The following is a 57050-nucleotide window of genomic DNA, read 5'->3' as shown; positions in this document are numbered from 1 at the left end:
GGCGACAAGCCAATGGGTACGATGTGGAAGGCAAACTGCGAAGTGCAAGCCGAGAACATCGCCCCGGAATATTTCCAGTATGACTGCGACACGTTCCCGGGATCGAGCGGCAGCTCAGTTTATGCCTATGACAACAATTCCAAGCAGCGCATCATCACCGGCGTCAATGTGGCGGAAAGCCCCGACGCGAACACAGCCGTTCGCTTGAACGCTGCCAACATCCAGTGGATCAACAGCCTGTACAAATAATCGCTGCGCATTCGCAGTGGAAAGGCGGCGGAGCAATCCCGCCGCCTTTTGCTTGGCGGCACTTCCGCTGCGGTTCTCTTGCACGAGGCTGGTTCGCCGACTACGCTTGAACGGCCAAGAGGTAGGCATCCAAAGGGGTTTTGGGATGGCGCGGGTGAAGGTAGTGTTGGCGATCGCGGCCGCGTCGATGCTGGTCGCATTGATGCTTTCGCCAGCCTTCGCCGATCCGGCCGCCGCACCAGCCGCTGGCGTCTGGGCGGAACGGGTGCAGATCCTCTACCAGGCAGACACGCGCTCCGTGCTGCGCAGGACGGTCCGGGTGTGGGATTTCCATCCGGAAAAGGGACTCGACTTCGTCTGGGAGCCGGCGGCGGGCCAGTCGCCTGACCGGACGATTGCCGAAGACGGCACCATCAACGGCAGGGGTAGGCTGGTGTGGCGGGTGCGTGGCTCGGCCAGCTATGATCCCAAAACCATCTATTCCAGCTATTTCGGTGACATCAGGCAAGGCCGCTTCGACGGGCAGGGCCGGCTCGAGCTGCGTTCGGGCGAGGTTTTCGATGGACATTGGCTCGCCGGAGAACTCAACGGCAATGGCGTCCATCTCGATGTGGAGGGCAACCGCTACGAAGGTCAGTTCGTTGCCGGCGTGCCGAATGGCGAGGGGCGGCTCCTGTCAAAGACGGGGGAGATTTTTGCCGGCTCATTTGTCGACGGGTTGAAGGATGGCAAGGGCCGCACCCGGCTGGCCGGAGGCACCGCCTACGATTCGCAATGGGCAAGGGGCAAGGAGGTCGGCGGCTCGCGCCCCGACGTGCTGGCCGACGCCAAGGTGGGCGGACTCCTCAAGGCGCAGACCGGCGGCGGCGATGCCGGCAAGGTCGAGATCGGCGTGGCCGTCGACCAGCGCATGACCCAGCAATCCGACATGCAATACCAGCATCTGGTGCGCGACGAGGACATCGCGATCTATCCGCAATCCGATCAGTACAATGACAGCTGGAGCGGCACCGGCCAGGTCGCCACCGGCAATGTCTATCAAGGCATGGATTGGGAGGACTCGCCGGCCTTTGCCGAAGTTGATCTCAAGACGTCCGATCAGTCCAAGGTCAAGCTCGACAGCCTGGAGATGAGGGTTGCCGCCAGCGATGCCTATCGCAAGCCGATGCTGTCGATATCGGAGCATTTCGGCTGCGTCGGCTTCAGGCCGGATTTCTCGATCGTCAACAATGGCTGGGGCGACGCTAAGGACATGAAGATGTCGATCCAGTTCACCGCGGTCGATGACGAGGGCAATCCGACCGGTGATCCCAGCCGCATGTTTACAAAGGACGTCGGCAGTTTCGGCGACGGGGTCGACGTGTCGGTAAAGAGCGTGCTCACGGAGGCCGGCGTCGATACGGCCAGCCTGGAGACAGGGCGTTTTCCCTGTCCTTCGGTAGACAGTCTCAATGTCTGCCGCAGCCAGCTGACCAACAAGATCAAATTCGGCGAGGTCGCTGACTATCTCGACAATGTCGAACAGGCGATGACGCTGAATGCGATCGGCAAGTTCGACTATTCCTGGGCGGACGACAAAGGTCATGTCTACCAGCAGAGCGAGCCGTTCCGCACCTCCATCACCATGGCGGTCTTTGAGACACCGGAATCAATGGCCGAATGCGGTGATGGCGGTGGCGGTACGCCGGAAGCCATGCGCTACCAGAACATCGAGTTTCCGATCGGCAAGTATGACTACACAATCGCCATGCCGGTGCGCGGCAACAAGAAGATCAGCGCCTATACGGCGCGGCTGAAGATGTGGTCGTCAATGTCGTCGATCCACAGGTTCAGCATCGCCGCGCATTTCGCCGACGGCAGCGTGCGCGAGAGCAAGCCCGTAACCTTCTTCTATTTCCGCCCGAAGCAGTCGCTGTTCGAGACCAAGACCGAGCCGGCGGCCTGCTACTTGCCGCGCGATATGGTCGGCTGCGGCTAGGGTGCCTTGATATTCAGATGATGCCGGCCTGCAAACGGCAGCTTCCTGTGCTTCCGGTGCTCGCGTACAAAAAGTACGCTCCGCTCCGGTTCTCGGAACCTACCGTTTTCGACTCGGCCTGACCTGAATCTCAACACACCCTGGAAGCGTTCATTTTCTGCCCATCTCGAAATAGTTGGGCAGCGGGATGAGCCGGGTGAAGATCGTGCCCTGGGCGAAGACGCGCAGCTCCAGCATCGATCCCGATGACCGTTCGGCGCGCTGGTCGAACAGGAAATTGCCGAGCGAATAGACCTCCGCCACATCGCCGCCGGCAAGCGGGACGATCGCGTCGCTCGACACATGCGGGTGGCCGCCGACGATGACTGAAGCGCCGCGCAGGCGCATCTGGTCGGCAAGTATATCTTCCCGCTTCGACGGTGCGGTCTTGTATTCGCGGCCCCAGTGGACGAAGGCGACCACTGGCCGCTCTGCATCCTCGTGCAGCAGCCGGTCGAGCAGGGCAGGGATGAGAAGGTCGGTGTTCTTCGAACCATTGGTGTCGATGTCGGTCAGGCCAACCAGATCGAGATCGGCAAGCGCCAGCATCTCGCCCTGCCCGAAATGCGGAATGCCGGCTTCATCCAGGGCGCGCAGCGTCTCGGCGTAGCCTGACGGGCCGAGATCGTAGGCGTGGTTGTTGGCGAGACCGACGCCGGCGACATGCAGCTTCTTCAGCATGTCCACAGCCAGGCCCTCCGGCATCGCCAGCGTCATGTCGTCGATCGCTTCCGGAACGTTTGGCAGGATGACACCTTCGAGATTGATGATCAAAGGCCGCGATCCGGTCAGCGCCAGAACGTTGCCGACGATGCGGTCGGCTACACCGTCACGAACCAGGATCTTCTTCATGGCGCGGCCGAAATTCACGTCGCCTGCGAGATAGTAGATCCTGTCCTTTGGCCGTGTCGGATTGTTGAAGCCCGGACCGAAGGCGCCGAACAGCGCAACGACATAGCTGGTGGTCCGCTCGACATAGTTCGAGGTGTGTTCCTGCGAATTCTCATTGGCGACGACCAGAGGTTGGGCGCCGAACAGCTCGCGCTGCAGCCTCGTCTGGATATAGAGCGCGCCGACGGAATCGGCATGATCGGGCTGGCGAAGTGCTGACAAGCCGTCGAGCGACCCGGCGGCCAGCAGGTTCAGCGACTGCTGGTCGAATCGTAGCGCGTCATGCTGCGGCAGATAGTGCGAGAAGTCGGTGGATTCGACGATGAGCGTGTCCTGGTCGACGATCGGCTTCAGCGCCTCGGCCAGTCTGTCCCAGTCGCCGCGCCGTGCCTTGACCGACATCGCCACGGGAACGATTTTCGCCTCCGGGAAATAGTGACGCAGGAACGGCAGCATGGCGCGTACGCCATGCTCCTTGTCGAACAGGCACGATTCCTTGACCATGTCGCCGTTCGTCTCAAGCCGACGCACGGCGTCGGTGTCGGCTGCGACCGGGCCAAGCACGGTGTCGAAGCCGCGCAGCGTGGTGGCGTAGAGCTTGTGCGTCTTGTGGAAGTGATCCGGCGACAGGATGATGATCCGTTTGTAGCGGAAACCAGACGCCGCCCGGAACCCCAGCGCCACCAGGTCGGCAGCCAGCAGATGGTGCGGCACCGTGATGCCGGTCAGCCGCTGGTTGGACGGCTCGACATCGGCAACGTTGGCGATGGCGTCCTTGAACAGCGAGGCGTCGTCGTAGAAGACCGGAAAGTTATCGGTACCCGGCGGGCAGACGACAGGTGCGGCGAAGCCGGGGAGGGGCAGGAGAGTGATGGCGAAGATCAGCAGGATGCTGGCCGGCGCGCAGGCACCCCCCTCTGTCCTGCCGGACATCTCCCCCGCAAGGGGGGAGATTGGCAGCTTCCGCCTCGCGAGTNGACGCGGCGCAGAGCGGCAAAACTGGTGCTCTATGGCGCCCCCCTCTGTCCTGCCGGACATCTCCCCCGCAAGGGGGGAGATTGGCAGCTTCCGCCTCGCGAGTTTTCTTGCAGCGCTGCAGATCAGCGTAAGCAGCCCTGACAGCCGATCTCCCCCCTTGCGGGGGAGATGTCCGGCAGGACAGAGGGGGGTGCGTGCGCGCAGACCTCGCCTCCTCATGGCTCGGCGAGCACAATGTTCTCCACGCCGCCGACGTAGTAGAACGGCTTCTGCTTCGAGGACGTCAGCCGCACCACCTCGCGAGAAATATAATCGGCAAGGCCGAACAGCGTGACGCCGCCGTCCGAAGTCCTGGCCTTTCCGCGCAAGCCTTCGAGAATCGAATAGGTGAAGACGCCGTGGCCGAGCTCGGGCAGTTCGGCGGCGGTGTTGTTGGCGGCGGTGGCCGAGAACACGACAATGCGCGCATCCTGCGCGTCCTTTTCCAGGCGCGGGTTGAAGGCGTTGGCGGCATGGCAGGTGTCGAGCAGCATGAAGCGCATGCCCTTGGCGCGCTCTACCGATTTCTGGATGTCCGACCAGTCGACAAGCGAGGAGCGTTTCCAGCGCTCGGCATCCTGTTTGCGGCCGTTAGTCGGGATGAAATAGTAATCCTCATCGATGTTGATGCCGTGGCCGGCGACGAAGATGATGGTGGTGTCGTGCTCGCGGGGCCTATCGAGGAAGTCGGCGAGCTGGTCGTCGATCGTGTCGGAGTCGGGCTCCATGATGCCGTCGGCACTGGCGACTGCATAAGTCTGTCTGGCCTTGTCGGAGTTCTCGTCGAGTGCGTCGCGGTTGACCAGAACCAGCGTTTCCATGGATGAAAACAGCGGCGCTGATTTCTGGGAGATCACCTTGAGAAACTCGGTGGCATCATCGACGGGGTAGCGCAGGTCGCAGGCATGGCCCGAACAGGCGTCGGTCAGGAACGGATATTTGTCGACCCCAATGACCGCTACATAGAGCTTGCCTTTGGCCTCGGTCTTCTCGGTCTTCCTCGCCAGTGCCGTCACGCTGCGTTCGGTCAGATAGCCATATTCGTTGGTGCCGGTGATGCGGATGGTGTTCTTGCCGTTCTCGACCGGTATCTCGACAGTGGTGCTGTTGCCGTCCACCGAGCGCGCGGTGACATCGCCGACATTGCGACTGTTCGACAGGATCGAGAAGCCGGCGACATCGGTTCCAGCTTCCTTGGCGCCTGATATCTCGACGGCGACGTAGCCGTCGCGGACCTTGCTCTGGTCTTCCGCCAGACGGATGCCGAACTCCGGCGGCTTGCGCTGCAAAAGCTTCTGCAACTCGTTGTCGACGCCGGGCCGCATCTCCTCGACCGCCTGTTTGGCGCTGCGCAGGATAATTGCCCGGCGCACCATCTCGGGGCTCCAAAGATATTTCTTCAACTGGCCGGCGCGGATGAAGCGGCCTTCATGATCGCGGCCCTGGTTGACCTGCCAGCCGATCAGCTTGTCGCCCTCGTCGGAGGAATAATAGTAGCCCTGCGGCATCCAGACGATCCATTGCGAACCGGCGAAGAACATCGAGACGATCAGTTCGTGCGTCTTCAGGTTCCAAAGCCTCAGCGTCTGGTCGGCGCTGCCGGTCACCAGCAGGCCGGCCTTCTCCGAGGCGACCATGGCGTTGATCTCGGCCGTATGGCCGGTGTACTCGCCCGACGCTTTCGCGGTCGCGGTTCTGTACTCGATCAGCGTGCCGTCATTGCCGCCGGTGATCAGGCCAAGACCTTTGCCGATCAGCGTGTAGGCGGAATGGACAAAGCCGTTGGTGGCGTCGTTTTCGATGCTGCGCACCAGCTTGCCGCCATTGGCAATCTCCAACACGGCGTTTTCCAGTGCGTCCTTGCCGCCCGTCGCGGCGCGCAGCGACCACTGGCCGTCGACAAGGGCGGCGCGGTCGAACGAGCTTGGCTCCGTCAGCGGCTGCGGATCCTCGAAGAAGCGTTCGGTGGTCGGCAGCACCAATTTGTTGTCCAGCGCGCCCTGCTGTTCGGGACAGGCCACGCGCTCGGGGCAAGGGTTGGCGTTGCCCCAGGCGACGACGTCGTTCGCCGCGTCGATGCCGACGGCGGTTACAGGTTCGCCCACTCCCTGCAGCAGTGCCTTGCGTTCGCCGTTCGCGGGATCCCAGACCTGGATGGCGTGGCGCGTGCCGCCGGCGGTTGCGACCAGCGAACCATCGGCGTTGGCGCCGCTGGCATAGACCGTGCCGTCATGGCCGGTATAGTCGAGCACCTTTTCGCCGGTGTCGGTGTTCCAGACGATGGAGCGGTGTGTGTCGGCGCAGCGGTAGCCGCAGGAGGCGATCAGCCGCGCATCCTTGGCGAAGGTCAGCGAACCGATGAAGAAATCCTGCGTCGGCATGGCGCGTGCCAGCGTGCCATCGGTCGCCCGCCAGAGCTGGACCTGCCCGTCCTTGCTGCCGGTGGCGAACAAGGCCCCGTCGGGCGAAACGGCCAGCGCCATCACGCTGATGTCCCGCAGCGGCTCGGCTACGTCGGGCAATGCGATCTCCTCGCCGTTCACGACGTCCCACAGCCGGATACCATTGTCGGTGGTCGTCGCGGCCAGTCGGGTTCCACCGGCGGCGAAGGCAAGCTTGTCGATGTGCCAGGAATCGGCGTCGAGCTTCTTGTCCAGTGACCAGCCGGTCACGGATTTGTCGTCAAAGCGCCAGAGATAGACGACGCCGTCGGCGCCACCGGCAGCCAGCGTCTTGCCATCGGGAGAGAAGGCGAGATCGTAGGTCGCGTAATCGGCGGCCTTGAGTACGGCCTTGATCTTGCCGGTGGCAAAGTCGAACAGCCTGATGTCGCCATAGGGCGGCTTGTCGCCAAGGCTGGCGCCAAAATAGCCGCCTGCGGCGATCGTCTTGCCGTCGGGCGAGACCGCGATCGCGAAGATCTTGCCGTCGCTGCCATTGCCGAGATAGCCGCGGATGGTGCGCAGCGTCACGCCACTCCGCCAGTCCCAGATGCGGATGGTTTTGTCATTGGATGCCGAGACGATGTCTTCGCCATCGGGTGTGAAGGTGAGATCGGTGACCTGCGCACTATGGCCGCCAGTGTCGAGGTCGAGGTGGAAATCCGGTGCGTCCTCGGCACGGGCAACCGAAGTCCCGATCAATGCTCCGCCCAGAGCCAGCCAGCGGCAGGCGCGCATCAGGCGGAGGTCAATTTTTCCCATCGCTATTTGACTTCGTCCGCAGGCGGCGCATTGCGCACATAGGTCTCGATTGCCGAGGCAAAAGCGGGTGAACCCGCCTTGCGCTGCTTGTCGACATAGCCGGCAAAATAGCTCCAGAACGAGACGGCATAGTCGCGGAAGTACGCATCGGTCACCTTGCGCGAACACAGGTCGCCGTCGACGCAGAAGGATAGGCGGTTGAGGAAATAGACGATGCGGTCGAAATTCTCGCTGAAATCGGCGAGCGGCATGTCGCCGCCGGCGGCGGTCATGGCTTCGATGCCGATCCGCTGCCGGAACACCTGCTCCTCGGTAGGCGAGGGGTTGGCGCTGAGCAAATTGTCATATTTGGCATTGAGAGCCGTTAGACGATCTTTCAGCGCGCGCTGCGCCTGCTGGTAGTCCTTGTTTTCCCAAAGTTCGACCAGCGACATGGTCTGCTCGACGCGCTTCTGCTCTTGGTTGGCCAGGAACTGATAGACCGAGAACATCAAGGTGAAGATGATGGCGATACGCACCGCCATGCCCGACCAGGCATAGGCCAGCATGCGCCAGTCGCGGTCGGTGAAGGGATTGCTCTCCTTCTTGATCTCATGGCTGCTCGGCCACGGGAAACCTTCCGTGGTTTCCGGCAGTGGCGATTTCGCGGCAAGCGCCTTTGCGGGCGCTGCTGTTTGCCTGGTGTTGCCCGCCGGTTTCTTCATCCGCAGCTGTCCAGTTCGATGGTGGCGGAGGGATCCAGCACGATGCCCGGCGCCTCCAGCTTCTTTTTCAGGCATTCCAGCTGCAGGCGCGAAATCATGAACTGCACGTCGGGCTCCATCGCTCCCCTGTTCGGTGACGGCAAGGCTTCGACGACGCCGCGCGAGGCACAGTTGCTGAGATCGACGACAATGGCACCGCTGGCACTTTTGGCGATCTGGTCATATTGATCGAGAAAACACGTCGCCAGCTCCGAATTGGTGACGATCTGCTTGACGCACAGGCCGCATGCCTCGTCCGCAGAGGCATTGGCGATCAGCAACAGGCCGCCGGCAAGGCCGGTCACTGTTCCACACCAGGAAAACATAGAATTCCTCACAATCGGTCCTGTCCGTTTCATCCGGCCGTCATGCACCAAGGCTGGGGGCGGGAATGTTCTCATATCGCGTCGATGGCGCAAGGGCTGGCCGTCGCCTCCGCCATCGGCTCAACCGCGCGGCACCGTCTCCATCGGGAAGATCATCACAGCGCCTTTCGGCCCGCCCTTGTCGGCAAGCCGCATCACCGAGCGAGTTGCAGGCGCCATGCCGAGATCGGTCAGCATGTCGGAGAAGCTGGCGGAGCCCATTCCGCGTGTCGCAGAGGCGACGCCGTCCTGTGCCAGGAAACTCAGGTCCTGCTCCTCGCTCTCCGGCGGTGCCTCGGTCAGAACCGCAATCATCCGTTCCATGCCGAAGCTGGTGTCGGTGAAGGCGAGCAGTCCCTCCTCTAGCGTGGCCTGAGGGGCGAGGCGCTCGGCAACGATGTGGGTGATCGAATAATCGCTGCCGACATAGAGCACGTTGATATCGACCAGAAGGTCCGAGCTGTTCTTGGCCAGCACATGCACTTCGTCGCCCGGCGAGACGCGCGGCACCACTGAAGCCTGGAGCGGTTCCAGACCATCCTTGTCACGGCGTTTGACCTGGAACTGGACGTCGACGTCCTCGGGCTTGTAATCGGAGGCCGCCGCCAGCCGTGAAAGCCCGGTGGCACGGAAGATGGTGCGCAGGTTCCTGGTCGTTGCATCGACCAGCTTCTGCCGGTCGTCCATGTGGATGATGATCAGCGGCGGCTTGCTGTCCTCCTTCAGAGTCACATCGCCCGACGCCGGCAGGAACCACAGCGCCGGCTTGTCAGTCGCATCCTTGTCGGCGCCGGTAAGAGCATTCTCGCGTAGCACCGCAAGGCGGAGCTCGGCGCCTTTGCCGGGCTCTACCACCTCGATGTTGAAACCCGTCTCCTTGGCTGTGGCCAGTTCGTCGAGAACCGAATTGACAAGCGCGGTCTCCGTCTCAAGTCCCTTGGCCACGGCAGGCCGCGCGACGACGAGCTTGTAGTCGACGGCGATCTCCGCCACCCGCGCATAGGCGTTGGCCGGAATGTCGGCGACCTTGAGCGCCGGCTTCTTGTCGAACTCGACCGGCTTGACGCGGCTTTCCAGGTTCTTTGCCGACCGAACTTCCAAAAATCCGATCGCGTCGGAAAGCGGGGACAGCGCCGAAGGCAGGATGGCGAGCTTGCTGCCGGGGGTGAGTCGGTGCAGCAGCCCGGCGCCGATCGTCGCCTCGCCATCCTTGATGACGACAGGCCACTGCATGACCGCGTCGGTCCTGTCGGTGCCGAACACACGGGCATCCAGTTCGCCTTCGAACAGCGGCGTTGGCCGGGTGCGGCTGTCGGCCGAATATTGCTGCAGCACGCCCTGGCCGAGTTGGCGGTAGGTGACGTTGGGATTCTCGGCCAGTTTCGACAGGATGGTGAAGGTGAACAGGCCAAAGCGCGGGGCGTCCGTTGCGCCTTTGGGCAGCGGCATTTCCGGGGTCGTCTCCACCGTCTGCGCGGCGTAGAAGGCGACCAGCTTGCCCTTGGCGATTGGTTCGCCGCCGGTTGGGGTCAGGTTGAAGGCAGGCCTGCGCGTGCCTTTGTCGTCGATGCCACGCGAGCCAGCGGCCGATGTCACCTCGTCGTAGGCCTTGATCGCAGCCGCCCGTTCAGCCTTATTGCCGCCGACCAGGTCGGCAAACTCGACCTTGCGTTCCAGCTCGTCGTCGACCTCGACGGCCCGTGTCGCGGTGCCGGAGTGGCAGCAGTCGAACACGACCCAGACGAAGGCGCCCTTGTTTCGAATGGCGTCGAGTGCCGCGCCGATCTCGTTGTCGACCAGCGCATTCGGCACGCCGGCATCGCGGTTGATCCATTTGTCGATGTCGACGGGCAGGAAGATCTCGTCGAGCCCGTCGGTCTCGTCGCCCTTGACCATCTGCGGCTGCTGGGCGCCGTGACCGGACAGGTGCAGATAGACGAAATCGTCGCGCTGAACCTTGGCGGCAAGGTCGGCCAGAGCGGCCTTGATCGCCGCATGGGTCGGCAGGCCACTGGCGCCGGGGACATCCTTGGCGAGCAGCGTGACATTCTCGGGCGCGAACCGCACTGGGTCGGGCACGTTCTTCAGAAGATATTCGCGGACGAGCCCGGCATCGTTCTTCGGACCGACCAGCCAGTTCCTCTGCGGCAGAGCAGGATATTCGGTGCAGGCGACCAGCAGCGCATGGTATGTGCGCGATGCGGCCATGGTCCGGAACGACACCATGCCGGCCATCGTCAGCGCGGACGTGCCGACCAGCAGCGTCCGCCGCGTCAATTTGATCATGATTGCTTCCCCAAGCCCGATCGAATTCCCAAGTGACGCTATCCTTGCCGAGGATTTTGTCAGTATTTTGAATGTTGCATCGGAGAGCAACCCGCCTGTTATCCTGCTCCGATCGACAAGGCGCGGTTCTCGGCAGCCTTCCGGCGCAGAGATGCTGGAAACAGTAGCAAAAATGCCTGTTCGTCGCTATCTGGGTGGGACAGGGGTCGTTTGCGCGCGGAAATGATGCGCGAGCGACGCAAGACGCGAGTTGGATCAAGGACCATGGCGGCAAGGGATGTGCTGACGAAGAACCAGCTGTGCGTGCTTGAGAAGCTTGAGGCTGCCAGTGGCCCGCTCAGTGCCTACACCTTGCTCGACCAGTTGCGCGAGCGCGGTTTCCGCGCGCCGCTGCAGGTCTATCGGGCCCTCGACACACTGGTGAAGTCCGGTTTTGTGCATCGGCTCGAAAGCATCAACTCCTTCGTCGCTTGCGTCGAGCCGCATGATCACAGCCACTCGATGACCGCCTTCGCAATCTGCGACACATGCGGGCAAGTGACCGAAATGTCCGACCACGATGTCGGTCACCAACTGGACGAATGGGTGCGCTCCACCGGCTTCGCCGCCAAGAAGGCGGTGATCGAATTCCGCGGGACGTGTGCCAAGTGCCTGGCCGAAGCTGCTTGAAGGCTGGTCAGCCGTGAAGCATTTCAAGAATCTAATGCGCCTCGTCCCAGTTGTTCGCCGCCCGCGCGTCGACATGCAGCGGCACCGACATCGACACCGCCGGCATCGCCGCATTCTCCATGACGTGACGGACAACCGGGATCGTTGCCTCGACTTCGGCTTCGACCGTCTCGAAGATCAGTTCGTCATGCACCTGCAACAGCATGCGAGCCGAAAGGCCTGCTTTTACCAGCGCCTCCTCCATGCGGATCATGGCACGGCGGATGATGTCGGCGGCGGTTCCTTGCAGGCGGGCGTTGATCGAGGCGCGCTCGTTGAAGGCGCGGAGGGAGGGATTGGACGATCTTATGTCCGGGTAATGGATGCGGCGCCCGAAGATCGTTTCGACAAAGCCGTGCTCGCGGGCATAGGCCTTGGTCTCTTCGATATAGTCGCGAATGCCCGGGAAGCGCTCAAAATATTTCTTGATGTAGTTGCCGGCTTCCTCGCGCGGGATCGACAGCTGGTTGGCGAGGCCGAAGGCCGAAATGCCGTAGATGATGCCGAAATTGATCGCCTTGGCGCGGCGGCGGACTTCCGAAGGCATGCCTTCGACCGGCACGTTGAACATTTCCGACGCGGTGATGGCGTGGATATCGGCGCCGTCGGCGAAGGCCTGCCGCAGTTGCGGTATTTCGGCGACATGGGCGAGGACCCGCAGCTCGATCTGGCTGTAGTCGGCCGAGACCAGCCGATGGCTCTTGTCGGTGATGAAGGCGGTCCTGATCTTTCGGCCTTCGGCTGTGCGCACCGGGATGTTCTGCAGGTTCGGATCGGAAGATGACAGGCGTCCCGTCGTCGTCGCGGCCAACGCGTAGGAGGTGTGGACGCGTTTGGTGTCGGGGTGGATGAAGCCTGGCAGCGCATCGGTATATGTCGATTTCAGCTTGGTCAGCTGGCGCCAGTCGACGATCTTGCGTGGCAGTTCATGGCCTTCGGCAGCGAGGTCTTCGAGAAGCTGCGCCGAGGTCGACCACTGGCCGGTCTTGGTCTTGGAGCCGCCGGGCAGGCCCATGCGGCCGAACAGGATGTCGCCGAGCTGTTTTGGCGAACCGATGTTGATGCGCTCGCCGATGAGCTGGTAGATTTCCTCTTCGAGGCGAGCGGCGCCCTGCGCCAGTTCGCCCGACAGTCGCGACAGGATCTGACGGTCGACCGAGATGCCGCGCTGCTCCATGCGTGCCAGCACCAGATCGGAAGAGCGTCGTGTAGGGNCAGGATCTGACGGTCGACCGAGATGCCGCGCTGCTCCATGCGTGCCAGCACCGGCACCAGCGGCCGTTCCAGCCGCTCGTAGACCGATACAAGCCCCTTGGCGGCAAGCCGCGGCTTCAGCACCAGCCAGAGCCGCAGTGTCACATCGGCGTCTTCTGCGGCGTGAGCGGTCGCCTTGCCGATGTCGACCTGATCGAAACCGACGGAGCCCTTGCCCGAACCGGTCACGTCCTTGAGCTGGAGCGGAGTGTGACCGAGCCATTTCTCGGCAAGCGAGTCCATGCCGTGACCATGCGGGGTGCCGGCGTCGAGCACGTAGGAGATCAGCATGGTGTCGTCGAAAGGCGCGACATCGATGCCATAACGGCTCATGACGACGAGGTCGTATTTCAGGTTCTGCGCGATCTTGAGAACCGACTTGTCCTCGAGCAGCGGTTTCAGCACGGCCAGTGCCTCGCGTACGGAGATCTGGTTTTCGATCATCCCGCCGCCGAGCAGGTCACCGTTGCCGCTCTTGTGGGCAAAGGGAATGTATGCTGCGCGGCCGGGCGCCGTGGCGATGGACATGCCGATCAACTCGGCCTGCATCGGATCGGCCGACGTCGCCCTGACGTCGAAAGCGACACGGCCGGTCTCCATTGCCTCCGCGATCCAGGCTTTCAGGGCCGGGACATCGCGGATGCAGTGATACGTTGACGTATCGATCTTGCGGGTGGCCGCGCTCTCCAGCCGCAATGCGGCGAGCAGAGAAGGGGTGTCGCCTTGCTTTGACGTTTCTGTCGTTGCCGCTCCACTGGCCTGGCCAGGCTCGGCGCCGGACTCGGCTCGGGCAACAGCTGGCACTCCGGCCCCGACATCCGGGCCATGGGCATGATCGGCGCGCTCAACTGTCACCGCGACGGCCTGGACATCACCTGCCTCGGTGCCGGTCGCTTCCGCCACGCGGCGGGTGAGCGAGGTGAATTCCATGGTCTTGAGGAAGCCGATCAGTTTTGGGCCGTCCGGCGGGTGCAGCACGAATTCGTCCAGCCCCGCGGCCACCGGCACGTCGTTCATCAACGTCACCAACTGACGCGAAACACGTGCCTTGTCGGCGTTGGCGATGATCGATTCGCGCCTCTTGTCCTGCTTGATCTCGCCCGCGCGGGCAAGCAGCGTGTCGAGGTCGCCGAACTGCTCCAGCAGCTGTGCTGCCGTCTTCGGCCCGATGCCGGGCACACCAGGTACATTGTCGACCGAATCGCCAGTCAGCGCCTGCAGGTCGACCATTTTCTCCGGCGGTACGCCCCATTTCTCGATGACCTCGGGAATGCCGATCTGCCGGTCCTTCATCGGGTCGTACATACCGACCGTGTCGCCGACCAGCTGCATCAGGTCTTTGTCGGAGGAGATGATGGTGGTGTCGCCGCCGGCCTCGCAGGCGAGCCTGGCATAGGTGGCGATCAGATCGTCGGCCTCATAGCCTTCGGTTTCTATGCAAGGCAGGTTGAACGCTCTGGTTGCCTGGCGGATCAGGCCGAATTGCGGGATCAGGTCTTCCGGTGGCGCCGAACGGTTGGCCTTATATTCGGGGTAGAGGTCATTGCGAAAGGTTTTCGACGAATAGTCAAAAATGACGGCGAAATGCGTCGGCACAATGCCTACATCGGTGTTACGGGCGTCGAGGACCAGCTTCCACAGCATGTTGCAGAAGCCGGAAACGGCGCCGACCGGCAGGCCGTCGGATTTGCGGGTCAGCGGCGGTAGCGCGTGATAGGCACGGAAGATGTAGCCGGAGCCGTCGACAAGGAAGAGATGATCGCCTTTTTTCATGTCGGCAGGGATAGCGCGGCGCGGCGGCTTGGTCCATGCCAAAGGCGGCTTCAGATACCGGTTCCGGCAACACCCTGACAGACCCGCTCCGGCCCAATCACGGCCATGTTACAAAACTGTAATCTTCGTGCCCTTGAATCGCCATGTTCAAAGACACAGATACAGAGCATCGGCAATTTTCGCCGAGTCCGGAGCAAGGCCCGTCCCCCGCCTATCCCGGACAACTGCGGCAGCCTATCCCCCCTCTCCGGGCTGCCGCAACGTTTCGAGTAGAAGGCCGCCGTGGCTCCCCCTCCACCACGGCGGTCTTTTTTTACCTCGGACAGACATTTGCAGCCCGTGGTCCAATGATCGCGGGCTTTTCGTTTTCCTGTCCTGCCTTTACGGTTCCGGTTCTGAATCGAAAGGCTTCACACATGTCCGCAGTTTCCCCCGTCCTCGACCGTCTCGACATGAATCTCGACCAGAGTCTCGAACGCCTGTTCGGCCTGCTCAGGATCAAGTCGATCTCCACCGATCCGGCCTATGCCGCCGACTGCCGCAAGGCGGCGGAATGGCTGGTGGCGGAGCTCAAGCTGATCGGCTTCGATGCCAGCGTGCGCGACACGCCCGGACACCCGATGGTGGTCGCCCATCACGATGGCCCGGCCGGTTCGCCGCATGTGCTGTTTTACGGCCATTATGACGTGCAGCCGGTCGATCCGATCGAATTGTGGGAAAGCGATCCGTTCGCCCCCGCGGTCAAGGAGGTCGGCCCGGATCACAAGGTGATCACCGGACGCGGCTCGGCCGACGACAAGGGCCAGCTGATGACCTTTGTCGAGGCCTGCCGCGCCTGGAAGCAAGTGCACGGCAATTTGCCTTGCCGCATCACCATCCTGTTCGAGGGCGAGGAGGAATCCGGCTCGCCGTCGCTGAAGCCGTTCCTCGAAGCCAATGCCGACGAGCTCAAGGCCGATTTCGCGCTGGTTTGCGATACCGGCATGTGGGACCGCGACACGCCGTCGATCTGCGTCGGATTGCGCGGGCTGGTCGGCGAGGAGATCACGGTGAAGGCCGCCGACCGCGACCTTCATTCCGGCCTCTATGGCGGCGCTGCCGCCAATCCTATCCGCATCCTGGCCAGGATACTGGCAGATATCCACGACAAGGACGGCCATATCACCATTCCCGGTTTCTATGACGGCGTCGAGGAAACGCCGTCGCAGATCCTGAAATCATGGGAGACGCTTGGCGAGACGGCCGAGACGTTCCTCGGGCCTGTCGGCCTGTCGATCCCGTCGGGCGAAAAGGGTCGCTCGGTGCTGGAATTGACCTGGGCGCGTCCGACGGCCGAGTTCAACGGCATTATCGGCGGCTACACTGGCAAGGGCTTTAAGACGGTGATCGCGGCGGAAGCCTCGGCGAAGGTATCGTTTCGCCTCGTCCATAAACAGGACCCGAAGAAAATCCGCGACGCGTTCCAGAAATTCGTCAAGGAGCGCATTCCGGCCGACTGCTCGGTCGAATTCCACCCGCATGGCGGCTCGCCGGCAATTCAGCTTTCCTATGACTCCCCATTCCTGGCCAAGGCCAAGAATGCGCTGTCCGACGAATGGCCGAAGCCGGCGGTGACGACGGGCAGCGGCGGCTCGATCCCGGTGGTCGGCGATTTTCAAACCTATCTCGGCATGGAATCGCTGCTGGTCGGGTTCGGCCTCGACGACGACCGCATTCATTCGCCCAACGAGAAATACGAGCTCAACTCCTTCCATAAGGGCCAGCGCTCCTGGGCGCGGATTCTCGATGCGCTGACGCGCTGAGTGGCGAGAAAATCACGCTGACGGCATGAAAATCAACTTTCTGTTGATTTTTCAGCGGATTGCGGCGAGGACGAGCCAACATCATAGCTCTCGGCGTCCTATGCCGTTAAAGGACGCCTGAGACTGTAGGTTCGACCGGAGAACACAATGGCCGACATCCGTTTCCACAAGAATGACCTGTCCGATCTATCGCACTACAATGTCGGCGCGGTGGCTATCGATACCGAGACGCTCGGGCTCAACCCGCATCGTGATCGGTTGTGCGTGGTGCAAATTTCGCCCGGCGACGGCTCGGCCGACGTCATCCAGATCGCGCCCGGCCAGAAGAAGGCGCCGAACCTCGTCAGCCTGCTGAGGAGCCGCGGCATAACCAAGCTCTTCCACTACGGCCGTTTCGACATCGCGGTGCTCTACAACGCGTTCGGCGTGATGCCCGAGCCGGTTTTCTGCACCAAGATCGCCTCGCGGCTATCCCGCACCTACACCGACAGGCACGGGCTGAAGGATATCTGTTTCGAACTTCTCGGCGTCGGCCTGTCAAAGGCGCAGCAATCATCGGACTGGGCGGCCGAAACGCTGTCGCCCGAACAGCTCGAATATGCGGCATCCGATGTGCTCTATCTGCACCGCTTGCGCGATGTGCTGGCCGGGCGGCTGGCGCGAGATGGACGGACAAAGGAGGCCGATGCCTGCTTTCGCTTCCTGCCGACGCGCGCCAAACTCGATCTGATGGGCTGGGACGAAGAGGATATCTTCGCCCATAGCTGACGGTAGTCGCGGACATCTGTCGATGGCCGGGTTTGGAACCGGAAGCAAGGCTGCCGCGTTTGTCGGCTCATCGTCGCCGGTTCAAAGGGGATGACATTGACGGACAGAAAGCCGATAGCGACCGCGCCGACCGACGGCTCCAAGATCTCAATCACGTGGAAGGACAGCGACGGCGTCATCAACGAATCCATCGCGCAATACCGCGATGACGGCTGGTGGGTCTACACAGACAGTCATACGCAAAAGAAGGTCGAGCCGACCAGCTGGCGGCCTGCCGCGAGCGAAGACGACGATTAGAGCAGTTCACCGTTTCATGGAAACCGGCGAGCTGCTTGAACTCTTTGTTTGATGCAATCCCCTAGGGAAAGCGCCGCGCGCTTTCCCGGGAAAACCGCTTGGCGTCTTTTATCGTGAGCAGACCAAACCGAAAGGGGTCGAGCTCAAGATCGACAACAAAGGTATTTCGATCCAGCAGAATTGACGGCATTAGGCCGGCGCCGACCTTCGCCTGCTGCCGCACGCAGCCGGCGCTGATGCGCGATTCAAGACGATCCGCGAGCAATTGAATCCATATTGCCTCGATTTTTCACGACTTAACCCGCCCTTAAATCGCCGCATCTACTCTTCAACCCGAATGCCATAGGCATCGGGGATATCAAGCACAGCTCATGGCGAACCGCAGAGACAGCCGCATCGAACCCAGTTTCGAGGGGCCGCCACAGGCGCGATCCTCGGCGGGTCTTTCGGTGAATGAGGAGGATCGCGTCGTGCCGAGCAATCGCAAAGCCTCCGCAAAGCGCAAGCCGGCCAAAGGAAAATCGTCGCGGGCAAAGCGCGGCGGAAGCCGGCGCGGCCTGTTCGGGGTGCTCGGCCGGCTGTTCTACTGGTGCTTCGTGCTTGCCATCTGGGGCGGCATCGCGGTGGCCGGCACCGTCGTCTACTACGGCGCCAAGATGCCGGCGGCGACGACATGGTCGATCCCCGACCGCGCGCCCAATATCAAGATCGTCTCGGCGGATGGGCAACTGCTCGCCAATCGCGGCATGAGCGGGGGCGAAGCCGTCGGCCTGCACGAAATGTCGCCCTATATTCCCGAGGCCGTCATCGCCATCGAGGATCGCCGCTTCTACTCGCATTTCGGCATCGACCCGATTGGCCTGTCGCGTGCGATGGTGACCAATGTTCTGGGCGGGCATTTCTCGCAAGGCGGCTCGACGCTGACCCAGCAATTGGCCAAGAACCTGTTCCTGACGCCCGACCGTACGCTGGAGCGCAAGGTGCAGGAGGTGCTGCTGGCGTTGTGGCTGGAGCACAAGCACACCAAGGACCAGATCCTCGAAATGTACCTCAACCGGGTCTATTTCGGTTCCGGCGCCTATGGCGTCGAAGCGGCCTCGCGCCGCTATTTCGGCAAGAGCGCGCGCGACGTCACCCTGTCGGAAGCCGCCCTGCTTGCCGGTCTGTTGAAAGCGCCGTCGCGGTTGTCGCCGGCACGTGACCCCAAGGCCGCCGAAGAACGCTCGCAACTGGTGCTTGCCGCCATGCGCGACGAGGGCAAGATCAGCGCCAAGGAACTGACCTCTGCGATGAGCGCGCCGGCAACGCGCGCGCCGTCCTACTGGACCGGGTCGGAGAATTACGTCGCCGACACCATCATGGAAGAACTTCCCGACCTGATCGGCGACGTGCGCGGCGATATCGTCATCGACAGCACCGTCGACCTGAACCTGCAGAAGCTCGCCGAACAATCTATCCGCAGGCTGATCGACGAAGGCGGCAAGAAGCTCAACGTAAGCCAGGGTGCCCTGGTGTCGATCGACGATTCCGGCGCTGTGCGCGCCATGGTCGGCGGCTACGACTATTCGACCAGCCAGTTCGATCGCGCATCCGAGGCGCGCCGCCAGCCGGGATCGGCGTTCAAGCCGTTCGTCTATATGGCCGCCCTTGAAGCCGGCCGAACACCCGACAGCGTGCGCAACGACGCACCGATCAGGATCGGCAACTGGACGCCCGACAATTACCACGGCAAATATTTCGGCAAGGTGACGCTGGCAACCGCATTGGCTAAATCGCTGAATTCGGTCGCCGCCCAACTGACCATGGAGGTCGGGCCGGGCGCAGTTGTCGAGGCAGCGCACCGCATGGGCATCCAGTCCGACCTGCAGTCCAACACCTCGATCGCGCTGGGCACGTCGGAGGTGACCCCTCTGGAACTGACATCGGCCTATGTCCCCTTTGCCAATGGCGGCTACAAGCCGGACATCCATTTCATCCGCCGCGTGACGACCACCGAGGGCAAGGTGCTCTACGACAGCGGTGGCGGCAGCGCGCCGCGCGTGGTCAAGCCCGAGATCGTCGGCATGATGAACTCGATGATGACGGGTACGGTCGAGATCGGTACCGCCCGGAAAGCGGCTTTCGCCTGGCCATCGGCCGGCAAGACCGGCACCAGCCAGAATTCGCGCGATGCCTGGTTCGTCGGCTACACTGCCAACCTCACCACGGGTGTGTGGTTCGGCAATGATGATGGCAGCCCGATGAAGAAAGTCACCGGCGGCGCGCTGCCGGCGCAGGCCTGGCACGAATTCATGGTAGCAGCCCACGAGGGCGTGCCGGTGCGGCCGTTGCCTGGCACCTGGAAATCGACGCCGGCCGACACCATCGTGCCCGATGAGATACCGTCGGCGAACAACACGCCGCCGGCGCCGGTTCCTTCCACGTCGGTCGGCCAGCAGGCGCCGCAGATGCGGCCAGCCGCGCCGGTCGCCCAGCAGCCAGCGCCGGTCCGCGCGGCCCGTCCCGCCCAGACCGTCGATGCCGATGGCTTGTCCATGCCGGAAGACGACGGCGCCACCGCATCGATCAAGCACCCGGTGCCACCAGGCGAAGTTGGCGGTCCGCGCAAGAAGCGGCAGACCTCGATCCTCGATCTCCTTGGCGGCTGAGCGGCAACTCGCCGCTCGCCTCCGCGACGCGGTTCGGCTACACCTCCCAAATGACTGAACTCGACTCCAGAAAGACCATCGTGCTGACCGGCGCCAGCCGCGGCATCGGCCACGCCACGGTCAAGCGTTTTTCGCGCGAAGGCTGGCGCGTCATCACCTGCTCGCGCCAGGCCTTCGCCGAGGACTGCCCGTGGCCGGCCGGGCCTGAGGACCACATCAAGGTCGACCTTGCCGATCAGGAGGATGTCGGCATCGCCGTCTCGGAAATCCGCCACCGGCTGGAAGAGCATGGCGGCCAGTTGCACGCGCTGGTCAACAATGCCGGCATTTCGCCGAAGCTCAAGGACGGCAACAGCCGGATGGACTCGATCGACACGCCGATGCATGTCTGGCGCGACGTGTTCCAGGTCAATTTCTTCGCGCCGATCATGCTGGCTCGCGGCCTGTTCAAGGAATTGGCGGCGGCCAAGGGCTCGATCGTCAATGTTACCTCGATCGCCGGAACCCGCGTGCATCCCTTCGCCGGCACCGCCTATGCGACATCGAAGGCAGCACTTGGCTCGCTAACGCGCGAGATGGCACATGATTTCGGCCCGCACGGCATCCGTGTCAACGCCATCGCGCCGGGCGAGATCGACACCGCGATCCTGTCGCCGGGCACGGACAGGATCGTCGAGACCATTCCGCTCAGACGTCTTGGCACCACTGCGGAAGTCGCCGACATCATCTTCTTCCTGTGCTCGCAGCAAGCGTCCTACGTCACGGGCTCGGAAATCCACATCAATGGCGGCCAGCACGTGTGACAAAACAGGGTGCTCATCCTGTTATGGTGAGAACGGCCTTGCCGCTGAAGCTGCGCTGTCGCAGTGCGTCCAGGGCGTGAGCAATGTCTGTCCACGGGATGGTAAGGGCCACGCGCGTTTCGAGCCGGACAGCCACGACAGAGCGAGCAGCGAGGCGATGTCCGCGCCAATGCCTGGACCTGACGTGTAGTACGCAAAGGTTTGAAGCCTCGCGCCCTCATGATCCGGAACGAACTGGCGGAACCCGACCGGCGTGAGTTCGCCGCTGCTTGAACCGTACATGACGATGGTCCCGCCAGATGCGACACGTTCGATCGCGTCCGCCAGGCTTTTGCCGCCGACCGACTCGGTGATCAGCGAAAACGGTCCCTCAGCCAACTCGATCGACTCGACGACACGCATAGCTCCCAAGCCGCGGAGATCGTCGCCATGCCGGGCGGCTGCGATCGCAGTTACCGAGGCGCCTTGCTCGCGGGCGATCTGGATCTGGAAACGACCGACCGCACCGCTTGCGCCGGTGACCAGGACCTGCTGGCCGGCCAGGTCGCCGCCATGGCGCAAAGTCCTCAGCGCCGTCGTGCCTGCGACCGGAAGCGTGGCTGCGGACACGAAGCTGACCTCATCCGGCAGGACCGCGAGGCGGTCGGTTGGGACGGCGACCCGTTCGGCCCATCCGGCCTGGTCGACCAGAGCCGCAACCCGGGCGCCTGTGGCTGGCCCAGAGCCATCGGCTGCTGCCCGTTCGACAATCCCGACGATGTCCTGACCCGGGATCCAGCCGTTCGAATGGATGGCAAGCAGGCGCAGTTCGCCACGGTTCAACGAGGTCGCATGGACCGAGACAAGCGCCTCGTTCGGGGTCGGTTGAGGCTCGGCAAGCTCCGCGATCCTCAGTCCGGTCGCGCTGTCGGAAGAGATGACGAGGGCGAGCATGGTTCATACCTCATTGCTGCGTGGTGGACGCACCACTCATTCGCAAGTGGACCCTATCGATTTTTGCCTTTGAATAATTTAGATATGAAGGCAATTGATCGCTAAAAGCCGTCAACCATGAAGCAGCCTCTCAGCTACCCTTGGCTCGATTTCGATGTGGATGACCCTTCCGCGCCAGCGATTGCCGTGCGCGTCGACGTCCCCGGGACCAGAGCGGAAGTGCCCGCACATCGGCACCGCAAAGGCCAACTCGTCTTCGCGCTCGGAGGCGGTATCACATGCCACGTCCCAAGCGGCCTGTGGATGGTGCCACCTCATTGCGGGGTGTGGATTCCCGGCGACATGGAACACAGCAATGTCGCGACGGCCAACGCTCGGATCTTCTTCGTGTACATCGAGCCTGGAGCCGCCGATCTGCCGAACCGGTGCTGCACGTTCTCGATCTCGCCACTTTTGCGCGAACTGATCATCGAGCTGTCCGATGCTGTGCAGGACGATCGCGCGAGGGATGAGCTTTTGACCAAGACCCTGCTTACCGAATTGCCCCGCATGCCCGTCCAGCGGCTGCATCTGCCGATCTCATCCGAGCCGCGCTTGAAGCGGGTCGCCGAAGCGTTGGCGCAAGATCCTGCCGATCGCAGCACACTGGCAGAATGGGCCAATCGCGTTGCGCTCAGCGAGAGCAGTCTCGCCCGTCTCGTGGTGAAGGAGACGGGGCTGAGCTTCGGGCGCTGGCGCCAGCAACTGCACTTGATCGTCGCAATACGGGAACTGGCTTCGGGCGCCAGCGTGCAGCAGGTTTCGGGCGATCTCGGCTACGGGTCGGTCACGGCCTTCATCACCATGTTCAAGAAGGCGCTTGGGAAGCCGCCGGCAAAATATCTAAGCAGTGTCTTGCAGCATGGCGGCGCGGCTTAGGCAGTGGACGGTTCAGCCGCCTCCGGCTTGTGGCCAAGCACCTCTTCGACAATGCCCCGCGCGATCTCGCGCTCGCCCATGATCACCGTATCGGCGCCGAGCCCCTTGAGATGCTCGATCTCGGCGTCGGAATGGGCGCGGGCAATGACGTTGATGCCGGGATTGGCAGCGCGTGCCCTGAGCACGATCTGTCCGGCCTCGAAGGCATTGGGGATGGCTAGGATCAGCCGATTCGCCCCTTCGGGATTGGCGGCGGCGAACACTTCGACGTTGGCCGCATTGCCGGAGACGGTTTCTATGCCGTCGGCTTTCAGTCTGGCCAGTGTCTTGTCGGCATCCTCGACGACGAGGAAGGGCAGGGCGGCCTGTTTCAGCGCCGCACCGACGAGGCTGCCGACGCGGCCATAACCGATCAGGATGGCATGGTTGGTGAGACCTGTCCTGGCCGGCGGCCCGTTTCCTCCTTTCGTCGTGGCTGCAACCGAGGCCAATTGGCCCGGTTCCGTCGCCGGACCGACCGGCTTTGCCTCGGCCGGCGGTGCCGTCCTGGCGGCGCGCCGCCCCAGCCATGGCTTCATCCAGTCGATGGCCAGGAACATCAGCGGATTGAGGACGATCGACAGGATGGCGCCGGCGAGGATGAGGTCGCGGCCTTGTTCGGGCAATAATTTCAGCCCGACGCCGAGTTCTGCCAGGATGAAGGAGAATTCGCCGATCTGGGCAAGGCTTGCCGAGATCATCAGGGCGGTGGCCAAGGGATAGCCGAAGGCAACGACGATGATGAACGCCGCTAAAGATTTGCCGATGACGATGATGGCCAGCGTCGCCAGGATTGGCCAGCCATTGCTGGTCAGGCTGAACGGGTCGAACAGCATGCCAACCGAGACGAAGAACAGCACCGAAAAGGCATCGCGCAGCGGCAGCGATTCTTCCGCCGCGCGGTGGCTGAGCTCGGATTCGCTCATGATCATGCCGGCGAAGAAGGCTCCCAAAGCCAGCGAGACCCCGAACAGTTTTGCCGCGCCGAAGGCGACACCGAGCGCTATTGCGAGCACGGCCAGCCGGAACAATTCGCGCGATCCGGTGTGGGCGACGTAGTGCAGGATCCAGGGGATGACCCGACGGCCGACCACCAGCATGACGACGACGAAAGCAGCAACCTTGGCCAGCGTGATGCCGACGACGCCCCAGATGCCGTAGCTGTCCGGTAGCGAAAGCAAGCCGCTTGCATGGGCGTTCGCCTGCTCCTGGCCGCCGAGCACGCCGGCGAGCGCCGGCAGCAGCACCAGCGCCAGCACCATGGCCAAATCCTCGACGATCAGCCAGCCGACGGCGATGCGGCCGCGCTCCGTCTCGATCAGACGGCGTTCCTGCAAGGCGCGTAGCAGCACCACGGTCGAGGCGACCGAGAGCGCCAGGCCGAAAACCAGCCCTGCGCCCATCGACCAGCCGAGCATCCAGGCAAGGCCGGCGCCGAGCGCTGTTGCAAAGCCGATCTGGACGATCGCGCCGGGCACGGCGATGGCGCGCACCGACAACAGATCCTTCAGCGAGAAGTGCAGCCCGACGCCGAACATTAGCAAGATGACGCCGATTTCGGCCAGTTCGTTGGCAAGGCTGGCATCGGCGACGAAACCGGGCGTGTTCGGCCCGACCAGCACGCCGGCTACGAGATAACCGACCAGCGGCGGAATGCGGAAGCGGTTGGCGAGAGCGCCGAAGACGAAAGCCAGCCCCAGACCGGCGACGATGGTGGCGATAAGGGGCGTGTCATGCGGCATTGTCTATGGAGCGCCTTTCAAAAACCAGCGATATCGGATGGACACCGCCCGAAGCCGCCGCCTGTTCGCAATATGGCGGATCGGGTGTTGGCGAGGCAACCCGCAAATCCATGACATCGACGCTGCGGCCGCAAAGGCTTGACCGGCGGCTGAGGAAGCCGCCGGCCCCAATTTGAATTTCCTCGATGGTATTCCGCCTCGGTCCGGCGCAATTGCTCACAGCGATCAGGCTGCCTGCAGCAAGGCCTCGATTTCGAATAGGGCGTGGTTGGTCAGTGTCTTGGGAATTTCGGCGGTCACTTTGTCCGCGACCTCCTTGTGCAGCTTCTTGCGCATTGTCCCAAGCACCATCGGTGGTGCGACAAGCACGATCTCCTTGAACTGGCCGCTGTGCGCGAGCTTGTAGAGCCGGTCAGCAATGTCGTCGGCGAAACGCTCCTTGCCGATGCGGTGCCAGTCCGTTTCCTCGACCGCGCTGCGGTGTACGGAGGGACCATCATTGTATCGGCCCGGGCTATCACTGCCTTGCTCGCGGGTGGGCGGGTTGTTCTGTTCGATTTCCTGCACGACTTCGAGGTTCGGATATTTGCTGTCGCCGGCATTCCTCAGGAAAAGCGCTTTTTCGCCATCGGCCACCAAAACCCAGATGCCATGCTTCAGGTTGATCGTGCTCATGACAAGGCTCCTCTTTGGGTCGCCCCGGCATCTTGCGATGTGCCGCGGCCGGGTTTCGCGATCTGACGCGATGGGCCTTTGGGAACGCGTCTCTCAGGGGTAATGTTCCCGCCAGCATCCCTATAAACTTGGACATCCGGGCATCCAGCGCCGGCGGCTTTAATCTACTAAACTGGTAGAATTTAGAAAAACCTGATTTGCGGCACTGCTCGCCGGGTGCTAATACGGCTGGAAATCAAGGCCTGCGACAGGTGCTTGAATCCGCATCACCTGCCGATGAGGAATATTTTTCTCTTGGCCGAGGTGCATTCAGAAAAGCGATTGCATCCCGACAGGCGATGCGCCAGTGCGTTCCTTCTGATTGCTCGCGCTCGCGCGTAGAACTGCAAGCCTGTTCAGGATTCCGCTCGCGCCCATGCCGCACATTGCTCCCAAACTCAATGCCTTCCCCGTCTTCATGCGGGTCGAGGGCCAAGCCGTGGCCATCGTCGGCGGCGGCGAAGAGGCATTGGCCAAGGCAAGACTGATCGGACAGTCGAGTGCGGTTTTGCGCGTCATCGCGGAACATGCCGAGCCCGATCTCTTGACCTTCATCGCTCAGACCGGCACCCACCATTTTGCCGCCGCTTACGACGCGTCGCAGCTCGAAGGTGCGGTCATGGTTTTTGCCGCCAGCGGCGATGAGGAACTCGATCGCCGCGTGGCCACGGATGCGCGCCGGCTGGGCATTCCGGTCAATGCCGTCGACCGGCCTGAGCTTTGCGATTTCTTCACCCCCGCGCTGGTCAACCGCGCGCCGGTCGCCATTGCCATCGGCACGGAAGGTGCAGGCCCGGTGCTTGCCCAAATGCTGCGAAGCCGCATCGACCGCATGCTGTCGCCGGCGCTCGGGCCGCTGGCAACGCTCGCGGCGTCGTTTCGCGGAGCTGCCGAAAAGCTGCTGCCGAGAGGCAACGCCCGCCGCCGCTTCTGGAATGATTTCTTTGCTGGTGCTCCTGCCCGTGCGGCTGAGGCGGGCGAGCTTTCGCAGGCGCATGACGCTGCTGTCCATCTTCTGCTGTCGGATGCGCCGGCCTGCGGCCACATCGCCCTGGTCGGCGCCGGTCCGGGCGCCGAGGATCTTCTGACTTTGCGTGCCCATCGCCTGCTGATGGAAGCCGATGTCATCGTCCATGACGCGCTGGTGCCGGAGGCGGTCGTTGCCATGGGTCGCCGCGATGCCGAGCGTCTGCCGGTCGGAAAACGCAAGGGCTGCCACACCAAGAGCCAGGCGCAGATCAATGCACTGCTGGTCGAGCTCGGCCGTGAAGGCAAGCGCGTCGTGCGGCTGAAGTCGGGCGATCCGCTGGTGTTCGGCCGGGCCGGTGAAGAGATGGCAGCGCTTCGCGATGCCGGCATCGCCTATGAGGTGGTTCCGGGCGTCACCGCGGCATTCGCCGCCGCAGCCGATTTCGAATTGCCGCTGACGTTGCGCGGTGTTTCCTCGTCAATGGTGTTCACCACCGGCCACGACCTCAAGGGCAATTCGCTACCCGACTGGGCCAAGCTCGCCATTTCGGGCGCCACCGTCGCCATCTATATGGGCCGCTCGGTGGCGGCCGAAGTTGCCGGCCGGTTGATCGAGGCCGGTCTTTCGCCGGATACGGCAGTAGCCGTGGTCGAGAATGCAAGCCTTGCCAACCGGCGCCGGTTCCACGGCACGCTTGCCGACCTGCCGTCGCTGGAAGCGCGCGCCGATCTTTCCGGCCCGGTCATGACCATCATCGGCGACGCGGTCGCCGGCGCCAACTTTGACCGGTCCGAGGCGCTCGCGGCACACAGACATGAAGGTGCGTCCAGTTCGGTCGCTGAAGGAGTTCAGTCATGAAGATTCTGACCGCCAACCGCCTGACCGACGGCATTGCCGTCTGGTACGCCGATGGCGGCTGGGCCGAGACGGTGGACCATGCCGACATTGCCCGTGACAAGCCGGCCGAGGATCGCCTCGAGGTGATCGGCGCCAAGGCCTATGCCGCCAACGAAGTGGTCGATGTCAATCTGATCGATGTCGATGTCGTCAACGGCGTCGTCGAGCCGGTGCGGCTGCGCGAAAAGATTCGCGCCGCGGGCCCGACCATCCGCAACGATCTCGGCAAGCAGGCTGCCAAGCAGGCGACGTGGGCAGCTTAACAAGACACTAGGCATGGGCGGACGCGCCCTGAAAGACGAAGCATGTACCGTTACGATGAGTTCGACCACGATTTTGTCCAGGCCCGCGTCGCCGAGTTCAGCGACCAGGTCCAGCGCCGCCTTGCCGGCGAGATCACCGAGGACCAGTTCCGGCCGCTCAGGCTGATGAACGGCGTCTATCTTCAGCTGCACGCCTATATGCTGCGCATCGCGGTGCCCTATGGCACGCTGAACGGCAAGCAGTTGCGTATGCTGGGCCACATCGCTCGCAAATACGACAAGGGCTACGGCCATTTCACCACGCGCCAGAACATCCAGTTCAACTGGCCGGCGCTGTCGGACATTCCGGCCATCCTGGCCGATCTTGCAAGCGTCGAGATGCATGCCATCCAGACCAGCGGCAATTGCATCCGCAATGTCACCGCCGATCATTTCGCCGGCGCCGCCGCCGACGAGGTCGCCGATCCGCGCCCCTATGCGGAAATCCTGCGCCAGTGGTCGTCGGTGCATCCGGAATTCTCGTTCCTGCCGCGCAAATTCAAGATCGCGGTGACGGGGGCCGAGCGCGACCGCGCTGCCATCCAGACGCACGATATCGGCCTGCACCTGAAGAAGAACGCCGCCGGCGAACTCGGCTTCGCCGTCTATATCGGCGGCGGTCAGGGCCGCACGCCGATGGTCGCCCGCAAGATCCGCGACTTCCTGCCGGAAGCCGACCTTCTGTCCTACTGCACGGCGATCCTGCGCGTTTACAACCTCTATGGCCGCCGCGACAACAAGTACAAGGCGCGCATCAAGATCCTCGTCCACGAGACCGGCGTCGAGGAAATCACCCGCCAGGTCGAGGCCGAGTGGCGGGAGTTGAGGGATGCCGACCTGAAGCTGCCGGAAGCCGATATCCGCGCCATCCAAGCCTATTTCGCGCCGCCGGCGCTCACCGACCGGCCGGAAGGCGACCAGGCGGTCAAGCTGGCGCGACTGGATTCCAAGGGGTTCTCGGAGTGGCTCGACCAGAATGTCGTGACGCACCGCCATCCCGACTACGCCGCGGTGACGATCTCGCTCAAGGGAATCGGCGAGGTGCCCGGCGACGCTTCGGACAGCCAGATGGAAGCGGTCGCCGACATCGCCGAAAAATATGCTTTCGACGAACTGCGTGTCAGCCATGAGCAGAATCTGATCCTGCCGCATGTGGCACGCGCCGACCTCAAGGCGGTCTATGATACGCTGGTCGGCATTGGCCTGGCGACGGCCAATTCCAATCTGATATCGGACATCATCGCTTGCCCTGGCCTCGACTATTGCGCGCTGGCCACGGCGCGCTCGATCCCGATCGCACAGGAAATCTCGCGCCGCTTCGCTTCGTTGGAGCGGCAGCGCGAGATCGGCGAACTGAAGCTGAAGATATCCGGCTGCATCAATGCCTGCGGCCATCACCATGTCGGCCACATCGGCATCCTCGGCGTCGAGAAGAAGGGGTCCGAGCTCTACCAGGTTACGCTGGGCGGCTCGGCCGATGAGAACACCTCGGTCGGCGAGATCATCGGCCGCGGCTTCTCGTCGGAAGAAATCACCGACGCCATCGAGCAGATCGTCGAGACGTATCTCGGCCTGCGGCTCGACCCACAAGAGAAATTCATCGACGCCTACCGCCGTGTCGGTCCCGCGCCGTTCAAGGAGGCGCTTTATGCTGGCGAAGCCAAGGCCGCTTGACCGCATAGTCGACGTCGACGATGGCGCCGCCGCCAAGGCGGCGGGACTCGACGCGCTTTACGGTCACCTGAACCCGCTCGAGATCATCGAACGCTCGGCCCGCGACCTGTTTCACGACGAGATCGCTGCGGTGTCGTCGTTCGGCGCGGATTCGGCTGTGCTGCTGCACATGATCGCCAAGATCGATCGGGCGTTGCCTGTCATCTTCCTCGACACCGGCAAGCATTTCGAGGAAACGCTCGGCTATCGCGATGCGCTTGCCGCCGATTTTGGACTGACCAATATACGGGTGATCAAGCCCGAAGAGGCGGCGCTCGAACGGATCGATCCGATGGGCAATCTGCACCAGAGCAACACCGACGCCTGCTGCGACGTGCGCAAGGTCGAGCCGCTGGCGCGTGGCGTTGCACCTTTCCGCGCCTGGTTCACCGGCCGCAAGCGCTTCCAGGCCGCGACACGCGCAGCGCTTCCGGTGTTCGAGGCCGTCGGTCCGCGCATCCGTATCAACCCGCTGGCGCACTGGACGACTTCGGACCAGGCCGACTATATGCGCGCGCATGCGCTGCGCGAAAATCCGCTGGTTGCTTATGGCTATCTATCGATCGGCTGCTTTCCATGCACGCAGCCGGTGCAGCCGGGCGAGGACGCGCGCAGCGGCCGCTGGGCTGGCCATGCCAAGACCGAGTGCGGCATTCACCTGTCGGGGCTGGAAGTGTCGCTGACCGACGCATCGCTTTAGGGTATGTTGATATTCAGGTAAGACCGGCCTGCAAAAGGCGGTTTCCTGCGCTTCCGGTGCTCACGTACTTCAAGTACGCTCCGCTCCGGTTCTCGGAAGCCACCATTTTCGGCGCGGCCTGACTGAATCTCAACGCACCCCTAGCTTCTTTGAATTTTTAGGAATTTTGATGACTGAACCGACGACACCGGAGATCCGGCTCTGGACCCCTGAGGGTTTTCGCGAGGATGAGTGGGCTCATGCCGAAAACGCGGACGCGCTTTCCGGCAACGGCCGCTTCATCCTGCCGCTGCAGGCGTTTCTCGATCTCGAGCCGGAGGTGCGCCGCTCGGCCAAGGAACGGCTCGGCGTCGTGCTGCAGCCGGGCGATCAACTCGAGAAGATCGCCGACCTGCTCGACCAACTCTCTCTGGTGGCACTGGCCTTCCCGGCCTTCAGCGATGGCCGCTCCTTCTCCAAGGGCGAGTTGCTGCGCAGCCGTTATGGTTTCGAAGGCGCTGTGCGGGCCACCGGGCAGGTGCTGGTCGACCAGTTGCCGCATATGCTGCGGCTCGGCTTCGATGAGTTCGAAATTTCGAATCCGGTGCTGTTGAAGCGGCTGGAGGAGGGCCGCACCGGTGGGTTGGGGCTTTACTACCAGCCAGCCGCCGTGCCGGAGCCGAAGGGGTCGAAATATTCCTGGCGGCGCGCTCGCAACAGCTGACGCAACGGCAATTCCCGACGTCTTTACATCGGCTCCGATCGGGCTTCCCTGCGACTATCCGTACGGAAATATCCGCCGGGTGCGAGGAGGAGAGCATGGTTTTCGACTATGTCATTGCCGGCGGCGGTTCCGCCTGATCCGTGCCCGGCAGGCGTCATTGCGCTGTTGCCGGGCCGGCCATCGCCGAAAAGGCGGCGGATATGATCAAGGCGGCTGCCTGAAATTCTGGTCGAACCAACAATGCCGTTTTCGCTTTCTGCGAACGGTACTGCGGCGATGCTGATCACGATAGACATCAACTGGTCTTACCAATTGTGCGATTTACGCTTTCCCTTCCGCCGTCCTGACCTTAGGATAGGACCATTATTTCGTGATCCGAAATAAACATGGCCACAAGGGAGGAACCGGGAATGGCTGGCAAGAAGATACTGATGCTCGTTGGCGAGTTCAGCGAGGAATATGAGATTTTCGTGTTTGAACAGGCAATGCATGCGGTTGGCCATACGGTCCATGTCGTCTGTCCGGACAAGAAGGCGGGCGACATATTGAAAACGTCGTTGCACGACTTCGAAGGCCACCAGACCTATACCGAGAAGCCCGGCCACGATTATATCCTCAACAAGGCGTTCTCCGAGGTGGACCCAACCGGATACGATGCCGTCTATGCGGCGGGTGGGCGTGGCCCGGAATACATCCGCATCGACAAGCGGGTGCAGGCGCTGGTGCGGCATTTCCATGAGGCCGGCAAGCCGATCTTCACCATCTGCCATGGCGTGCAGATACTGATCGCTGTCGACGGTGTGGTGCGGGGCCGAGAAGTCGCCGCGCTGCATTATTGCGAGCCGGAAGTGACGCTCGCTGGCGGTATCTATATCGATGTCGCGCCGACCGGCGCCCATGTCGACGGCAATCTCGTTTCGGCCAAGGGTTGGCCGGGCCTCTCCAACTTCATCCGCGAATGCCTGAAGGTGCTGGGCACGGAGATCCGCCATGGCGAGATACTGATGCGCGACGAGCGCCAGGCGGCCTGATCCGGAATTTCTAAGGCCGCCGCGCGAACAGCGCGGCGGTCGTTCTATTTTTGTTTTGGCGCAATTCCCCGGGGAAAGTGGCAATGCGCTTTTCCCGGGAAAACCGTCTCACACCCTTCCTGGGATTGCTTAGGCCGCGGCCCGTGCCTCGTGGAACGACACCAGTTTCCGACGATTCTCGTCCCACAGCGCCAGTTTGACGCATTGCAGGCTTTCGAGCAGCGTGACGCGGCCGATGCCGCGCAGTTCCGGATAATCCCGCAGCACTTCCTGCAGCCGGTAGCACGGAACCTTGGCCGAGAGGTGGTGGACGTGATGGACGCCGATATTGCCGGTTAACCAGTTCAGCACTGGCGGCAGGTCGTAGTAGGACGAACCATGCAGGGCGGCGTGCTGGAATTCCCAGTCGGCGTCCTTTGCCCATTCCGTTTCCTCGAATTGATGCTGGACGTAGAACAGCCAGATGCCCGCCGATCCGGCCAGAATGACGATCGGCAGATGGACCACCAGGAACGCGCCAGGGCCGACGAACCAGATGAGGAGGGCTGCAGCAATCGCGATGCCAAGATTGGTGGTCATCGACGACACCCAAGGCGTCAGGCCGCCTCGCATCATGCCGACAGGCAGCCTCTGCTCGAAGATAAACAGCCAGATCGGCCCGAGCCCGAACATCACCAGCGGGTGGCGATAGAGACGATAGGCAAGGCGCCCTCGCCATGACATCTGCCGGTATTCGGCAACGGTGAGCGTCCTGATGTCGCCCATGCCGCGTTCGTCAAGATTGCCGGCGCTGGCATGGTGCGTCGCGTGAGCGCGCCGCCAGCAGTCGTAGGGCGTCAGCGTCAGAATGCCGAGCGCGCGGCCGATCCAGTCGTCCGCATAGCGATTGGCAAAGAAGGAGCCGTGGCCGCAATCGTGCTGGATCATGAAGATGCGCACCAGAAACCCGGCCGCGGGAAGGATCAGGATCAGACCCCACCAATGGCCATATGCGTAGGACGCCGAGGACAATCCCCAGAGAATGGCGAATGGAATGAGTGTGATGGCGAGTTCGACAGCGCTGCGCCGCCTGTCAGGCTTCTTGTAGCGCGCGAGAATTTTCAGCCAGGCGCGCTTGCTGTTAGCGACCGCCTCAGGGGAAATCATGTTCATCAGGAAGCATAGGCGGGGTGCCTCCCCGCCGCAAGCAAAGATCACGCGAAATTACTGCGCGTAATTGTCGCGTGGCCTGTCGGTCGAGCAACCGCAGCTCACCCGCTTGATGGTTCTCCCTCCGAGTGGCGGGCTCTCAAGATCATTCGGGGACCCCGAGGTTTGCTGCTAAGATTGGCGGTCGCGTTACCGCCGGCGCCGGCCGACGTCACTTTTCTCCGCTCCATCTAGGCGGTCGAGCAGCTTTCTGAATCGGTCAGGGATATCGGCCTCGGTGCGGAAGGCGGGCAAGGTGCGCATAAAGCGGTTGACCGCCTCGGCGCCAAACTGGCGTCTGACCTCGGCGGCGAGCCGTTCCGTCTTCTCAGCCTTTTTGCGGGTCGTCATCTCAAAATCCTATGTCGGCTTCGAAACTCCTCCAGCAAGAGAATGGTTCCAGCATCACGCATTTGTGGCAAGCAATGCCAGCGCTTAGGGTAAAATTTGAATTAAGATCGAAATGTCATGGGTCATTGTGCGGGCTTGGCCGACGACGTCCACAATCGCTTACCCCTTGATTTTTGGCCGCCAAACCTCGATATCGGGCTCAAAATCCATATCATTCGAGATTGACGGGAAATGGCGATGAGCGACCAGGCAAAAGACGAACGCGCGCCCGATGAAGTCGAGGCGACCGAGGCCAATGCCGAGCGCACGGAAGGCAGCATCGACGGCGACTATGAAGCCCTTGTGCGGCTGCTGAAGGAAAATGAAGAACTGAAGGACCGCGCACTGCGCGTGGCGGCCGAAATGGAAAACCTGCGTCGACGCACGGCGCGCGACGTGCACGACGCGCGCACCTATGCGGTTGCGAATTTCGCCCGAGACATGCTGTCGGTCTCTGACAATCTGCGCCGTGCGCTGGACGCGATTCCGGCCGAGGCCAAGGCCTCGGGTGACGCCGGCTTCAAGGCGCTGATCGAAGGCGTCGACTTGACCGAGCGCGCCATGCTGTCGGCGCTGGAACGGCACGGGGTCAAGAAGCTCGCCCCTGAAGGCGAGAAGTTCGATCCCAATTTCCATCAGGCGATGTTTGAAGTGCCCAATCCGGATGTTCCGGCCAACACCGTGGTCCAGGTCGTGCAGCCGGGCTATTCGATCGGCGAGCGGGTTCTGCGCCCGGCCATGGTCGGCGTCGCCAAGGGCGGTCCGAAGTTTGCCGCCGCTGAAGCGCCGGTCGAGCCGGGGCCGGTGAACGAGCAGGCTGAGAAAGACGCCTGAACGGACAAGCGAATAGGGAGTAGCGAGTAGCGAATAGGAAATACGCAAGAGTTGCTGCGCGGCTTCGTGCTATTCGCTACTCGCTATTCGCTATTCGCTACTCGCTATTCGCTACTCACTCTTTCATTGTTCACTTCATGAACCCCATCGCGCTTCTCGACTATGCCGGTGTCGCCGTCTTCGCCGCGACCGGGGCGCTTGCGGCTTCGCGCAAACAGCTCGACATCATCGGTTTCCTGTTCCTGGCCAGCGTCACCGGGATAGGCGGCGGCACGCTTCGCGACGTCATCCTCAACCTGCCGGTTTTCTGGGTCGCCAACTCCAGCTATGTGCTGATCTGCGCCGTGGTTGCCGCGCTGGTCTTCTTCGGCGCACATCGCGTCGAATCGCGCTGGAAATGGCTGCTCTGGCTCGACGCCATCGGGCTCGCCGCCTTTTCGGTGATGGGCGCCGCCAAGGGACTGGCGATTACCGGTTCGCCGGTCGTCTCCGTCATCACCGGCGTGCTCACAGCCACCTCCGGCGGCATTCTGCGCGATCTCCTGGCCGGCGAGCCATCGGTGCTGCTCAGGCCTGAAATCTACGTCACAGCAGCCCTTGCCGGTGCCGGCCTCTATACACTTGGCGATCTTGCCGGGCTGCCACCGCTCACTTCGGACCTCGCCGGTTTTGCCGCAGCGTTCCTTGTGCGTGGCGGCGCGCTCAAATTCGGCTGGTCGTTTCCGTCCTACAAGAGCCGACCCGGCCGGCGCCCGGAAGATATTCCGTGAAGGAGCGAATAGCGAATAGGGAGTAGCGAATAGGGATAGCAGCCCGCAGGATTGCGGCGTAGTTCTCGCTATTCGCTATTCGCTATTCGCTATTCGCTATTCGCTATTCGCTATTCGCTATTCGCTATTCGCCATCACGCTGCGAAGCGCTGGGCTTCTCCGCCATAATAGTTGACGTAGCGGGCGCCGATTTCCTTGACCGGCATCACGACGAAGACGTCGACCGTCGAGAATTCGCGGTCGATGACGCAGCCATCGCCGATGCGGGCGCCAACGCGCAGATAGCCCTTGACCAAGGGCGGCATTGCCGCGATTGCCGCCTTGGTGTTGACCGCCTCGATCGGCATCAGGTCCATCGAGCAGTAGCGCCCGGACACCGCGCGCACATCCCAGGCCGAATTCGTTCGGCAATGGTGGGCGAGGTAGGTGAGTGCCTCGGCATGCGCCGCCGGCACCGTGCCGTGGAAGGAAGCACAACCGGTCATCACACCGATTTCGTAGTGGTTGATGTAAGCCCAGATGCCTTGCCACAATGCCTCGATAGTGCGCTTTGAGCGGTATTCCGGCAAAACGCAGGAGCGGCCGAGTTCGAGAAAACGCTGGCCGGGGTGACGGGCGATGAGCTTGGTCAGCTCGAATTCACCTTCCGAATAGAACCCTCCGGCGGTGGCCGCGATTTCTTGCCGCAGCAGCCGATAGGTGCCGACGATGCGGCGATGTTCGGGGCCGGAAAGCGTGGTGTCCAAAACCAGCAGATGGTCGCAGAGCGGGTCGAACCGGTCGGCATCACGGCGGTCATGGGTCTGGAACAGGTCTTTTCTGGCGCCAAGTTCGTCGTAGAACACCCGGTAGCGCACTTCCTGCGCGGCCGCGATCTCGGCTTCGTTGCGAGCGAGTCGCACTTCGAGATTACCTATACGGCCCAATGCTGCGCCCTTCATGACGCAATCGGCATTACGTCCGGCAAGCAGCGCGCTGCTGGCGTTCGGCCGAGTGTCACATTCCGGCATAACTGTATGCACGAGTGATTCTCCTTCGAGCCATCCCTCTTGGCACGGGGATACGGTGTAGGTGCAACAGGATTGTGACAGTACCGTGATGCGGCCTTGCGGGCAATACTTCGTCGGCTGGCGAATACGATCAACCGGCTACGTTACGTGATCGCGTGGCGCGGATTGGACGGTGAAAAACTCAGGCTGCGACGACCTGTCCCTCGACGGCATTGACCAGCGCCTCAGGGTCGAGCGGCTTGGTGACAAAGCCGCTGGCGCCATGAGCCAACACCGCATGGCGGGTCTTTTCCTGGCTGTCGGCCGACAGTACCATGATCGGCACCGGCGACATTGCGGTTTCTTCCTCATGGCGGCGGATGGCGGCAATCGCGTCCAATCCGTCCATGACCGGCATGTGCAGGTCCATCAGAACCACGTCGAAGCGGTGGTTGTGCCCGGCGCCCGTGACAGCCTCGACGGCGGCCTTGCCATTGCCGACCACTTTGACGCGATGCCCGGCCTTCAACAGCGTGGCGCGGGCCAGCATGGCGTTGATGTCATTGTCCTCGGCGATCAGCACCGACAGGCCCCGCTGTCGGTTGCTGACGGTGCGAAGCGTCGGCCCGCCACGCTTTTCCGGCTGCGGCTGGGCGAGGCTTGGGGCATGGCTGCTCAACAGCACGCGCAGAAGCGTTCCGCCACGCACCGGCCTGGCCAGGAAAGTTGCGTAGCCGCTGGCGCGGAACTCGCCGAGCATGCCGCGGTCGGTCGGCGCGATCAGCGTGATGGCCTCGCAGTGGGAAAAACCGCTGAGGCGTAGGCGCTTGAGCAGCCTTCCGTCGCTTTCTTCCATCGCCGCATCGACCAGAAGCGCATCGCAGCCGGCGGCGAAGGGGGCGGCCTGCGCGGCGGTGGTGGCGAGGTCGACCGCGCCGCCATTGGCGCGGATGGTGCGGGCGATGGCATCGGCCTCGACAGCGTTTTTCGAAAGGATCACCGCGCGCCTGCCCGAAAGCGCGTTTTGGCGGCCCTGCTGTGCCTCGGTGGCTGCTATCGCCGGGATCTCGAAGACGAACTCGGATCCCTGGCCGATCCGGCTGGACACCGAGATCGTGCCGCCCATGGCGGCCACTAGGCGTTTGGAGATGGCAAGGCCAAGACCGGCCCCGCCATGCGCACGCGTCGACGTGCCGTCGGCTTGCTCGAACTCCTCGAAAATGCGGTCCAGATCCTCATCGTGCAGGCCCGGACCGGTATCGGCGATGGTGAAGCAAATGCGGTCGGTGGTTTCGGTGCGCACACGCGCAACGCTCACCAACACGCCGCCGCTGTCGGTAAACTTGATGGCGTTGCCGATAAGGTTGAGCAGCACCTGCCTGACCCTGCCCGGATCGGCAGTGATCAACTGCGGCACGTCGGGTTCGACATAGCAGCCCAGCCCGATATCCTTGGCGAAGGCGCGCGCGGCCAGCAATTCGATGATGTTGTCGGCGATCTCGCGCACCGACATCGGCTGCGGCTCCGGGTCGAAGCGCCCGGCTTCGATCTTGGAGTAGTCGAGAAGATCCTCGATCAGGGCAAGCAATGCGCTGGCTGAGGTCGAGACGGCGCCGACATAGGTCTGCTGCTCCGGCGACAGGCTGGTGTCCGCCAGCAGCCTGGCCATGCCCATGATGCCGTTCATCGGCGTGCGAATTTCATGGCTGACGGTGGCGAGGAAGCGCGATTTGGCCTGGCTGGCGTATTCGGCCCGTTCGCGTGCGGTGATCAGCGAGGATTCGGCGCGTTTGCGGGCGGTGATGTCGCGGGCGATGGCGCGATGCGAAACGGCGCCGCTGTCCTTGTCGCGCACCGATAGTTCGATCCACGAAAACCAACGCGGGCCGCTGGGCGTATTGATGGCGACATCGGTGGAACTCAGGCATTCATGATCGGAAAAGGCGGCATCAGGGACGATGCCGACCTCGATGCCGAGTTCCGCCAGGGTCTTGCCTGCAAGGTCGCGCTGATCGGTTTCGACGAGATCGGCGAAGACCCTATTGGCATAGACGATGTAGCCGTCGCGGTTGCGATGAATGACGAGATCGCCGAGCGCATCGATCAGGCCGCGAAAGCGCTCATCACTCTCCTGCATTTCCCACATGCGATCGGCCAGCGTCTCGATCTCGGCGCGGCTGCGGGCGGTGGTTTGGTCAAGAAGGGCAGCGGTGCGGTGTTCGCTCCGCATCGAGTGCAGATGCAAGCCAATGCCGGCAAGGCCGGTTGCCAGCAATGCGACGCTGATGAAGATTGGTGCTCCGGTCAGATGCGCCAGGCCTGCCAGCACGATGATGGCGACGAAGGCCAGGAGCGGAAGCCCCTCGCGTCTGGCGGGCCCCGGCTCAGGCATCAGCGGTGGCGCGGCGACAAAGCGCCGCGCCGACGTCTGCACTGCATCGGCGTCGTTGTCAGTGTCCGCCTCTTGGCTGCCGGATTCCGCGATCATGCGAAACCCTTGCCAGACAGAGATTATGGAAAATTGCGGCGGATCGTTCGAATTTTAGCGGATGGGCCGATTTTGCCGAAGCTGCGGCAGATTTGCCATCAGGCGCAGCAATTCCGTCCGCCTTTCTCCGGCATTCGCACGGTTCACATGTCCACGACGACCCGGCCGCGGATCTTGCCGTCAACGATATCGCGCGCGGCATCGATGATGCCGTCGAACCCGATGGTCCTGGACAGGCTGGCGAGCTTCTGCAGATCGAGGTCGGTGCCGATGCGCCGCCATGCTTCGAGGCGGACGACCTTCGGCGCCATTACTGAATCGATGCCGAGCAGCGAGACGCCACGCAGGATGAAGGGGGCGACGCTGGTCGGCAGGTCCATGCCGCCGGCCAGGCCGCAGGCGGCGACCGCACCGCCATAGGATGTCATCGAAAGCACATTGGCCAGCGTGTGGCTGCCGACGGCGTCGACGCCACCAGCCCAGCGCTCCTTGGCCAGCGGCTTTGCCGGCTGGGCAAGCTCCTCGCGCGATATTACTTCGGCAGCGCCAAGGTTGATCAAATAGGGGCTTTCGGCATTGCGGCCGGTGGAAGCAATGACATGATAGCCGAGACTGGACAGGATCGAGACCGCGACCGAGCCGACGCCGCCGGCCGCGCCCGTCACCACCACAGGGCCGCGATCGGGCAGAATGCCGTGCCGTTCCAGCGCCATGACGCAGAGCATGGCGGTGTAGCCGGCAGTGCCGACGGCCATCGCGTCATGAGGGCTGATGCCTTGCGGCAGCGGCACCAGCCAGTCACCCTTTACACGGGCGCGGCCGGCATAGGCACCGAAATGGGTTTCACCGACGCCCCAGCCGTTCAGGATGGCCTTGTCTCCAGCCCGCCAGTCGGGATGAGAGGACGAGATGACAGTGCCGGCGAAATCGATGCCCGGCACCAGCGGCCAGCGGCGGATCACCGGCGCTTTGCCTGTGATCGCCAGACCATCCTTGTAATTCACGGTCGTCGCCTCGACCGCGATGGTGACATCGCCTTCCATCAGGTCAGCTTCGGTGAGATCGGTCACGGTTACCGACTGCTTTTTCTCGGCGTCACGCGAAACGACGATGGCTTTGAAGGTTTCGGACATCTCTTTCTCCGCGTCTGCTTGGCGACATGAACTGTGCGGCGCCGGCCGCGTGAGGTCAATCTTTGGAAGACTTGGCGTTTGAAGGCTTTGGCTCGCGCCGCCAGCCGAACAGTTCGTCGAAGACGACCAGTGCCGCGCCGACCGAGATGAAGGCGTCGGCAAGATTGAAGACGGCGAAGGACCAGACCGGCGTGTGGAACAGGACGTAGTCGATGACGTGACCGTAGACGGCGCGGTCGATCAGATTGCCGAGGGCGCCGCCGACGATCAGCGCAAAGCCGGCGCGGGCAAGGATCTGGGACGGCGCGATCCGCGTCGCCAGGAACAGCACGAATGCGACGACCGCAAGCGAGATGACGATCAGCCCGGTGTCGCCGAAGGACGAGAACATCGAGAAGGCGATGCCGGTGTTGTAGGTGCGAAACAGCGCCAGGAAGGGCACCAGGTCGAGCTTTTCCTGAAAGGCGAGACCGGTCTCGACCAGGTGTTTCACCCACTGGTCCAGCGCTATGGCCGCGACGACGAGCAACGCGTAGGGAGACCATGATCTCACGAGTGGGCAACTTTCATTGCTGGTCCAAGATTGGCTCGAGCTTCAGCGCGCCGCGCCGGATCTCGAACAGCATGACGCCGGTAGCAACGGCCAGGTTAAGCGAATCGGCACGGCCCGCTTGCGGAATTCTGAGCAGCCTGTCGCAACTCGCAGCCAGGATTTCGGGCAGCCCCTGCTGCTCGTTGCCCATCATCAGCAGCACGGGCCCGCGGGAAAAATCGACCGAGCGGTAGTCGACCGCGCCCTTCAGGTGGGTGCCGGCGACGAGGCCTGAAAAGCCGCCTCGCCAGGCAAGGAAAGCCTCGGTTGTCGCCTTGGCCACCGGCACGGCAAAGATCGAACCCATGGTGGCGCGAACCGTCTCCACGGAAAAAGGATCGGTGGTGTCGCCGACCAGGATGACGCCCTTGGCACCGACGGCGTCGACGGTGCGGATGACGGTGCCGAGATTGCCGGGATCGCGCACCCGGTCGAGCGCAACCCAGACATCGCCATTGTCGGCGCGGACATCCTTCAGGGCCAGGAATTTTTGCGAAAAGACGCCGACCACCATTTGCGGATTGTCGCGGCGGGTGATGGCGACCAGTACCTTTTCCGATACTTCGAGCACCATGCCGCCGGCGGCAACCGTGCGTGCGGCGACTTTCTCCACCGCCGCGTTGCCGCGCCCGGCCTTGGCGAAAACCAATGTCCTGATCTGCCAGCCGAGATCCAGCGCATCGATGACCAGCTTCAGTCCCTCGGCCATGAAAGCATTCTGCTGGTCGCGGAATTTCTTCAGGGCGAGCGCCTTGATATCCTTGACCAGCGGATTCGCGAGGCTGGTGACTTCCTTCACCTGCCCGGGTGCGCCTGCGTGCCGTTCGTTCATTCAGGCCACCCAACGCGAAAACAACGAGGTCGAAAGTGCCCGGCCAGCGGACTTTTCGCGGATGATCAGCTCGCCTGATTCGACTTTGCCGCCCAGGCCGGCAAAGGTGTCGCGCATCAGGGCATGGATGGCGAAGAAGGAGGCGCGGATCGAATAGGCGGTCAGCACAACGGCAAGCGGCTTCGGGGTCAAGATCGCGCGGCATAGGTCGGTCAAATCAGGCAAATCCTCGAACAATTGCCAGACCTCGCCCTTGGGACCGCGGCCATAGGCCGGTGGATCGAACAGGATGATGTCGTAGCGGCTGCCGCGACGCTCCTCGCGCTCGGCGAATTTCACCGCGTCGTCGACGATCCAGCGTATCGGCTTGCTGCCGAGGCCCGCCATCTCCTGGTTTTCGCGAGCCCAGCCGATCGCCTTCTTCGAGGCATCGACATGGGTGACCTCGGCGCCGGCACGAGCCGCAATCAGCGAGGCAAGACCCGTATAGCCGAATAGGTTCAGCACCTTGACCGGCCGCTTCGCAGCCGCGATCAGCCCGGCCATGTGGTCCCAGTGAGAAGCCTGCTCGGGAAAGACGCCGACATGGCGAAACGAGGTGAAACGGCCGAGATAGTCGATGCCGTCATGTTTCATCGGCCAGGTCTCGCCGAGCGGCATCTTAGGGAAGCGCCAGCGGCCGATGCCTTCCTCGTCGACGTCACCGGTGAAGACGGCGTCGGCGCGCTCCCAGTCTTTTGCCGGCATGGCCTTTTGCCAGATTGCCTGACCTTCAGGCCGCACGATCCGGTAAGGGCCGTATTGTTCGAGCTTTTGGCCGGCGCCACTGTCGAGCAGCGCATAATCGGCATTAGGCGCCACTTCGAGGATCACCGGAAGATGCTCAGCGGGCAAGGTGCCGGCGCGGCGGGCAAGGACGCGTGGCGCCGATTTCGGCTCGGACCGGTTGCCCGCTTTCGCCTCATGCTGTTGGCGCGGCTGGGCGTCCGGTCCGGCAGGAACCTGGCCGGTACGCGGGCGTGACACCTCCGCCGCAGCCTTCGCGGAGGGATGCGGACGGTTGTCGCGGCGTTTGTCGCGAAAAGACTTCAAGCAGGAGCAACTCCGAGCGGCGTGGCCGCTTTTGACATAGGGCAACCCGCTTCGCAACCAAGTCCGACGCGCCAGCCTCTCCGGTTTATGTCGGCCGGCGATGGACCAATGTCAAAGAAACAGGCAAATCTGCCGGATGTCCCGCTCCGAACGCCTGCTCGACCTGATCCAGACGCTGCGCCGGCACCGCCGGCCGGTGAGCGGGCAGGCTCTGGCCGATGAGCTCGGGATTTCGATCCGCACGCTCTACCGCGACATCGCGACGTTGCAGGGCCAAGGTGCGCCGATCGAGGGGGAGGCGGGGCTGGGCTATGTGCTCAAGCCAGGCTTCATGCTGCCGCCGCTGATGTTCAGCGACGAGGAGATCGAAGCCATCGTGCTTGGCTCGCGCTGGGTCGCCAAGCAACCGGACCAGCGTCTCTCGGCTGCTGCCGCCAACGCGCTGGCCAAGATCGCCGCCGTGCTGCCGGACGATCTGCGCGAGGATCTCGACGCGAGCACGTTGTTGGTCGGGCCTCCGGCCGCGGCCGTCGAGGGCATCGATCTCGGTATCGTGCGGCAGGCCATCCGCAACGAGCGCAAGCTCGGCTTCCTCTACCGCGACGCGGCCGGCGCCGCGTCCGAGCGCGTGGTCTGGCCGTTTGCCCTTGGCTTCTTCGACAAGGTGCGGGTGGTGGTGGCATGGTGTGAGATGCGCAAGGATTTCCGGCATTTTCGCGCCGATCGCATCGAAGCACTTCAGGCAACAGACTTGCGCTATCCGCGCCGCCGCCAAGTGCTGCTCAAGGAATGGCGGGCGACGCTCGACAAATCGCGCGGTCCATGACGGCTACTGCCAGAAACTGACAGTATGGCATCCTATGTTCGGCAGATCGAAACCCTGAACCTTGGAGAACGGACATGACCACCCCGAATTTCGTCATCCTCTATGTCGACCAGCCGCAGCAGAGCGGCGCCTTCTACAGTGCGCTGCTCGGCCGCGAGCCGGTCGAAAGTTCGCCCACTTTCGTGCTGTTCGTGCTCGATGCGGGTTTTAAGCTCGGCCTCTGGTCGCGCCACACAGTCGAACCGACAGCGGCCGCGGCAGGTGGCGGCGCCGAGCTCGTCTTTGCGCTGGATACACCCGACGCGGTCGATGCCGCTCATGCCGACTGGTCGGGGCGCGGGCTGAAGATCCTGCAGACGCCGACCGACATGGATTTCGGCCGCACCTTCGTTGCGCTCGATCCCGATAATCATCGGCTGCGCGTCTGCTGGCTGTCCGACGGGGAACAGGCCAATGGAGGACAGAAATGAGAGCATACTGGGATCGCCGTAGCCTCGGCTGAACATGTCAGGCGCGGCCGCCAGGTCGGCTTCATGCAGGTCAACCACGGCAAGGCGTCACCGCTGCGCCGGGTCCGGCCCGGTGATGGCATCGTCTATTATTCGCCGACCACCATTTTCGGCGAAAAGGACGGTTTGCAAGCTTTCACCGCGATCGGCACGGTGCGGGAAGGCGAACCCTATCAGGGCGACATGGGCGGCGGCTTCACGCCGTTCCGTCGCGATGTCGAGTGGGCAAAGGCCGAGGAGACGCCGATCAAGCCGCTGCTCGACAGGCTGGACTTCAGCGCGGGGAAGTCGAATTGGGGCTATCAGCTTCGGTTTGGCCTCTTCCCGATCAGCGCGCATGATTTTTCGCTGATCGCCGAAGCGATGGGCGCCAAAATGGCTGTATCGGCGAACTAGGGCTTGAGCACGTCATAGACCGCTATGCCGGCGGCAAGGTCTTCGAGCGCTGCGCCGACCGATTTGAACAGCGTGATCTCACCAGCGCTCTCGCGGCCTTTCTTCTGGCCGCGTGCGAGTTCATGCAGATCGGCGACAATGGCTTCCGGCTTCAATACGCCGGAGGCGAGCGGCTGGACGATGTCGCCAGCCTCCTTGGTGGCGCCGGCGCGGGTGTCGACAAAGACGCGGGCAAGCGCGATCGCGTCATCATCGCTTTCGCGCATCGTCGGCGTAAAGCCGCCGACTAGGTCGACATGTGTTCCCGGCCGCAACAGTGTGCCCTTGATCAGCGGCGTCGTCGTGATCGTCGCCGACGAGACGATGTCGGCCTGCTGAAGCTCGGCATCGAGATCGGTGGCGGCGCTGGCGGCGAAGCCTTCGGCCCGCAAATCGGCTGCGACCTTCTCGGCATTGGCCGGGGTGCGGTTCCAGATGCGGATGGATTTGATCGGCCGCACGGCGCTATGCGCCTTGGCGAGGAAAGGCGACAGCGCGCCGGCTCCGACCACAAGCAGCCGCGAGGCATCGCCGCGGGCCAGATAGGAGGCCGCGAGCGCCGAAGCGCAGGCGGTGCGCCACTGAGTCAGCCGCTGGCCGTCGATCAACGCCTCGGGCTCGCCGGTGGCGCCATTGAGCAGCAGGTAGAGTCCCATCACCGCAGGCTTGCCGACGGTGTTGTTGTCGGGCGAGACGGTGACGATCTTGACGCCGATGTGACCACCAGCCGACGTTCCGGCCGCGTTGAAATCGGTCCAGGCCGGCATCAAAAGCAAGGTGGAGGCCGCACCATCGGGCCGCTCGATCGTATGATGATGCCTGACCGGCTGCACCGCACCCTCGCGAAACGCCGTGCGCAGCGTCTCGACCAGTCCGGGAAAGTTCAGCGCGTGGTCGACCTCTGCGGCCGAAATGGTCAGCATGAAAAACTCCGTGGGGACAAAACCGCCGACGGGCGGTTCAAGTGGTCGGCTTCGGCAATGCCGCCCCTTGGGTCGATCCCTGGGCCGATCCTTGGTCCGGGCCTTTCGCCGCCGGCACGCGGCTGACCGCCTGGCGCAGGTTCTCGGCCTCGATGCCGCGCTGGCGCGCCAGCTTGCGATAGCGGCCCTGCTTGACCCAGGTTGCCAGGCTGCCAACGATCATGCCGATGGCGAGGGCCAGGAACAGAAAGATGAACAGCGGCAGCGTCAGCGTCAGCTTCGGATTGCCGGGATTGAACGGATCCAGCGTGAAGGCAACCAGTTCGCGATTGGCAACGGCGAGTGCGATCAGGATGATCGCAAGGGGCACGAAGATCACGATGAGGACGAAGCGATTGAACATGATGTTTTCCGTCGGAAGCTGGCCTCTCCGAGAGGCCGTCTGGCGCAGACGCCCGCCTACTTGCCGCCGTTCAGCCTTTCACGCAGTTCCTTGCCGGTCTTGAAGAACGGCACCCATTTCTCCTCAACCTCGACGGATTCGCCGGTGCGCGGGTTGCGGCCGGTGCGGGCGGGACGGTTTTTCACCGAAAAAGCACCGAAGCCGCGCAGCTCGACCCGGTTGCCTTCGGCAAGGGCGTCGGTGATTTCATCGAAGATCGCGCCAACGATGTTTTCGACGTCGCGTAGGAAAAGATGCGGATTGCGCGTGGCAATAATCTGCACAAGTTCGGACTTGATCATGAGACGGATCCCCGTGAAAGCAGTGCGGTCAAAATTATGAGGATGATTTTATTTGTTTTTTTCACTTGCCCCAAGCGGCATCTCAAGGGTGCCAGACGGAAACGAGACCGTCAAGAAACAAGCGGTCGGCGCCGAGTTCATGGATGATGTCGCCGCTGGAGGCCGGCAGGCCGAGCGCGCTGCCGATCGTCTGCGCCATCGCCTTGGAGAATAGGAAGCCGCCCCGCCGTCCGGTGTCTTTCCATTCGACGACCTCGAGTTTGGCATCGACGCCCTTGGTCGCCAGCCAGTTGACGGCTTCGGTCTCGCCGCCGACGGCGTCGATCAGTCCGTTGGCGACACCCTGGCGACCGGTGAAGATCGAGCCGTCGGCAAGTGCCAGCGCTTGTTCGCGGGTCATCTTGCGGCGCTCGGCAACAATGCCGACAAACCAGTCGTAGCTGTCGAGGATGAGCTTGCGGACCATGGCGCGCTCGTCGTCATTGGTCGCCTTGAACGGAGAGGGCGCAGCTTTCAGCGGCGAGGATTTCACTTCCTCCAGCTTGACGCCGAGCTTGTCCATCAGGCCGCTGACGTCGGGATATTGGATCAGGACGCCGATCGAGCCAACGATCGAGGTCTTGCGGGCAACGATATGATCGGCGGCACTGGCGATCATATAGCCCGCCGATGCGGCGAGCGTGCCGACCTCGGCCACGACAGGTTTGTCGGCGGCCAGCTTGCGCACCTCGTCATAGATCGATTCACCGCCGACCGTGGTGCCGCCAGGCGAATCGATCGACAGGATCACGCCTTTCACCTTCGATGACAGGCGAATGGTTTCCAGCCGCTTGATCAGTTCCTCGTCCTCGGTAATCGTGCCTTCGATCTTGACCTTGGCGATATGGTCGACCACCGAGCCGCCGAAATCGTCGCCATAGAACCAGGCTGAAAGCGCGATCACCCCGAGGGCTACGATGCCGATCGCGGCAACGCGCCAGAATGTCAGCTTGCGCCGTAAGCGGCGGCGGTCGATCAGGTCGTCGGCTCTCGGTGCCATGGTCAGCCTTTCAGTCGGCGGGAGGAGACGCTTTTAGACCATGATCCTCCCATCGGGAAGCAATTCTCTTTTGTGCATGGCGAGACAATTCATTCAGCAGGGGCGAGATGGCCACCCGCGTCGGCAATCGAGTAGGACGGCTAGACGGGCTCCCACCCCTTTCTGCTCACGTATTTGTGCAGTCGCCCCGAGGCGCGCAGCGCGACCGATGGCGGATATAATTTTACGCCGCGTGTCTGTTTCTGCTATGGAGAACGTGCGGTTGTGCGGATCTCGTTTTCATCTGTACAAGAGCGGCTGTCACATTTTTGCAGTTTTCGTGGGCTTGTGCTTGCTTGAAGGCGCCGGCGTCCCACCTATAGGCGGTGCTCGGGGCGGGCAGGGGTTTAGAAGAAAGCAGTGAATGTTAGCGCGACCGATTGAACCGACCAACGCCGAGATGGAGTTGGCTCCCCCGGCGGACGGCCGGACGCGCGGCGACGCTTTCGACCGCGCGCGGCGTCATTCGCGCCGCGTGCGCGTTCTCAAATTCGCCGTGCCGCTGGCTGCTGCACTGATCGCCATTGCTTTCCCGGTCTATTCCTATCTCGCCGCACCAGTCTCCGTCACGGTCCAGGCGGAAGGCACGGCCTTTTCCAACGGCAAGCTGGTGATGGCCAATCCTAAGCTAAACGGTTTCACCAAGCAGAAGCAGCCCTATTCGATGACCGCGCTGCGGGCCATTCAGGATGTCGGCACGCAAGGCATCATCGAACTGGAAGGCATCGATGCCAAGGTGCCGATCGCGCCTGACAATGTCGCTGCGATCAAGGCTTCGCATGGCACTTACGATCGTGACGGCAACACGATGAACCTGACAAGCGACGTGACGATCACCACAAGCGACGGCATGCAGGCCAATTTCAAATCTGTCTTCCTCGACATGGGCAAAGGCACTATGAAGACGGGAGATCCCGTCGATGTCAGCCGAGGCGGTTCGCGGATAACAGCGGATTCGATGTCGGTCCGGGACAATGGCAAGGTTCTGGTTTTCGAAAGCAAAGTGCGCGTCAATATCGATTCCGCCGCCTTGAAAACGGCAGAGGGAAACAGCGGAGAAACCAATGCGGCTCAGTAGTTCGACGCGGCTCGCGGCTGCAACTTCAGCGTTGCTGCTGCTCGGACTGGCGCCGTCATTGGCGCAGACCACCAGCCAATCAGGTCTCAAGCTGTCCGGCGACAAACCGATCCAGATCGAAAGCGACAAGCTGGAAGTCCGTCAGGCCGACAGTGTCGCCATCTTCACCGGCAATGTCAGCGTCGTCCAGGGGCCGACATTGATGAAGGCCGGCAAGATGATGGTCTATTACGTCAAGGATTCCAACGCCGGCGGCAAAGGCACGGAAGCGGCCGGCGCGGCGGCGATGACCGGTTCGGCCAACATCGATCACATGGAGATATCCGACAAGGTCTACATCAAGTCGGATGCGCAGATCGCGACCGGCGATCAAGGCAGCTTCGATATGAAGAGCCAGGTTCTGGTGCTTTCGGGCAAAAAGGTCGTTCTGTCGCAAAACGACAACGTCCTGGTCGGCTGCAAGCTCACAGTGCAGATGAAAAGCGGGCTGGCTCAGGTTGATCCATGCGCTGGTCAACGCGTCCAGATGTCGATCACCCCGCCGCCGAAATCGGGAGCGACGAACCCCTGATGGCCAGCCTGTCGTCGCTGACGGCGCGTCTTCCGGGACGGGCCGCCGGCAAGCTTTCGGCGCCGACCACGGTGACCGTCGATACGGGAAAGTTCAAGGGAACCCTAATCGCCAAGGGTCTGACCAAGAGCTACAAGGGCCGCAAGGTCGTCAGCGGCGTCACCATCGGCGTGCGCGCCGGCGAGGCCGTCGGACTGCTCGGGCCCAACGGCGCCGGCAAGACGACCTGTTTCTACATGGTCACGGGCCTGGTGCCTGTGGATGAGGGTACGATCGAGATCGACGGCTTCGACGTGACCTCGATGCCGATGTACCGTCGCGCCCGCCTCGGCATCGGCTATCTGCCGCAAGAGGCCTCGATCTTCCGCGGCCTCAATGTCGAGCAGAACATCCGCGCCGTGTTGGAAGTGGTCGAAAAAGACCGCAAGGTGCGCGAACGCAATCTCGACGAGTTGCTTGAGGAATTCCACATCAGCCATCTGCGCAAGTCGCCGTCCATGTCGCTCTCCGGTGGCGAGCGGCGGCGCCTGGAAATCGCGCGTGCGCTGGCGACCCGTCCGGCCTACATGCTGCTCGACGAGCCTTTTGCCGGTATCGATCCGATCGCCGTCGCCGATATCCAGCAATTGGTGCGCCACCTGACAGCGCGCGGCATCGGCGTCCTCATCACCGATCACAATGTGCGCGAAACGCTTGGCCTGATCGACCGCGCCTATATCATCCATGCCGGCCAGGTGCTGACCCACGGTCGGGCCGACGAAGTGGTTGCAAACGCCGATGTGCGGCGGCTTTACCTCGGCGAGGGTTTTACGCTCTGAGCGTGAAATTTGTTTCCTGACGCGATTTTTTTGCGCTCGCGGGGCTTTTTTCCTCGATTTTGCTCCGCGATAACGCTCCGGTAAGTGGGTTTTGCTAGCAATTGCCTTGACAAGCAAAAGCCGGGCCAGTTTCTATGACCGGCTGCAAAAATTGTTCTCCGGAAGTCCGGATGCGTAGACGAGGCGTTTGAAACCGAACCATGGCATTGGCGGCCAAACTACAGCTACGACAATCACAGTCGCTGGTGATGACGCCGCAGCTGATGCAGTCGATTCGGCTGCTGCAGTTCACCCATGTCGAACTCGAGCATTTCATCGACGAGGAAATCGAGCGCAACCCGCTGCTTGAGCGCGCCGAGCCGCAGGACGATGCCGCCAGCGAACAGGCGCAGAAGGTCGAGGCGGAGCCGCAGGCCACCACCGAAGGCGACTGGTTCGAAAACGAAATGCAGTGGAGCGCCGAAGCGATTTCGGACAAGCTCGACACATCACTGGAAAACCTGTTTCCCGACGACCCGGGAACCAGCGAGCGGCTCGGTCCCGACCTGACGGCGCAATGGAAATCGGCTTCCGGCAATGGCGCGAGTTCCTCATCCGAAGGTTTAGACGCCGGCGACATGGCGGCCGCGGCGATCACGCTGCGTGACCATGTCGGCGAACAGGTCGCGCTTGCCTTTGCCGATACGACGGCACGGTCGATCGCCGCCGACCTGGCCGATGGCCTCGACGAGGCCGGTTATCTGCGCGCCGACCTGGCCGAGATCGCCGCCCGTATCGGTACGGACGCCGCCGCAGTGGGGAAGGTACTGGCGGTGTGCCAGACCTTCGAGCCGGCCGGCCTGTTTGCCCGCGACCTTGCCGAATGCCTGTCGCTGCAGCTTGCCGTGCGGGACCGGCTCGATCCGGCGATGACGGCGCTGATCGCCAATCTCGAACTCCTGGCGCGGCGTGATTTCCACGCGCTGAAACGGATCTGCGGCGTCGACGAGGAGGATCTGCTCGACATGCTGGCCGAGATCCGGGCGCTCGATCCCCGGCCCGGTATGGCATTTTCGGGTGGCGCCAGCGATGCGATCGTCGCCGATGTCGAGGTGCGTGCCGCCAATGACGGCAGCTGGACGGTAGAACTCAATGCCGAAACGCTGCCGCGCGTGCTGGTCGATCATATCTATTTCGCCCAGGTCTCGCCGCAGGCGAAGAACCAGGCCGAAAAGGATTTTCTGGCCGAATGCCTGCAGAACGCCAACTGGCTGACACGCAGTCTCGACCAGCGGGCGAAGACGATTCTTAAGGTGGCCTCGGAAATCGTGCGTCAGCAGGATGCCTTCCTCGTCCATGGCGTGCGCCAGTTGAAGCCGCTCAACCTACGCACGGTGGCCGATGCCATCGGCATGCACGAATCGACGGTCAGTCGGGTCACCGCCAACAAATACATGCTGACGCCGCGCGGCGTGTTCGAACTGCGTTACTTCTTCACCGCCTCGATCGCGGCGTCGGGCGGCGGTGACGCGCATTCCTCGGAAGCCGTGCGTGACCGCATCAAGCAACTGATCGACGAGGAAAAACCCGTCGACGTACTTTCCGACGATGCGATCGTCGACATGCTGCGGGAGAGTGGTGTCGATATTGCCAGGCGTACGGTCGCCAAGTACCGGGAAGGAATGAATATTCCCTCCTCGGTGCAGCGCCGGCGCGAGAAACGGGCAATGGCCAGCGCCGGGCGCTGACGCGGTTCGACTTTCCTCAGGCCAGCACTTCATTGACAAGCCGCGGTGAAGTGGCTAGAAGCCCGCCCGCATGAGACGGGCTAGATGCCTGCATGCGGATGGTCCGTCACGACGTTGGCCTCGGGACGGTCAAAAGGCGGCTTGTGATCAACCGGAAAGTTCGGATTTAAAATCGGCGCGAGTGACGCCGCAAAGCTTGTGCGCACGGATCACGAGTATAAACTCGGGCCAGTTTGAAGCCTGAGCAAGGAAGGTCAGTTTTCAGATGAATCTGCGCATATCGGGAAAACACATGGATATCGGCGATGCGTTCCGCACACGCATCAATGATCGTGTCGGCGAAGCGATCGGCAAATATTTCGATCGCGGCTTTGCCGGACACGTCACGGTCATCAAATCGGGCTCGCGCTATTCGGCGGATTGCATGATCCGGCTGGATTCCGGCGCTTCGCTGCAGGCTACCGGCGATGCCCAGGATCCGACATTGGCCTTCGAGGCCGCGGCGGATCGTCTGGAGACCCGCCTTAGGCGCTACAAGCGGCGACTGAAGTCGCACAGTTCGGGTGCCGCAAATGGCGAACCGACTGACATTGCCTACACGGTGATGGCGCCGCTTGCGGACGACGACGAGGATATTCCGGAGAATTTCGCACCGGCTATCGTCGCCGAATCGACCATGACGCTGAAGACCATGTCGGTGGCGTCGGCGGTCATCGAGCTCGACAACAAGGACAGCCCGGTCTTCGTCTTCCGCAATGCCGGAAACGACCATCTCAACATCGTCTATCGCCGGCCCGATGGAAACATCGGCTGGATCGACCCGTTCACGACCAAGGTCGCACAAGCGTGACGACAAGGATCGCACGGACGTGACGACCACGGTCGCACTGGGATAAGAGCCGGCCGCACGAGGGGTGGGGACTGGTGACGGCAGGCGAACAAGGGATTTCAAGCATGGATCTGAGCGATCTTATCAACGTTCCGGCGATACTGCCGGCGTTGAAGGCGAACTCCAAGAAGCAGCTGCTGCAACTGCTGTCCGAACGGGCAGCGGCGATTTCCGGCATTCCGGAACGGGAGGTGTTCGACACCATCCTGCAGCGTGAACGGCTGGGCTCGACCGGCGTCGGCAACGGCATCGCCATTCCGCACGGCAAGCTGGCCGGCGTGAAGCGCATCGCGGGGGTTTTCGCGCGGCTGGAGACGCCGGTGGATTTCGAGTCGCTCGACGATCAGCCGGTCGACCTGGTGTTCCTGCTGCTGGCGCCGGAAGGTGCTGGCGCCGATCATCTCAAGGCCTTGTCGCGCATCGCGCGGGTGCTGCGCGACGCCGACACTGTGGCCAAGATCAGGGGCACACGCGACGCCGCGGCAATTCACGCGCTTTTGTCGGACACCCAGGCCTCACACGCGGCCTGAACTCAGGACGAAACCGTCGCAAGGGCCGCCACGGACGGCCCTATTCGTTTCAATTGGGGATCACCTCAGTGAATGGCGACCGTGGTCAGGTCGTTTTCCATGGCGCCGGCCAGTGCACGGTCACGCGCATCGGAAAGCAGGATCGGCTGACCATTAGCGGCAAACAGCGCCCACAGTTCCATGCCGGGCGCGATTTCGCCGAGGTTGGGGAACCGGCCGAGCAATTCGTCGCTCGAGACTTTTCTGAGATAAGCGACCGAGCCCTCGCCGAGATGCGCGAATTCGCCATTGGTCATGGTGATATTTTCAGTTCTGGTCATTTCAAAGCCTCCTTGGCGCGAGGACGCCGCTCAAGGCCATCCCGCATGAGAGCCATCGGTAAAGACTAGTCTTTCACCGATATATTTATTTTCCGTACCAGCCGTTCGGACTCCGGCCGATCGAGATCGATCGACAAAAGGCCGTTCTTCAGTTCCGCCGCGATCACCCGCATGCCGTCGGCCAGCACGAAACAGCGCTGGAACTGGCGCGCGGCGATGCCGCGATGAAGAAATTCGCGCTCGGTGTCGTCAGTTTGACGGCCTCGCACGACCAACTGGTTTTCCTCCGTTGTGACATCGAGATCGCTTTCGGCGAAACCGGCGACCGCCAATGTGATGCGCAACCTTTCGGTCTTGCCGTCGGCGCCGCTGAGGCGTTCGATGTTGTATGGAGGATAGCTGTCACCGGACTTCGCCAAACGTTCCAGGGTCTTTTCCATGGCGTCGAAACCAAGGAGAAGCGGGCTGGAAAAAGGCGTCATTCGGCTCATGTTACACTGTCCTCTCAAGAGCGACATCAAGTGGAAAAACCCAGATGGCATTTTTCCCGATGGCCTTGATATGGTCCGCCCCGCGACCAAGTTCAAGCCGTCAATAGACTCGCCCAAAAAGACCAGGTCGTGGACTCACAGGAATGATCGGCATGGCGCTTGAAACGGCGAGCAGATGCAAGGAGAAGCGCTCGGGCCGGGATCGTCTTCCCAGGTCGAGCGGTTCGACATGGCAGCTCGCGGCCGCTTCGGCGTCATTTGGATGTTTCGGTCAGATTCATCCAGGTCCATGGCTTCGCCAAACAAGGAATTGAAATGCCCCAATCACGCAAGATCATCATCGACACGGATCCCGGCCAGGATGATGCAGTCGCCATTTTGCTGGCGCTCGGCAGCTCCGAGCTGGAGATCGTCGGCATCACCGCCGTTGCCGGCAACGTGCCGCTGAAGCTTACCGAAAAGAATGCACGCAAGATCTGCGAGCTGGCTGGCCGCCCGGACATCAAGGTCTATGCCGGCGCCATCCGGCCCTTGATGCGTGAACTGGTCACCGCCGAGGAGGTACATGGCAAGACAGGTCTCAACGGGCCGCAATTGCCCGAGCCGACGATGAAGCTGCAAGACCAGTACGCGGTCGATTTCATCGTCGAGACGCTGATGACGGAAGAAAGCGGCACGATTACGCTTTGCCCGCTCGGGCCGCTCACCAACATTGCGCTGGCGCTGATCCGCGAACCGCGCATCGCACCGCGCATCAAGGAAATCGTGCTGATGGGCGGCGGCTTCTTCGAAGGCGGCAACGTCACGCCGGCCGCCGAATTCAACATCTATGTCGATCCGCATGCCGCCGATGTCGTGCTCAAATCCGGCATTCCGATCGTGATGATGCCACTCGACGTCACCCACAAGGCGCTGACCACCGCCAAGCGCACGCAGACTTTCCGCGCGCTCGGCACCAAGGTCGGCACCGCAACCGCGGAGATGCTGGAATTCTTCGAGCGTTTCGACGAAGAGAAATACGGCACCGACGGTGGGCCGCTGCACGACCCTTGCGTCATAGCCTATCTCCTGAAGCCTGAACTCTTCAAAGGTCGCAACTGCAACGTCAGCGTGGAAACCGCTTCGGAACTGACCATGGGCATGACCGTGATCGACTGGTGGGGTGTCACCAAGCGGCCGAAGAACGCCATGGTGATGCGCGACATCGACCATGACGGGTTTTTCGCCCTGCTGGTGGAGAGATTGGGGCGGCTTTAGGGCCCTCTTTGCCTTCTCCCCTTATGGACCCATAAGGGGAGAAGGCGAGGCGGTCCTACTTCGACCGTGAGAACGCCAGCCACAGGCCGCCACCGACCATGAAGCTTCCGCTGATCCTGGACATGAGCTTGATGCGGCTGGCCGACAGCAGGCGTCCGGCGCGGCCGGCGGCCAGCGCGTATGTCGAATCCGACATGGCCGCGAAGATCATGGCGGTGAGGCCCATGACGGCGATCTGCAGCGAGTAGTTGCCTTGTGGCGAAATGAACTGCGGAAAGAAGGCGCCGAAGAAAATCAGCGTCTTGGGGTTGCTGAGCGCCACGAGCAGACCCTGCAGGAAGAAGCCGCCGCGCGGCTTCCTGGCGGTCCCGTCAGCGTTCAACTTGCCCTTTGAGCGGAACATCTGGACACCCATCCAGATCAGATAGGCGGCGCCGATCAGCCGCACCCATTCGAACCAGTGGCCCATGCCCGAAATCAGCGTGTTAAGGCCGATGCCGACGATGGCGATCATCACGGCAAGCCCGGCCTGCGTGCCGGCGACATTGGCGAGACCGGCGCGGGTGCCATGGCGGATGCTGTTGGCGATGATCAGCGTGACCGTCGGACCGGGCACCAGGATGATGACGATGCAAGCGACGACATAGGCGGCGTAGAGTTCGAGCGACATGATTTTTCCCTGTTTGCTGGAGCATGATCTTTTCCGAAAACCAGTCCCCACTTTTCGGGATCATGCTCTAGGAATGCCGCCGATGCGGCGCGGCTGAGGATAATCAATGCATGGCAGCGCTGACGGTGCAAGCCGGTGCGCGAAACGCCGCGATGCTGCTCAGGCGCCGGCCTGCCAGGGCATCGTTGCCTCGTAGGCCGCCGCCGCCTTAAGCACGGCGAGATCGCCGCGCGGCCGGCCGATCAACTGCATGCCCATCGGCCGGCCCTTGTCGTCGAAGCCGACCGGCACGTTGACCGCCGGGCAGCCGCCCAGCGTGGCGAACGCCGATACCTGCATCCAGCGGTGGTAGCTGTCCATCGCGCGTCCGGCGACCTCACGGGGCCAATGCGTGCTTACATCGAACGGGAAGACCTGCGCGGTCGGCAGCGCAATGAGATCATAGCGGTCGAAGAGCGACAGCAGCGTTCGATGCCAGGAGGTGCGGATGACGGAGGCGGCGCGGATCTGCGGCGCCGTCAGCCGTATCGCGTTCTCCACTTCCCAGATGGCTTCCGGCTTGAGCAGGCGGCGTTTCGCGGGGTCGTCATAGTGTGTCTTGAGCGCACAGCCGCTGCTGGCTTGCCGCAGCGTCACGAAGGCCTGCCACAACGCTTCGAAATCGAAATCCGGCAGCAGGGGTTCGCTGGGGAAGGACGCATCCGCAAAGCGGCCAAGTGCTGCCTCGCACAGGCTGAGAATGCCGGGTTCGACCGGCAGATGACCGCCGAGGTCGCCAAACCAGGCGATGCGGCCGCCAGTCGCTTTTGCTGCAAGCCCTCCGAGGAATGACGTCGGTTTCTCATAGGACAAAGGCGCCTGCGGATGGTAGCCCGCCTGCACATCGAGCAGCAACGCCATGTCGCGAACATTGCGGCCCATCTGTCCGTCGACGCCCATCTGCGCATGAAAGACCTCGAAGTCCGGTCCGCCGGGAACAAGTCCTTGTGACGGGCGGAAGCCAAAGACATTGTTCCAGGCGGCCGGGTTGCGCAGCGAGCCGCCAAAATCGCTGCCATCGGCGACCGGCACCATGTCGAGCGCCAGCGCCACCGCCGCGCCGCCGCTCGAGCCGCCGGCTGTCAGAGCCGGATCGAAGGCGTTGAGCGTCGGCCCGAACACGGTGTTGTAGGTGTTGGAGCCAAACCCGAATTCGGGGACGTTGGTCTTGCCGACGATGATGGCGCCGGCGTCGCGGATGCGTTCGACGAAGAAATCGTCTTCTTGCGGCACGAAGTCAGCGAAGATCGGCGAGCCGAAAGAGGTTCTGAGGCCCGCGGTCGAGGCGAGGTCCTTGATGGCGATAGGCAGGCCGAACAGCGCCCCGGTTTCGACACCCGCTTGCCGCCGGGCATCGGCCGCATCGGCTTCGCGCAGTATATCGGCGCGATCACGCAAGGAGACGATGGCGTTGACGAGCGGATTGACCGTCTCGATGCGGTCGAGGAATGCCGTGACCACCTCGCGCACGGAAAGTGTCTTCCGGCGGATCGCGTCGGCGAGCTCGATGGCGGACAGGCGGCAGATGTCGCCGGCCGGCGTCACGGCATGCTTTGTCCGAGGGCGCAGCATCTCAACGGGTTTCCTGCAAAACCTGATCGACATCCTTGGCCAGCGGTATCGCCGGCTGGGCGCCCGGCTTGAGGCAGGCCAACGAGCCGGCCGCGCCGGCGCGCGCCAGCGCCTGTTCGAGCGCAAGGCCGGACGACAGACCGGCGGCGAAATAGCCGCAGAACGTGTCGCCGGCACCGACCGTGTCGACAGGCGTGATCTTCAGTGCCGGAACGGTCAGGAAGTCGCTTGGCGTCGCCGCCATCACGCCGTCGCCGCCAAGCGTGACGACGATGGTGCGGCCGGTTTTCCCGGCAAAGTCGCGCATGCGCGCCGCCCGGTCGCGGCCTTGCAGTGACAGTGCTTCGCCATAGAGATCGAATTCGGTCTCGTTGGCGACGGCATAGTCCGCCTTGCCGAGAAAGCCGGCTGCTTCGCCCTGGAAGGGTGCTGTGTTGAGCACGGTGACGGCCCCGGCCGCTCTTGCCTGGTCGAGGGCGGCTGCGACGGTCGCCAGCGGAATTTCATGCTGCAGCAGCACGACATCGCCCTGTTTGAAAAAGGCCTTTGAGAGATCGCCGGGCACCACAGACGCGTTGGCGCCCGGTATCACGGCGATGATGTTCTCGCCGTCGTCGCCGACCATGATCAGCGCCGTGCCAGTCGAGGCGTGGGTCTCGGCGACGCCGGACAGGTCGACCTTGCCGTCGCGCAGCAGCGCCAGCGCGTCGGCAGCGAAGCTGTCCTTGCCGACGGCTCCCACCATGCGCACCGAGGCGCCGGCGCGCGCGGCGGCCAGC

The 57050-nt window shown here is 62.7% G+C and carries 52 protein-coding genes and 3 pseudogenes (1 of these 55 running past the window's edge); 27 read left to right on the top strand and 28 right to left on the bottom strand.

The genetic code is table 11. From position 1 onward, the window contains the following. Together X744_RS150060 and X744_RS150065 are read left to right on the top strand one after the other, a co-directional pair. Positions 1 to 249, top strand: partial view of a serine protease gene (locus X744_RS150060; protein ID WP_023760785.1) — the final stretch only. The gene continues 846 nt to the left of window position 1, outside the view; the window shows 249 of its 1095 coding nt (coding positions 847-1095); its start codon lies beyond the left edge, outside the window; its stop codon occupies positions 247 to 249. A gap of 145 nt (positions 250 to 394) precedes the next feature. Then, positions 395 to 2227, top strand: a complete 1833-nt coding sequence (locus X744_RS150065; RefSeq protein WP_023760784.1) for a hypothetical protein — start codon at positions 395 to 397, stop codon at positions 2225 to 2227. A gap of 150 nt (positions 2228 to 2377) precedes the next feature. Here the strand turns inward: X744_RS150065 and amrB are convergent. From amrB to X744_RS150090, 5 genes and pseudogenes are all read right to left on the bottom strand, one after another. After that, a pseudogene (amrB, locus tag X744_RS150070) lies at positions 2378 to 4219 on the bottom strand (AmmeMemoRadiSam system protein B); the annotation flags it as partial. A 131-nt stretch (positions 4220 to 4350) separates the two neighbouring features. Continuing rightward, complete coding sequence (locus X744_RS150075; protein WP_245266780.1) at positions 4351 to 7377, bottom strand: caspase family protein; 3027 nt, start codon at positions 7375 to 7377, stop codon at positions 4351 to 4353. A 2-nt stretch (positions 7378 to 7379) separates the two neighbouring features. Further along, a complete protein-coding gene (locus X744_RS150080; protein ID WP_023760781.1) occupies positions 7380 to 8081 on the bottom strand; it encodes a hypothetical protein in 702 nt (233 codons plus the stop codon). After that, positions 8078 to 8425 (bottom strand): hypothetical protein, encoded by a 348-nt coding sequence (locus X744_RS150085; RefSeq protein WP_245266778.1) that lies wholly within the window; start codon positions 8423 to 8425, stop codon positions 8078 to 8080. Before X744_RS150085 ends, X744_RS150080 begins: the two co-directional genes overlap by 4 nt. Positions 8426 to 8566: 141 nt before the next feature. After that, on the bottom strand, positions 8567 to 10771 hold the full coding sequence (locus X744_RS150090; protein ID WP_023760779.1) for a caspase family protein: 2205 nt from the start codon (positions 10769 to 10771) through the stop codon (positions 8567 to 8569). 264 nt (positions 10772 to 11035) lie between these two features. Between X744_RS150090 and X744_RS150095 the strand changes: the two genes are divergently transcribed. Further along, positions 11036 to 11440 carry a Fur family transcriptional regulator gene (locus tag X744_RS150095; RefSeq protein ID WP_023760778.1) on the top strand — a complete coding sequence of 135 codons (405 nt, stop codon included), beginning with the start codon at positions 11036 to 11038 and terminating at the stop codon, positions 11438 to 11440. 31 nt (positions 11441 to 11471) lie between these two features. Here X744_RS150095 and X744_RS01000000169995 read toward each other — a convergent pair. Continuing rightward, a pseudogene (locus X744_RS01000000169995) lies at positions 11472 to 14506 on the bottom strand (DNA polymerase I). 416 nt (positions 14507 to 14922) lie between these two features. On the opposite strand from X744_RS01000000169995, the gene X744_RS150100 reads away from it, so the two are divergent. The 3 genes from X744_RS150100 to X744_RS150110 all read left to right on the top strand — a co-directional run bounded on the left by X744_RS150100 (position 14923) and on the right by X744_RS150110 (position 17373). Next, positions 14923 to 16308 carry a M20/M25/M40 family metallo-hydrolase gene (locus X744_RS150100; protein ID WP_023760777.1) on the top strand — a complete coding sequence of 462 codons (1386 nt, stop codon included), beginning with the start codon at positions 14923 to 14925 and terminating at the stop codon, positions 16306 to 16308. 147 nt (positions 16309 to 16455) lie between these two features. Further along, entirely contained in the window at positions 16456 to 17076 is a 621-nt protein-coding gene (locus tag X744_RS150105; RefSeq protein WP_031260677.1) for a ribonuclease D, read from the top strand. A 96-nt stretch (positions 17077 to 17172) separates the two neighbouring features. After that, positions 17173 to 17373, top strand: coding sequence for a hypothetical protein (locus tag X744_RS150110; protein WP_023760775.1), 201 nt, complete (start codon positions 17173 to 17175; stop codon positions 17371 to 17373). 61 nt (positions 17374 to 17434) lie between these two features. Here the strand turns inward: X744_RS150110 and X744_RS1000000173915 are convergent, their stop codons facing one another. Beyond that, positions 17435 to 17638, bottom strand: coding sequence for a hypothetical protein (locus X744_RS1000000173915; RefSeq protein WP_023760774.1), 204 nt, complete (start codon positions 17636 to 17638; stop codon positions 17435 to 17437). 106 nt (positions 17639 to 17744) lie between these two features. Between X744_RS1000000173915 and X744_RS150120 the strand changes: the two genes are divergently transcribed. Beyond that, entirely contained in the window at positions 17745 to 20021 is a 2277-nt protein-coding gene (locus X744_RS150120; protein WP_023760773.1) for a transglycosylase domain-containing protein, read from the top strand. Positions 20022 to 20071: 50 nt separating this feature from the next. Then, entirely contained in the window at positions 20072 to 20824 is a 753-nt protein-coding gene (locus X744_RS150125; RefSeq protein ID WP_023760772.1) for an SDR family oxidoreductase, read from the top strand. 13 nt (positions 20825 to 20837) lie between these two features. On the opposite strand, the pseudogene X744_RS01000000169990 reads toward X744_RS150125, so the two are convergent. Then, positions 20838 to 21757: pseudogene (locus tag X744_RS01000000169990) on the bottom strand (zinc-binding dehydrogenase). A gap of 117 nt (positions 21758 to 21874) precedes the next feature. Between X744_RS01000000169990 and X744_RS150130 the strand changes: the two are divergent. Next, a complete protein-coding gene (locus tag X744_RS150130) occupies positions 21875 to 22675 on the top strand; it encodes a helix-turn-helix transcriptional regulator (protein ID WP_023760771.1) in 801 nt (266 codons plus the stop codon). Here the strand turns inward: X744_RS150130 and X744_RS150135 are convergent. After that, the gene (locus X744_RS150135; RefSeq protein ID WP_023760770.1) at positions 22672 to 24456 is read right to left on the bottom strand and encodes a cation:proton antiporter; all 1785 of its coding nucleotides are present in this window, start codon (positions 24454 to 24456) and stop codon (positions 22672 to 22674) included. The genes X744_RS150130 and X744_RS150135 overlap by 4 nt on opposite strands. 225 nt (positions 24457 to 24681) lie before the next feature. Beyond that, a complete protein-coding gene (locus tag X744_RS150145) occupies positions 24682 to 25131 on the bottom strand; it encodes a host attachment family protein (RefSeq protein WP_023760768.1) in 450 nt (149 codons plus the stop codon). A 415-nt stretch (positions 25132 to 25546) separates the two neighbouring features. Here X744_RS150145 and cysG point away from each other — a divergent pair, with 415 nt between their 5' ends. From cysG to X744_RS150170, 5 genes are all read left to right on the top strand, one after another. Next, on the top strand, positions 25547 to 26998 hold the full coding sequence (cysG, locus tag X744_RS150150; protein WP_023760767.1) for a siroheme synthase CysG: 1452 nt from the start codon (positions 25547 to 25549) through the stop codon (positions 26996 to 26998). Continuing rightward, the gene (locus X744_RS150155; protein ID WP_023760766.1) at positions 26995 to 27300 is read left to right on the top strand and encodes a DUF2849 domain-containing protein; all 306 of its coding nucleotides are present in this window, start codon (positions 26995 to 26997) and stop codon (positions 27298 to 27300) included. Before cysG ends, X744_RS150155 begins: the two co-directional genes overlap by 4 nt. Before the next feature lie 42 nt (positions 27301 to 27342). Continuing rightward, positions 27343 to 29013 carry a nitrite/sulfite reductase gene (locus X744_RS150160; RefSeq protein WP_023760765.1) on the top strand — a complete coding sequence of 557 codons (1671 nt, stop codon included), beginning with the start codon at positions 27343 to 27345 and terminating at the stop codon, positions 29011 to 29013. Beyond that, on the top strand, positions 28988 to 29752 hold the full coding sequence (locus tag X744_RS150165; RefSeq protein WP_023760764.1) for a phosphoadenylyl-sulfate reductase: 765 nt from the start codon (positions 28988 to 28990) through the stop codon (positions 29750 to 29752). Before X744_RS150160 ends, X744_RS150165 begins: the two co-directional genes overlap by 26 nt. Positions 29753 to 29921: 169 nt before the next feature. Continuing rightward, positions 29922 to 30455: a DUF934 domain-containing protein gene (locus X744_RS150170; protein ID WP_023760763.1), complete on the top strand. Its 534-nt coding sequence runs from the start codon at positions 29922 to 29924 to the stop codon at positions 30453 to 30455. 23 nt (positions 30456 to 30478) lie between these two features. Here X744_RS150170 and X744_RS150175 read toward each other — a convergent pair whose 3' ends face one another. Beyond that, the gene (locus X744_RS150175; protein ID WP_023760762.1) at positions 30479 to 30751 is read right to left on the bottom strand and encodes a hypothetical protein; all 273 of its coding nucleotides are present in this window, start codon (positions 30749 to 30751) and stop codon (positions 30479 to 30481) included. A 114-nt stretch (positions 30752 to 30865) separates the two neighbouring features. On the opposite strand from X744_RS150175, the gene X744_RS150180 reads away from it, so the two are divergent. Next, on the top strand, positions 30866 to 31486 hold the full coding sequence (locus tag X744_RS150180; protein WP_023760761.1) for a DJ-1/PfpI family protein: 621 nt from the start codon (positions 30866 to 30868) through the stop codon (positions 31484 to 31486). Between the two features lie 129 nt (positions 31487 to 31615). Here X744_RS150180 and X744_RS150185 read toward each other — a convergent pair whose 3' ends face one another. Together X744_RS150185 and X744_RS150190 are read right to left on the bottom strand one after the other, a co-directional pair. Continuing rightward, positions 31616 to 32638 carry a fatty acid desaturase gene (locus tag X744_RS150185; protein ID WP_023760760.1) on the bottom strand — a complete coding sequence of 341 codons (1023 nt, stop codon included), beginning with the start codon at positions 32636 to 32638 and terminating at the stop codon, positions 31616 to 31618. Positions 32639 to 32824: 186 nt separating this feature from the next. Next, positions 32825 to 33025 carry a hypothetical protein gene (locus X744_RS150190; RefSeq protein WP_023760759.1) on the bottom strand — a complete coding sequence of 67 codons (201 nt, stop codon included), beginning with the start codon at positions 33023 to 33025 and terminating at the stop codon, positions 32825 to 32827. Positions 33026 to 33262: 237 nt separating this feature from the next. Here X744_RS150190 and grpE point away from each other — a divergent pair, with 237 nt between their 5' ends. Together grpE and X744_RS150200 are read left to right on the top strand one after the other, a co-directional pair. Continuing rightward, complete coding sequence (gene grpE, locus X744_RS150195) at positions 33263 to 33898, top strand: nucleotide exchange factor GrpE (protein ID WP_023760758.1); 636 nt, start codon at positions 33263 to 33265, stop codon at positions 33896 to 33898. A gap of 137 nt (positions 33899 to 34035) precedes the next feature. After that, on the top strand, positions 34036 to 34668 hold the full coding sequence (locus tag X744_RS150200; protein WP_023760757.1) for a trimeric intracellular cation channel family protein: 633 nt from the start codon (positions 34036 to 34038) through the stop codon (positions 34666 to 34668). A 134-nt stretch (positions 34669 to 34802) separates the two neighbouring features. Here the strand turns inward: X744_RS150200 and X744_RS150205 are convergent, their stop codons facing one another. The 6 genes from X744_RS150205 to X744_RS150230 form a co-directional block, all read right to left on the bottom strand. Then, positions 34803 to 35690 (bottom strand): GNAT family N-acetyltransferase, encoded by an 888-nt coding sequence (locus X744_RS150205; RefSeq protein WP_031260676.1) that lies wholly within the window; start codon positions 35688 to 35690, stop codon positions 34803 to 34805. Positions 35691 to 35859: 169 nt separating this feature from the next. Beyond that, complete coding sequence (locus X744_RS150210) at positions 35860 to 38145, bottom strand: PAS domain-containing hybrid sensor histidine kinase/response regulator (RefSeq protein ID WP_023760755.1); 2286 nt, start codon at positions 38143 to 38145, stop codon at positions 35860 to 35862. Positions 38146 to 38288: 143 nt separating this feature from the next. Further along, positions 38289 to 39278 (bottom strand): MDR family oxidoreductase, encoded by a 990-nt coding sequence (locus X744_RS150215; protein WP_023760754.1) that lies wholly within the window; start codon positions 39276 to 39278, stop codon positions 38289 to 38291. Positions 39279 to 39333: 55 nt separating this feature from the next. Beyond that, positions 39334 to 39831 carry a signal peptidase II gene (gene lspA / locus X744_RS150220; protein WP_023760753.1) on the bottom strand — a complete coding sequence of 166 codons (498 nt, stop codon included), beginning with the start codon at positions 39829 to 39831 and terminating at the stop codon, positions 39334 to 39336. Positions 39832 to 39844: 13 nt separating this feature from the next. Continuing rightward, positions 39845 to 40702, bottom strand: a complete 858-nt coding sequence (locus X744_RS150225) for an RNA methyltransferase (protein ID WP_023760752.1) — start codon at positions 40700 to 40702, stop codon at positions 39845 to 39847. Then, positions 40703 to 41794: a class I SAM-dependent rRNA methyltransferase gene (locus X744_RS150230; RefSeq protein WP_023760751.1), complete on the bottom strand. Its 1092-nt coding sequence runs from the start codon at positions 41792 to 41794 to the stop codon at positions 40703 to 40705. Between the two features lie 136 nt (positions 41795 to 41930). On the opposite strand from X744_RS150230, the gene X744_RS150235 reads away from it, so the two are divergent. The 3 genes from X744_RS150235 to X744_RS0137575 all read left to right on the top strand — a co-directional run bounded on the left by X744_RS150235 (position 41931) and on the right by X744_RS0137575 (position 43525). Beyond that, complete coding sequence (locus tag X744_RS150235; protein WP_023760750.1) at positions 41931 to 42620, top strand: YafY family protein; 690 nt, start codon at positions 41931 to 41933, stop codon at positions 42618 to 42620. Between the two features lie 74 nt (positions 42621 to 42694). Next, the gene (locus X744_RS150240) at positions 42695 to 43090 is read left to right on the top strand and encodes a VOC family protein (protein WP_023760749.1); all 396 of its coding nucleotides are present in this window, start codon (positions 42695 to 42697) and stop codon (positions 43088 to 43090) included. A 63-nt stretch (positions 43091 to 43153) separates the two neighbouring features. Beyond that, positions 43154 to 43525, top strand: coding sequence for an EVE domain-containing protein (locus X744_RS0137575; RefSeq protein WP_348626171.1), 372 nt, complete (start codon positions 43154 to 43156; stop codon positions 43523 to 43525). On the opposite strand, the gene X744_RS150245 is transcribed toward X744_RS0137575, so the two are convergent. The 4 genes from X744_RS150245 to sppA all read right to left on the bottom strand — a co-directional run bounded on the left by X744_RS150245 (position 43522) and on the right by sppA (position 46270). Next, the gene (locus X744_RS150245) at positions 43522 to 44487 is read right to left on the bottom strand and encodes an ornithine cyclodeaminase family protein (RefSeq protein WP_023760748.1); all 966 of its coding nucleotides are present in this window, start codon (positions 44485 to 44487) and stop codon (positions 43522 to 43524) included. The two genes, X744_RS0137575 and X744_RS150245, sit on opposite strands and share 4 nt — an antisense overlap. Positions 44488 to 44524: 37 nt before the next feature. Beyond that, positions 44525 to 44890 (bottom strand): DUF1049 domain-containing protein, encoded by a 366-nt coding sequence (locus X744_RS150250; protein WP_023760747.1) that lies wholly within the window; start codon positions 44888 to 44890, stop codon positions 44525 to 44527. A gap of 56 nt (positions 44891 to 44946) precedes the next feature. Next, positions 44947 to 45231, bottom strand: coding sequence for an integration host factor subunit beta (locus X744_RS150255; RefSeq protein WP_006200394.1), 285 nt, complete (start codon positions 45229 to 45231; stop codon positions 44947 to 44949). Between the two features lie 82 nt (positions 45232 to 45313). Further along, entirely contained in the window at positions 45314 to 46270 is a 957-nt protein-coding gene (sppA, locus tag X744_RS150260; protein ID WP_023760746.1) for a signal peptide peptidase SppA, read from the bottom strand. 403 nt (positions 46271 to 46673) lie between these two features. Between sppA and lptC the strand changes: the two genes are divergently transcribed. The 6 genes from lptC (at position 46674) to ptsN (ending at position 51922) form a co-directional block, all read left to right on the top strand. Then, positions 46674 to 47387: an LPS export ABC transporter periplasmic protein LptC gene (lptC, locus tag X744_RS150265; RefSeq protein WP_023760745.1), complete on the top strand. Its 714-nt coding sequence runs from the start codon at positions 46674 to 46676 to the stop codon at positions 47385 to 47387. After that, the gene (locus X744_RS150270) at positions 47374 to 47958 is read left to right on the top strand and encodes an LptA/OstA family protein (protein WP_023760744.1); all 585 of its coding nucleotides are present in this window, start codon (positions 47374 to 47376) and stop codon (positions 47956 to 47958) included. The genes lptC and X744_RS150270 overlap by 14 nt, the downstream gene beginning before the upstream one ends. Beyond that, positions 47958 to 48776, top strand: coding sequence for an LPS export ABC transporter ATP-binding protein (lptB, locus tag X744_RS150275; RefSeq protein ID WP_023760743.1), 819 nt, complete (start codon positions 47958 to 47960; stop codon positions 48774 to 48776). The genes X744_RS150270 and lptB overlap by 1 nt, the downstream gene beginning before the upstream one ends. A 200-nt stretch (positions 48777 to 48976) precedes the next feature. Then, complete coding sequence (gene rpoN / locus X744_RS150280) at positions 48977 to 50503, top strand: RNA polymerase factor sigma-54 (protein ID WP_023760742.1); 1527 nt, start codon at positions 48977 to 48979, stop codon at positions 50501 to 50503. Positions 50504 to 50768: 265 nt separating this feature from the next. Beyond that, positions 50769 to 51353: a ribosome-associated translation inhibitor RaiA gene (gene raiA / locus X744_RS150285; protein WP_023760741.1), complete on the top strand. Its 585-nt coding sequence runs from the start codon at positions 50769 to 50771 to the stop codon at positions 51351 to 51353. A 104-nt stretch (positions 51354 to 51457) separates the two neighbouring features. After that, entirely contained in the window at positions 51458 to 51922 is a 465-nt protein-coding gene (gene ptsN / locus X744_RS150290; protein WP_013529589.1) for a PTS IIA-like nitrogen regulatory protein PtsN, read from the top strand. Between the two features lie 65 nt (positions 51923 to 51987). Here the strand turns inward: ptsN and X744_RS150295 are convergent, their stop codons facing one another. Next, positions 51988 to 52242, bottom strand: coding sequence for a DUF1150 family protein (locus tag X744_RS150295; RefSeq protein ID WP_023760740.1), 255 nt, complete (start codon positions 52240 to 52242; stop codon positions 51988 to 51990). Between the two features lie 65 nt (positions 52243 to 52307). After that, a complete protein-coding gene (locus X744_RS150300; protein ID WP_023760739.1) occupies positions 52308 to 52733 on the bottom strand; it encodes an Hsp20 family protein in 426 nt (141 codons plus the stop codon). A 315-nt stretch (positions 52734 to 53048) separates the two neighbouring features. Here X744_RS150300 and X744_RS150305 point away from each other — a divergent pair, with 315 nt between their 5' ends. Further along, on the top strand, positions 53049 to 53990 hold the full coding sequence (locus tag X744_RS150305) for a nucleoside hydrolase (protein WP_023760738.1): 942 nt from the start codon (positions 53049 to 53051) through the stop codon (positions 53988 to 53990). Between the two features lie 55 nt (positions 53991 to 54045). On the opposite strand, the gene X744_RS150310 is transcribed toward X744_RS150305, so the two are convergent. The 3 genes from X744_RS150310 to X744_RS150320 all read right to left on the bottom strand — a co-directional run. Further along, positions 54046 to 54660: a LysE family translocator gene (locus tag X744_RS150310; RefSeq protein WP_023760737.1), complete on the bottom strand. Its 615-nt coding sequence runs from the start codon at positions 54658 to 54660 to the stop codon at positions 54046 to 54048. Between the two features lie 159 nt (positions 54661 to 54819). Next, complete coding sequence (locus tag X744_RS150315; RefSeq protein ID WP_023760736.1) at positions 54820 to 56271, bottom strand: amidase; 1452 nt, start codon at positions 56269 to 56271, stop codon at positions 54820 to 54822. Position 56272: 1 nt separating this feature from the next. Then, the coding region (locus X744_RS150320; RefSeq protein WP_031260674.1) for a ribokinase at positions 56273 to 57050 on the bottom strand (778 nt) is incomplete at its 5' end.

Origin of the sequence: Mesorhizobium sp. LNHC252B00 (genome assembly GCF_000502955.1) — a bacterium.
GTDB lineage: Bacteria > Pseudomonadota > Alphaproteobacteria > Rhizobiales > Rhizobiaceae > Mesorhizobium.
Note: the sequence above shows the minus strand (reverse complement) of the source record. Positions and strands in the feature narration are given on the sequence as shown.

Bases quoted from the DNA above. Each gene is read 5' to 3' on its own strand.
- X744_RS150295 (WP_023760740.1), bottom strand. From the start codon at position 52,242: ATGACCAGAACTGAAAATATCACCATGACCAATGGCGAATTCGCGCAT.
- X744_RS150310 (WP_023760737.1), bottom strand. From the start codon at position 54,660: ATGTCGCTCGAACTCTACGCCGCCTATGTCGTCGCTTGCATCGTCATC.
- X744_RS150130 (WP_023760771.1), top strand. From the start codon at position 21,875: ATGAAGCAGCCTCTCAGCTACCCTTGGCTCGATTTCGATGTGGATGAC.
- X744_RS150225 (WP_023760752.1), bottom strand. From the start codon at position 40,702: ATGAACGAACGGCACGCAGGCGCACCCGGGCAGGTGAAGGAAGTCACC.
- X744_RS150300 (WP_023760739.1), bottom strand. From the start codon at position 52,733: ATGAGCCGAATGACGCCTTTTTCCAGCCCGCTTCTCCTTGGTTTCGAC.
- X744_RS150250 (WP_023760747.1), bottom strand. From the start codon at position 44,890: ATGTTCAATCGCTTCGTCCTCATCGTGATCTTCGTGCCCCTTGCGATC.
- X744_RS150210 (WP_023760755.1), bottom strand. From the start codon at position 38,145: ATGATCGCGGAATCCGGCAGCCAAGAGGCGGACACTGACAACGACGCC.
- rpoN (WP_023760742.1), top strand. From the start codon at position 48,977: ATGGCATTGGCGGCCAAACTACAGCTACGACAATCACAGTCGCTGGTG.
- X744_RS150270 (WP_023760744.1), top strand. From the start codon at position 47,374: ATGCGGCTCAGTAGTTCGACGCGGCTCGCGGCTGCAACTTCAGCGTTG.
- ptsN (WP_013529589.1), top strand. From the start codon at position 51,458: ATGGATCTGAGCGATCTTATCAACGTTCCGGCGATACTGCCGGCGTTG.
- lptB (WP_023760743.1), top strand. From the start codon at position 47,958: ATGGCCAGCCTGTCGTCGCTGACGGCGCGTCTTCCGGGACGGGCCGCC.
- X744_RS150095 (WP_023760778.1), top strand. From the start codon at position 11,036: ATGGCGGCAAGGGATGTGCTGACGAAGAACCAGCTGTGCGTGCTTGAG.
- X744_RS150120 (WP_023760773.1), top strand. From the start codon at position 17,745: ATGGCGAACCGCAGAGACAGCCGCATCGAACCCAGTTTCGAGGGGCCG.
- X744_RS150175 (WP_023760762.1), bottom strand. From the start codon at position 30,751: ATGTCTATCGTGATCAGCATCGCCGCAGTACCGTTCGCAGAAAGCGAA.
- grpE (WP_023760758.1), top strand. From the start codon at position 33,263: ATGAGCGACCAGGCAAAAGACGAACGCGCGCCCGATGAAGTCGAGGCG.
- X744_RS150190 (WP_023760759.1), bottom strand. From the start codon at position 33,025: ATGACGACCCGCAAAAAGGCTGAGAAGACGGAACGGCTCGCCGCCGAG.
- X744_RS150215 (WP_023760754.1), bottom strand. From the start codon at position 39,278: ATGTCCGAAACCTTCAAAGCCATCGTCGTTTCGCGTGACGCCGAGAAA.
- X744_RS150125 (WP_023760772.1), top strand. From the start codon at position 20,072: ATGACTGAACTCGACTCCAGAAAGACCATCGTGCTGACCGGCGCCAGC.
- sppA (WP_023760746.1), bottom strand. From the start codon at position 46,270: ATGGCACCGAGAGCCGACGACCTGATCGACCGCCGCCGCTTACGGCGC.
- X744_RS0137575 (WP_348626171.1), top strand. From the start codon at position 43,154: ATGCAGGTCAACCACGGCAAGGCGTCACCGCTGCGCCGGGTCCGGCCC.
- X744_RS150100 (WP_023760777.1), top strand. From the start codon at position 14,923: ATGTCCGCAGTTTCCCCCGTCCTCGACCGTCTCGACATGAATCTCGAC.
- X744_RS150075 (WP_245266780.1), bottom strand. From the start codon at position 7,377: ATGGGAAAAATTGACCTCCGCCTGATGCGCGCCTGCCGCTGGCTGGCT.
- X744_RS150160 (WP_023760765.1), top strand. From the start codon at position 27,343: ATGTACCGTTACGATGAGTTCGACCACGATTTTGTCCAGGCCCGCGTC.
- X744_RS150065 (WP_023760784.1), top strand. From the start codon at position 395: ATGGCGCGGGTGAAGGTAGTGTTGGCGATCGCGGCCGCGTCGATGCTG.
- X744_RS150245 (WP_023760748.1), bottom strand. From the start codon at position 44,487: ATGCTGACCATTTCGGCCGCAGAGGTCGACCACGCGCTGAACTTTCCC.
- X744_RS150185 (WP_023760760.1), bottom strand. From the start codon at position 32,638: ATGAACATGATTTCCCCTGAGGCGGTCGCTAACAGCAAGCGCGCCTGG.
- cysG (WP_023760767.1), top strand. From the start codon at position 25,547: ATGCCGCACATTGCTCCCAAACTCAATGCCTTCCCCGTCTTCATGCGG.
- X744_RS150305 (WP_023760738.1), top strand. From the start codon at position 53,049: ATGCCCCAATCACGCAAGATCATCATCGACACGGATCCCGGCCAGGAT.
- X744_RS150080 (WP_023760781.1), bottom strand. From the start codon at position 8,081: ATGAAGAAACCGGCGGGCAACACCAGGCAAACAGCAGCGCCCGCAAAG.
- X744_RS150155 (WP_023760766.1), top strand. From the start codon at position 26,995: ATGAAGATTCTGACCGCCAACCGCCTGACCGACGGCATTGCCGTCTGG.
- X744_RS150235 (WP_023760750.1), top strand. From the start codon at position 41,931: ATGTCCCGCTCCGAACGCCTGCTCGACCTGATCCAGACGCTGCGCCGG.
- X744_RS150200 (WP_023760757.1), top strand. From the start codon at position 34,036: ATGAACCCCATCGCGCTTCTCGACTATGCCGGTGTCGCCGTCTTCGCC.
- X744_RS150240 (WP_023760749.1), top strand. From the start codon at position 42,695: ATGACCACCCCGAATTTCGTCATCCTCTATGTCGACCAGCCGCAGCAG.
- X744_RS150255 (WP_006200394.1), bottom strand. From the start codon at position 45,231: ATGATCAAGTCCGAACTTGTGCAGATTATTGCCACGCGCAATCCGCAT.
- X744_RS150170 (WP_023760763.1), top strand. From the start codon at position 29,922: ATGACTGAACCGACGACACCGGAGATCCGGCTCTGGACCCCTGAGGGT.
- X744_RS150090 (WP_023760779.1), bottom strand. From the start codon at position 10,771: ATGATCAAATTGACGCGGCGGACGCTGCTGGTCGGCACGTCCGCGCTG.
- X744_RS150105 (WP_031260677.1), top strand. From the start codon at position 16,456: ATGGCCGACATCCGTTTCCACAAGAATGACCTGTCCGATCTATCGCAC.
- lptC (WP_023760745.1), top strand. From the start codon at position 46,674: ATGTTAGCGCGACCGATTGAACCGACCAACGCCGAGATGGAGTTGGCT.
- X744_RS150180 (WP_023760761.1), top strand. From the start codon at position 30,866: ATGGCTGGCAAGAAGATACTGATGCTCGTTGGCGAGTTCAGCGAGGAA.
- X744_RS150145 (WP_023760768.1), bottom strand. From the start codon at position 25,131: ATGAGCACGATCAACCTGAAGCATGGCATCTGGGTTTTGGTGGCCGAT.
- X744_RS150165 (WP_023760764.1), top strand. From the start codon at position 28,988: ATGCTGGCGAAGCCAAGGCCGCTTGACCGCATAGTCGACGTCGACGAT.
- X744_RS150135 (WP_023760770.1), bottom strand. From the start codon at position 24,456: ATGCCGCATGACACGCCCCTTATCGCCACCATCGTCGCCGGTCTGGGG.
- raiA (WP_023760741.1), top strand. From the start codon at position 50,769: ATGAATCTGCGCATATCGGGAAAACACATGGATATCGGCGATGCGTTC.
- X744_RS150315 (WP_023760736.1), bottom strand. From the start codon at position 56,271: ATGCTGCGCCCTCGGACAAAGCATGCCGTGACGCCGGCCGGCGACATC.